The sequence below is a fragment of the Streptomyces sp. NPDC013317 genome, from assembly GCF_055563155.1.
The window spans coordinates 1-56,888 of sequence record NZ_JBVHDX010000003.1 but is presented as its reverse complement, the minus strand read 5'-3'; the positions used below and the strand labels follow the sequence as shown (position 1 = coordinate 56,888).

Genomic DNA, 56,888 nt, shown 5'->3' with positions numbered 1-56,888 from the left:
TACGTCGCCGCCCAGACCACGGGCGTCAAAACACTCCGTCACCCGCTCGTCGGCGAACTCACCCTCGACTGGGAGACACTCGCCGTCGCCACCGATCCTGACCAGGAACTCGTGGTCTGGACAGCCGCCCCCGGCACAGCAGCCACGACTGCCTTGCCTTTCTGGCCTCGTGGGTGACCGCGAATGCCACCACTGCCGACAGCGCCCCCGACCGGCACGAAGCACGAACCGGTACCCGGCCCACACCCCCCTCCTGAACCGCAGTACTGATCTACCGCCCCGTCTTGACTCGGCCGGCGTGCATGGAGACCCCCGCCCGCACAGCGCGGGCAGGAGGGCCGCACAGCTCGACCCGGGGGCAGGCCGTCGGGCGGACTTGGGACGAACCGGAAAAGTACGCGCGAGCCTGGGGGAGGTACATCGGGACGACGGCGGCCGCGGCCAGCAGGTCGGGCAAACAGTTGACCGCCGCCCACCACCCGGGCTCCACACCCTCCATCCCGAAGTCGTTCACCCGGAACAGCAGACACAGAGCACCCACGGCGGTCAGGACGGCGCGGGCCCAGCCGCGGCCGGCCCGCATGCGCACCGCCACGGCCAGCCAGCCGCCCAGCAGCCCGGCCAGTACCGCTGCCGACACGGCGAGTTGACCGATCGCCGCGCCCTCGTCCGCGTACTCGGTCAGCTCGTCCAGGCCCGTGGGCGGCACCACGAAGGCGCCCAGCGCCCAGACCAGCACCTCCGTCGCGACGGCTGCCAGCGTGACCGCCCAAGCGGCCTCGACCTGTCCCGGGCGCATCGGGCCCGTGCTCGTCATACCGGTCGTCAAAGCAGCCTCCCTCGGGTTCGTCATGAGAGAGGGTGAACGGCGGGGACCGGTTGTCCCGACCGTGCGATCGATCGCCAGACCCCTTCCCGTCGCCGTGCGCGCGGCGCCGTACGCTCTTGGGGTGACCCTGCGCGCTCTTCACGACCGATCCGTCCTGGCCGACCGCTTCGACCGGGATCCGGCGATGCACCTGATGGAACTCGGCGACCTCGACGATCTGCTGTGGCCGCACACCAGTTGGTACACCGTGTCACGGAGCGGTCCGGTCGCGCTCCTCTACGCGGTCGGCGACATTCCCACCCTGCTCGCCTTCTCGCGTCCCGGGGCAGCGGCGGAGCTGGAGGAGCTGGCCGGCGCGCTGCTGCCCGTGCTTCCCCGTCGCTTCTTCGGCCATCTGACCGGCGAGGCCGCCAAGGTGCTGGAGTCCGCGTACGAGGTCCAGCGACACGGCGTCCTGCTGCGGATGTCCCTCACCGATCCCGGACCCACCGCTGCCCACCCGGACGGCCCCTGGCAGCCCGCTCCGCTGGACCGGGGCGACCTGCCGGAGCTTCTGGAGCTGTTCGCGCGGGCGTATCCGGGCAACTGGTTCGACGACAGGATGCTGGACACCGGCCAGTACATGGGAGCCCGGCGGGACGGGCGGCTGGTCGCGGTCGCGGGGGTGCACGTCTACTCGCCCGCCTACCGCGTCGCCGCCATCGGGAACGTGACCACCCACCCCGAGCTGCGTGGGCAGGGTGCGGGTGGAGCATGCGTGGCCGCGCTGTGCCGGCGGCTCGGCGAGACCGTCGACCACATCGGGCTGAACGTCCGGGCGGACAACGCGACGGCTGTGGAGCTCTACCGGCGGCTCGGTTTCACCGACGTCACGGAGTTCACCGAGGCCACGTTCACGGCGCTCCCGCAGGGCGCGGGCAGCTGACGCAGCCTCGCCCGTACAGTCGAACGCGTGAGCTGTCGACGGCCAGGATCGGGCGCCCGGCAGGGGACCAGGGCAGTGACAGACCGACCAGCAGCGAACGCAGCCGGTCGGTGTCGGTCCGGCTAGGCTGACGTCGTCGTACATAGCGCTCCTGCCCGCGTCGGTGCTCGAGCAGGAGCGTCGGCTCGACCGCCGAGTGGACTGTACCCGGCACGTACCGCACCGAGTCCGCAAGCTCGAACAACCCATCGCCCCGTGCGGTCAGACACCCGTACAACTCTTCCTGGAAGCTTGATGCTTCCGCGAACGCGGTCCATCAGCTGCGGCGCGCTGCGTGCTGGCCCGGACGTCACCGGCGCAGGGATCGAGGGCGCTCACGTGGGGCACTCGTTCGATGGCCTTCCGCGCTCAGTCGACAGCCTTCGCATGGAGGCTTCCCGCAGCTTCCGTGGGTACGTCGGCCGGGCGCCCGAGCGTCTGACAGACCTCGCCGAAGCCACGCGCGCTCGCCACTCGCGCGATGTCCTCATGCCGCATCTAGACGCACTGGTGCTCGCGCTCGCCGAGGAGACGTTCGCTCTCGGCCACCGCGGTGACCGCGTGCTCCGGGAGTTGCCCCGACGCCGCAGGGGACAGTGGTGGACTTGAGGCCACGCTTGGTCACGGACAGCACCGTTCCTTCCTGGATGAGGGAGGAGCCTCGTGGCGACCCCCGGTCAGAGGTGAGCGGTGATGCGAAGAGGTGGCCCGGACCACAGGGCGGTCGTCGTGGCGCCGACGCACACAGCGCCGACTGCGGTCACTCCTGCGATGGTGGAATCGGCGGAGTGAAGGAGCCACGCCCGAAGTTCGGGCGCCCCTCCCGGGCCCCATCCGCTGGCTGCGAGAACAAGGGGCATGGCGGCCAGCGGCCTGCGACCGAGCGTCGCAATCGGCCGACGTCGCACGGCAGGCCCCGGCTCGACAGTAGGCCCTGGGGCGCACGGCAGCACCTGCCCGGAAGGGTGTCGTACTTTGCTCGTATGCTCGCTCGATGACGTCCTACGAAGGCACCCATCCCACTGTTCTCGTCCGGGTGGGCGACCGGCACGCACAGATCGACGAGCAGCTCGCACCCGCAATCCAAGCGATCTGGGAGTGCGGATTCGACACTCTCACCTGCTGCCAGGACGTCGGCGAGAGCAACGCGGACTGGCCGCAGCAGCTGCCGCACATGAAGGAATGGGTGGATTCCAAGCGCGGATGGACGCTCATCGACCTTCCGGTCGACAGCGGCCTGGCCTTCCTCTCAGCTGTGGCGAATGCCGGCCAGCGGGACGCGTTCTACGTCCGTATGACGCACTGGGCAGCCCCAGACGCATGGGAGGTGAACGTCAAGCCGATGGACGTGGCAATGTTCCAGGAGGAACTGGCATCGCGGTTTGGCCTCCAGCTGCTCCAGGTGAGTTTCCCGGCGTACGACCTGCCGGAACTGACCCGGCGTCTTCGTGAGCACGCCGCGGGCCGCTCGGTACCGCCCGCCCCCACCGACTGGAGCACCGTCGGCAGGTAGGGAGATCCCCCTGCGTGCTCGACAAGAACACTCAGTCAGGACAGGGTGCTCTGCGGACTTCGGCGTTTCGAACATGCAGGGAGGCGCTCTGGACACCCGGCGATCGGTCGGCGGGGGCGGTCGAAGAAGGCATGATCCAGTCTCTGATAGTTCGATGGTGGGGGTGCGATGTGGGGGATTGGCAAACCGATCCGACGTTCGCGATGTGCCAGGCGCTGGCGGACGGAGCGGAGCTGGCCTCGTTCGTGGGAGGAGCGTTCGATGTGAGGGCGGTGATAGCCGGCATCCATCCCGAGACCAAGCACGGTTCCCTCCTCGACGCCGTCCCATGGGGAAACTTCCCCCACGGGCACGATGTCCGTCAAGCCGTTCACCTGCTGCACACCGGCGACAGCCCAGCTCCCCCTACGACGGGCCTGCTGGTCGGCATGTGCGCCAACGACAGCCGAGCTGCCGCCGCGCTCGCCGTACCCTTCCTGATCTCCATCGCCACCGATGCCCACCACCCACACCGTGCCGACGCCCTCCACGTACTCTCAAGCCCCGCCCGCGCCCAGCACTTCGGCGTCGCCTCCCGAGATGAACTGCTCCTCCACCGCACCGACCCCCGACGCCACGCCCCCGACGACTACGACGACTACGGCGTCGAGGTGACCGGCTACCCGGCAGGCTGGTCGGTGGCCGCCGCCCGAGCCGAGATCACCACCGAAGCACACCTGCTCCTGCCCCTTCTCGACGACACTGACCCAAGACTCCGCATCGACGCCGCCTACGCTCTGGCTACCGCCGCCGACCCCGACCACACGATCCGAACCACCTTCGACACAAGGCTCGCCACGGAGCACGACACCATGGTCCGCGCCGCCCTGCTCCTGGCAGCCGCCGAGATCACCCGGGCCCACGCTCACCCGCCAACCACCTCGAGGCTCCGCGAGCGGTGGCAAGACCGAACAGAGACCCCCGAAGCCCGCCTGGCCGCAGCGATCGGCTGGCTCTGCCTCACGGACGAACCCATCCCCGAGGAGCTCAACCACCTTTGTGACACGCTCGCCACCGACGAATGCGCGCACGCTATGGACGCCCTGCCGTGGATGACCGCCGCCGGCGGAAACGGTGAACCAGGACTGCTGCGTTGCGTTCGTCGCATGCTTCATCCCGAAGAGTCCGAACCGTACGACGACGACCCCTGGGCCTTCCCGATCTGAGCGACGAGTTGCCGGACCGCGTGCCGGAGATCATCTCTCAGCCCGCAGACGCCGCACGAACCGACGCCTGCCAAGGCGATGCGACGCCGCGGCGCACCGGTACATGACCGCGACACCGGCTGCCCGGAGTACCAGGTCCTCGTCGGCGGAACCGTCATCGACATGACCACGCAAGAGGTGACCGCGCGCCCCAACTCGGAGACGAGCCGTGGAGCCAGCTGCTGACCTTGTCCACCGGCGGGTGGGACACGGTGTAAGCAGACCGCGATCCGCGACGGAAACGTGCTGCTGATCGTCTTCGGCTCGCCTACCCTCGTCGACTTGCACCTCAACAAGGTCCACGCCAAGCTGACAGCGGCCCGCTGACGCCCGGCCAGATCACGCCTCCGGCGCCCTCGACCACTCTGCGGTCGGGGCGTCGGCGCAAGCGGCACCTGCCGTGGCGCACGCAGCGCCTCTGGAATTCGGCCGCCGCCACCTCAATTCTCGGGGCTACTGCCTCTTCGGCGACTGGGCGAAGTCGGTGATCTCTTTGATACCTGGGGTGTAGCCGTCGGAGGTGTCGACGACAAGGGTAGGCAGGTCGAGAGAGATATCGACGAAGCCGTCAGGGACGTATGCGCCCGCCGCGATGTCCTCCAGAAAGCTGTGATCGGCGTGCGCTGCGCCGTGGACGTCATCTTCCGCGCGTTGGGTGATGCGCTGGACGATGGTCTCGGTGGCTGCGTTGACCAGGCAGGTGCGCCGTATCCCGTGCGGGCGCCGTCCCCGTTCTACTCCACCGGCTCGCACCAGGCGGCGACGAGATCCTGGAAGCGCGAGAAACGGGTGCCGGGAACGGTCTCACCACTGAACGTCTCGCCATTGAGCCAGCAGATGTCGAAGATGTCGGTCTCGGTGTCGAGGAGGCAGCACACACCACCGGTAGTGGCGGTGAGGTCGGTGAACACCTTCCTGACGCTCGCGGACCGCACGAACATCCGGCTCATGCTCGAGGTAGCGGCTGTGAACTGCAGTGACGCAAAGTTCGGGTGCCATGCGGGGGAGAACCTGACCGTCAGGTAGATGTACCCGACCGACACCCGTCCCTGCTCGTCGACCCTGTCGGAATCGCGGAGGAAGAACTCGCGCACCGCGTCGTCGGTGCCGACGACGATCGAGGTGTCCAGTTCGAGCGAGCCGCCTGCCGAACAGTCGACCGGTTCGCTCTTGAACTTCGAGGTGAACGGCACGATCAACTGCTCTCCGCCCGGCAGGGTCACCGGAAGCGGTGGCGTCTCGCGGCCTTGGGGGGCGAGCTCGGCCAGCTGGGTGAGCGCCCTCGCAACGTTCCGAGGGGACATGAAGATCTCATAGCTGTAGTCCAGCCCCATACCGCCTCGCCTCCCCGTCCTGAACCGTCATCCAGTCATGATCGGGATCGATCGCCCAGTTGATTCCAACGTGGCTGGCTTCGTCCGGACGCGGTTGGTAACGAAGCGCTCAGTTACAACACACCGCCACCGCCGTCAGGTTGGAAGTGGCCACTGACGCGGCCCACAGCAACCTCCGTATCTTGGTGCCATGACGGACGAGGACGAAACCAGGCTCTACGTGAACCGCTGGGGCGACACATCAGATCCAGCCCCGGAGCGGCGGGGGCCCCGCCGGGACGCGTGCTCGTGCTTCGACCAGTCCAGGCCGCACCCGCGAGCCCGCGTCGGGTTCCACACCGAACGACAGGACACCTCCGCCCCAGGCTGGCAGCACCTGCTGGAGCTGGTCGATGAGGCCATTGCCGACGGGCGCGAAGAGTTCCGTCCCCTCACCGAGCTGAGCCCAGAAGAGCGACGGCAGGTCATCACCCTGCCGCCGAGCATCGCCAGGCTGACCGCGGTCAAGCACCTGGTGCTCTACGGCAGCAACGTGGTCCGCATCCCGCCCGAGATCGGATCCATGACCAGCCTGGAGGAGTTCACCCCCTACACCTCCTACCGGCTGCACTGGTTTCCCTACAAGATCACCCGATGCCGGAAGCTGACCCGCAGCACAGTGAGCACGCGCGCGTTGTTCGGCAACGAGAAGCTGCGGCCGCCCTTCCCGAGGCTTCAGCCTGCCCAGGACTCCGTCGCGTACCTCGATCTGGCGAACCTGGATCCCCGGCGATGGGGCACCGCCGCCATCCATCGCTGCAGTATCTGCAACCATCCGATCGCACAGGGCGGACTCCATCAGGTGTGGATCTCGCTCCGCGTGGCCACCGACGTGCTTCCTCTGCTGGTCAGCGCCTGCTCGTCGGCGTGTGTCTCCGAACTGCCCGACGGCGCGAAGGGCTACAGCCCCACATCGCACACAGGCGGCCGAGTCGACCAGCAGGCGTCCGACTGGGACTGACCAGCCGAACATTCCTCGCCGTGCGCCGCTCCCCGGAGATACGAACTCCTGGTTGCGGGGGCCGAGAAGCAGAAGGCCATAGACCGCTTGCCCGGCGCTTGCGCGGCCTTCGCCACCGCCAGCCTGCAAGGTCGTCACGCAAGCAGGACTCGGGCGCTTGGGCATCTGGATTCCGTTGACGCGGCTCTGCGGCGGGCGCGAGGCGGCAGGCCTCACCGCTGCCCTCCTAGTTGCCGAGGCTGGAGTCTCCGCACGTGTCGCCGAAGGGATGCCTGGTGCCCCTTCGCCCAGCTCCGGTACATCCAGGCGCAGGCATCGCCAGCTTCGAGGACGCTGTAGCGTCCGCGAATTGCCACGGAGCAAGGAAGTGCCTTGTTCTCGGTTCGCAGACGTGGCTCCACGGGGGATCGCTAGTCTCCGTACAACACGATTCACGTTCAGGGGGCCATCGTGCGCCACCGCTTCCTCGCGGCCGTCGCCTTACTCGTCACCACCACCGCGTGCACCACCTCGTCAGAAAAGGCTGACGCGAAGCCCGCAGACACCGTCACCCAGCCTGCTGCCGCGCCCAGCTCCAGCCCGACATCGACCACCGCCGCACCCACCCCCGAGGCCACCCCTGCACCGAAGCCGACAACACCCAAGCTCACCGCGGTCACCATTGACGACTGGCGCTACGGGTACGCCTGGCGGGGGTTCTCCACGGACGTCAACGGCGACGGCGTGCAGTACGACAAGCCCGGCGAGGTGCACGTGACACTGACGGTGGAGATGACCGTCACAGACGACCGACGCCCAGAGATTCCGGCCCCGAACAGCCTATGGGTGGGTCACAACTGGGGATTCAGCTTCTTCGCCAAGCCCTCGAAGTTCCCCGACTGCCTCCCGCTCGAGGGGGTCGGCCTGTGTGAGCTGTCCACCGGGGCGTTCTACTCCGGCTGTGAGGAGCTGCAGGACGACAGTGACGGAACCAACTTCCGCCCCGGGGGCAGGTTGGTCATGAGCTGCCGCATCGAGAACACGTTCCCCGAGTCGGTGAAGCCGAGCGACTTCAAAGTCGGCGTCCACTACGACGAGTGCTGCGACACGGACGCCAAGCACCGAGTGTGGTTGCCTTTCCAGAACCTACCCCAACCACCGCGGGAGACCGAGGCACCCGAGGACGAGGCCGCTGAGCCGGAGTCGGGGCAGACACGGCCACCCATCCGCTACCTGTGACGTGACGGCATGCGGGCGGCCAGTCCGGGAGAAGGGCATCCTGACTTCGAATAACTGATCGTTTCAAAATGCCGCCCTGCGGAGACGCCGGCGGTCCATGGAACAATCCCTTCAGCCACGGGCTTGGGGGATGACGCCGTATGGAACGGGTTGGGGCCGCACGGGAGCTCGTGCTCGGTTACGTCCAGGCTATGAGCGTGGTTGACGAGGGATGAGGGCGGCGATCCCCTCGCTCGAGCGGCTCGCGGATGTCCTCGGTTTGGTCCGTTCGCGCCGGATCATCAGCCGGCGCGGGCACGTCGGCACCTACTCCTACACGGTGCATGGGGCGGGGTGCCTTTTCGTGTGCGACGACGGCACTGAAGTCGACGTGGACTTCGCAGCCGACGGGAGCGAAGCCTTCGACCTCTGTCGGCTGCGCCGGTACGGGCTGAGCCTGCCGGAACCTCTCGACGTCACGGATCAGGAGCTCCGGGCGGCAGTACGGTCACTGCATCCGCTTCTGACCGAGGTGCGGCCGGGATGGTTCAGGGTAGCCAGCTGATCGCTTCGGGATGCGGTTCGCAGGCGGGGCAGGCATCTGAGGCTGCAGGCCAGTTCGAGCAGGCGAATCGATCAGAAGCCGTGCCGACCAACCGGACCCGCTTTGCCTGTTCCGGCTCAGGGGTTGTGTCCTTTGACTCATCGGGCGCCACGCCGATGGCCCCGAGTCAGGCCTTCAGCCCCAGTTCGGCGACCTTGCGTTGCATGTATTCCGCCCGGGTTCGCGGCAGGCTGCGAAGCGCGGCCAGCTCCGTGTGGATCGCTGCCTGCTCTGCGGAGACCATGCCCTCCCACCACGGGGCGCTGGGCCGAAACGGCCCCCAGGTAGTCGTCCCTGTTCGTGCGTCGTCGTTCCTGCGCGGAGGTCGGCATGTTCCTGGTCCAGCTGGTGTCCCGGTTCCGTTCCGCGGCCTGCCAGGCTTCTTCGGTGGCCCGCTCGGTATCAAGGCGGAGCAGGGCGGTTTCGGTTTCGGTCAGGTCCCAGAGGGATGGCGCGGGCATCCACGTGCTGTCCACGGTTGCGTCGTCGCAGCCGTACTGAGGCATCCGGTCCGGCGACAGGAACGGGCGCAGTTCGTCGTGGCTCAGCCGGTACAGGACGGCCTGGTCGATTCGGATGGCGTCCAGCAGCCGGGCGCAGCGCAGGCCGGCGTGCATGCGCCAGCCGTGCGCCCGGTGTGCGTCGATGCGGTCGCCAGGGTGCGTGAGGGGCACCGCCTCGATGAAGGCGGCGTTGCGGCCGGCGTGCTTCATGATGACGACCCGTCCTGCGGCCAGGGGGGTCTCTCGGTCCTCTGTGCAGAACCGGCATTGGCCGCCCCCCCCGGCTGTGGTGACAATCCGGGTGCCCCATGTCGGGTAGTGCTGGTCGCAGGGGTGCAGGGTGCGGACTCGGTCGGTGGCGGGGATGCGGTCGCCGTGTTTGGCCTGCCACTCCTGCACCGACTGCTGCCACGATTTGTTGGGCTTCCGGGGCGTGTGGGCAGGGGCTGCTGCGGGAGGCGGGGCGGCTTCGGTGAGCCGCTGATGGGCGGCATCCCTCCGATCCGCTGGCGTCGCGGCCCACGACGCCGGCGGCCCGCCAAGCTCCACGCGGACAAGGGATACGACTACGACCACCTGCGCCGATGGCTCCGCTCGCGCGGCATCCGGCACCGTATCGCCCGCAGAGGCGTCGAATCCTCCACACGGCTGGGCCGGCATCGCTGGACGATCGAGCGCACGATGTCCTGGCTGGGCGGCTGCCGCCGTCTGCACCGCCGCTACGAGCGCAAGGCCGAGCACTTCCTGGCTTCACCGCCATCGCCTGCACTCTCATCTGCTATCGCCGCCTGAAGGCGTGACCATCGGCCTGCGCAAAGGCTGCGGCAAGATAATGCAGGTGAGCGAACCATCTGAGCAGGTGCAGAATGCAGGCCGTCTCTGGCACGAACACCGCCGTGCGCCTTTCCCCGCCAGCCTGCGACGTGCTGAGTTCGGGGATACAGACATGGTGCTGCTCGATGCGGAGACCGCCGGCTGTGTTCTTACGTGGCTGAACAACGGCGGGGTTCTGGACCCGAAGCGCACCCGCATCCTGCAAAGCTGCATCGAGGACCTGGACCGAGTGATCCCTCAGATCACCGAACCCGCAGGAACCCGGTACTACGAGCGCCTGCGCCAGCTCGCCCTACTCGTGTCAAGGGCTCTCTCCAGCCCCAAATGAGACGACGTCTTAGATGTCAGCGTCTGTCGTACGCCCATCAGTCACTGCGGCGGCAAACAGTGCCACAAGGTTGTCGGTCCAGCAATCGGACTCCTTCGTCGCTACCTCAACGCCGCATCCGCCGCAGACGAGGCTGGGCCCGTCTTGTGCGGTGTGCAGGCGGCGGGCATGGTCGCCGCGGAGCGGGTCCACTACCGGTCCGCACGCCCGATGGTGATTCGGCCCTCGCGACCCATGCGGGCGATATCGCTCCAGTGCCAGCCGATCCGCTCGGCCGCCTCGTCCCGGGGCAGGCTCGCCTTGAACCACGCCACCCGCTCGGCGACGATCGTGCGCAGCAGTTCGACGTCGCCCTCGCGCGCGGCCTGCGTGGAGTACATCGGCCAGCCCTTTGTACTCATCGGCGGCGACCAGTGCCTTCCGCTCGACGAGCTCTTCGACGTCCAGCGCGCGGACCGGCTCGCCGGTGATCTCGGCGAGCATGTCGGCCAGCCGCTTGGCGCCCAGCGCTTCCGGCCACGTCTTCTCCTCGGGAGGCGAGGCCTGCTCAGGGACGGTCGCCTCTGCCCTCGTGGCGGTGTCCGTCATCGGTGTACCTCCGTGGTCTGCGAATCGGTGGGCAGGACCGCTCGTTGCGGGGCGGCGTGCTGCTCGATGGGGGTGCATCAGTGGCGGGGGCCGGTGGTCCCGGGGGCCTTCGCCGGCCAATGCAGTTGCCTTAGAACCCCTAACAAAATGATCTTCGAGGTGGTTGGATCGCTCCAGGACCGACGATCCGGGGGTGCGGGGTGGCGCGGCCGAAGCCGTGGGAGGTCGACGATGAGCTGTGGGCGGTGATCGAGCCGCTGCTACCAAAGGTGGGGCGTCGGGCTCGATACCCCGGGCGCACGCGGCATCCGGACCGGCTGGTGTTCCAGGGCATCCTGTTCGTTCTGCACACCGGATCGTCTGGGAACACCTGCCGCAGGAACTCGGCTTCGGTTCGGGCATGACCTGCTGGCGCCGGCTGGCCGAGTGGACCGAGGCCGGTGTGTGGCTCCGGCTGCACGAGACCCTGCTCGCCGAGCTCCGCAGCGAGAACGCCCTGGACTTCTCCAGGGCGGCCGTCGACGGCTCTCACTTCCGGGCGTTAAAAGGGGGATCCAAGACCGGACGAAGCCCCGTCGACCGAGGCAGGGCGGGCAGCAAACACCACCTGCTCACAGACGCCACCGGCATCCCGCTCGCCGCCACGCTCACCGGCGGAAACCGCAACGACGTTACCCAGCTGATCCCGCTCCTGAAGGCTGTGCCGCCGGTGCGAGGCAAGCGCGGCCGGCGCCGCCCGGACGTGTTGCTGGCCGACCGCGGTTATGACCACGACAAGTACCGCCGTCTCGTCCGGGCTCTCGGCGTGAGACCGCTGATCGCCCGCCGGGGCACCGAGCACGGCTCCGGCCTGGGCGCCCAACGCTGGGTCGTGAAAGGCGCCTTCGCACATCCGCACTGGTTCCACCGTCTGCGGATCCGCTGGGAAATCCGCGACGACATCCACGAAGCCTTCCTCGCTCTGGAATGCAGCATCATCTGCTGGCGTCGGCTCAAGAACCACCATGCGTGAGCCACGCGATAGCGACCGTCTACAGCAAGACCTTCCGTTCGTCGGCCTTGAGGCCGCGGAGTGTCCAAAGTCCGTACAGAGCCAGCAGCGGTTTGACGACCATCCACTCGCCAGGGCGGTAGTCATCCGCGCGCACCAGCCTCTCTGCAAGATCGGGCCGCTGCCGCCGCAAGTACGCTCGCGCCTTGAGCGCATGAGCTGGTTGAGAGACGATCTTGATGCGGCCCACGTCCTCAAGCAGCGGGATCACGTTCGTGATGTTTTCCCACGTTGTCACGCTTTGGTCCTCGAGGAGCACCATGCCATCGAACCCAAGTGCCGACTTCGCGTAGTCAGCCATCAGGTTGGCCTCCGCAGTGCCGCTGCCGGTCGCACCGCCGCTGAAGATCACGCAGGTCTCATGCGCACCATCGGCGTATGAGCGGATTCCAGCACGGACTCGCCATCGGTTGATCAGGTTCGCCGTCGCTTGTGGATTCCGGTAGCCCAACACCACCACGGCCTCGGAGGCGCCCCCGCTGTCCCTCACGAGACATTGAGACCAGCGCCAGTTCAACCACTCGCCCCAGACCGGGGCTGCAACCCCAGCTATCGCCAGTCCTGTCCTTCGCCGCACCCGGCGACTCTAGGGCACCTCGGTGCCGAGCCGCGAGGAACCAGCCGCGCTACAAACGACGCATTCTGATAGGAGTTCTTAGCATCCGGGCCTCATAGCGCCGCGTGCAGCCCGAGAGAATGACGGCATGACCATCTTCCGCTGTGCCAACTGTCAGCAGCCCGTGACCAGGGAAGTGGTCACGGGAGAACCAGTGAGGGGTGACGAGCGGCCGCCGGGCCACGAGGTGGCTCCGCCGCGGATGGCTTTGGGGACCTTCACGACCAACTTCGACGGCAGCCTTCTGATCTTCCACCCGGACGACGTTCCTGGGATGGTGCTTCACCCCGACCCGCGGCGTGTCAGTGGTTGCTGCGGGCTCGCGGGCACTGCGCTCCTTCTTCAGGGCCCTCAAACGCGAACGCCTCATCCTCCGAGACCCGGCCAGGAACGTCTCTCTCACCAGCAGCCGATCCGTGCCCACCGCGCTGCCCTCCGACCGCATCGCCGGTCTCCTGAACCGCTTCGACGACCCGCGCGACCGCCTCATGGTCGCCCTCGTGGCCATCTACGTCCTCCTCCCCGGGCAACTCGCCCACCTCCGGCGAACCGACCTCGACCGCAGCAAGGGCCAGCTGCGCCTGCGCCGGGTGGGACGCATGGATCACGTCGTCTACCTCGACGCCTTCACCCTGCGTCTGGCCACAGCGTGGGAGCTCCAGCGCCACCAACGCTGGCCCGACAGCTCCAATCCCTACTTCTTCGCCACCCGGAACACCGCCGTTGACGATTCCGGTCCGCCCATCAGTGCTGGCGTGGTTCAGTTGCTCTTCCAGCGAGTCGGCCTGCCCGCGGGCCGCCTGCGCGTGGACCGAATCGTCGACGAGGCGCGCCACAGCGCCGACCCCGTCCGGCTGATGGAGCTCTTTGGCCTGTCCAACCTCTCCGCCACCCGTTACGTCCTGTCGGCACACCCGGACAAGAGGAATGACCCCATCGCCCCGTGAGGCTCGCCCGGTCTGATCGGTCAGGTGGGATTCACGGCGGACAGCCTGTGCCACCAGTGACCGCATCCGTCGGAGCAGTAGCGCTTGCGGCGCCGTGCATCGGAGATCGCGAGTACCGCGATCAGCAGCCGGAACGCCTTCCGGCGCTCGTCGAGAGGGGCAAGGCTGGCGATCTTCCCCAGCTGCTGGTCGATCCTGCCGCGTGTGATCAGAACGGCAGGCGTATGCGTCAGGCGCAGTCCGGCACGGCGGATGCTCTCCGGTCCATCCTCGATGACGGCGCGAGCTTGGACGCAGTGATGGCGGAGAAACAGCAACGTCTCGGACTGCTCCTCCGGGCTGAGACCGTCGAACCATTCGATGCCCTGTGACATCGGGCGCAGCCCCTGGGCGAGTTCGTTGAGAATGACGTCTCGTTCGGTCATGACTGCCTTCCACTGGACAGGCGGCGCTCCGCCGCGGTGACCAGGATCCCGAGCAGCACCGCAAGATCGGCTGCGCCGTCGGCGTCGTCGGCCCAGCGGGTGGCTTGCAGTGGGTGTACCTGGTCGAGTGGGGCGCCTTCGCGGGCAAGGACGAAGGCCAGTGCCAGCATGGCCGCGCGGGCGTTGCCGTCTTCGAACGGATGGAAGAACAGGACGTCGAGGTAGGTCCGGGCGGCACGCGAGGGGAGGGGCAGGTCCGGTTGAGTGCTCTCGGACAAACAGCTCTCGAACCACGCCGGAGTGTCGGGTGGCAGGCCATAGCGCTCCCGCCCGTCCTTCGCGAAGGCCGGCACTGTGCGGAAAGGGGCGGAAGGTTGGTGCAGGACTGTCTGCTGCCAGTTCTCCAGGAGGTCGAAGCTCAGCCGTCTGCCCTGTGCCGCGTCGGCGAGGGCCAGGTCGAGGGCGGTCAGGATGTGCCTGGTCCCTTCGGCGTCGCGGCTGCCGCGTGTAGTGGTGAAGAAGTCCCGGAAGCCGTCGTATGCCGGTGCTTCCGCGCCGGGGCGAGCGCCACTCCAGCACGGCCACGAGACCTGTGGGCGAATGCGCAGCCAGTCGGCGAGCGCGTCCCTATCGTGGCCCGGGCCGGACGTCATCGGATTCCGTCCACGGTCCGGGCGAACCGCGAACTCACCGTGTCGACCACTGCGACGTCCGGTGCGATCCAGCTGCCGAATCGACCGCCGACTGCGCTTTCCACGATCTTCCGGGCTCGTTCGTCGTCGATGCCGTTGTAGGCGAGGAACCATCCGAGGACCTGCTTGCAGTGCCCGTACCAGCCGCTCTCGGCCCGCGTCCTGTCGGCCACCACGGTCACCAGCCGCGTGCACGCGCGCTCCCAATACCAGGGATCCACAGAGGACGGGGACACCGCTGAGTGCGATGGCGGCGCCAATGCGGAGAAGCGCTCCGCCAAATCCTCGATCCAGTCACGCCACTCAACCAGGGCTGCGACGGCCATCGGCGCGGTCGTGTCCGCCGTCGTCACGGAGTGGCGGGCGCAGCACCACACGTCGACGACCCCGCCGTCGGTGTCGCCCTCACCCACCGACCAGTTCCAACCGCAGGCCCACCGGCCGTACCGGTTCACCAGGAACTCGGTGACGGGGTCCAGCGAGCGCCACCAGTGCTCTTGGACGGCCGCAGGGCTGAGCAGCAAGGGTGCGACAAGATCGGCCAATGCCTCCGCCGCATCCGCGTCCAGCTCGAACGGTTGTCGCGACGGATCGACTTCTGCCCAGGTCAGGGTGCGTGCCCACAGTTCGCTCACCCCGCCACTCTGCCGCGCTCACCTGTACGAACTCCAATGCAATACGGAGCGGAGGTGTCACACCACTGAGAAACGATCTTCAATCGAACAAGAAGTGATCTTCAGAGCCGGCGATTCACCCAGTTCAGACCAACTCGTGAACAGGCCCATGCGTAGCGAGCGAACCCACGTCAGGCTCCACGTCGTAGAGGCAGGATCGCCACAAGTTCCCAGGCAGAGCCCTCCGAGATTCAGCGAACTTGTCGGTTTCAGGTGGCCGGCGACAGCATGATCGACGCTGCCATCTGTGACGGCGACATCGTCACCGTCAGGAAGGCCGAGTCGGCTGACCACGGTGACATCATGGCCGCCATGCTCGACGGCGAGGCCACCGTCAGACGCCTGCGCCGCGAGGACGGCCGGGTCTGGCTGATGCCCCACAACCCCGCCTACGAGCCGATCCCGGGCAAGGACGCGGTCATCCTCGGCAAGGCCGTTGCCGTCATGCGCACCCTCTGAAACGGCCCCAGTTCGGGCACGGCAACGGGATGTGCGACGGCTCCGCCATGACGGGGGCCAAGCCGGGCCGGATGAGCCGGTGCGACGGGGGGAGACACACCGGCCCTGTCGGGAGTGTGGCACGGCCGGTCCACGTACGTGCGAAGGAACGCGGACCGGCCCACGGGTGCACCGTCCTGCCAGTGGTGCCGACACCGACCGTAGGGAATACCGTTGTACGGCGCACAGCCTGATCCGCCGTTAGGTGCGCCGGGCCCGGCCACTCTTGCGTGCCGGAGGACAGGTTGGACTGCTGGCGGGAGTTGATGTTCCAGTCCCGCTCGGCGCCGATGTCAGCCGCCTTGGGTGGCGAGCTGCAGCCCGCGAGAAGGATCGCTCCGGGCCCCGTCACGCATGCAGTCCCTTTTGGGCGAAGCGCAGCAGGAGCAGGGCGATGTCGTCGGTACGGGGCGCTCCGCCGCGAGCCTGGCCGACGAGGTCGTCCGCCAGCATGTTCACCGGGTGGTGTTCCGGAGCCGCAGTGATGCGGGCAGCGACGGCCGCGATGCCGTCCTCCAGGTCCTCGCCGGGAACTTCGACCAAGCCGTCGGTGTACAGCGTGAGCAAGGTGCCGGGCTCGAACGGGATCTCGACGGCCGTGTACGAGGTGTCCGGGTCGATGCCGAGGAGCAGTCCGGGCGGCAGGTGCAGCGTCTGCGCTGGGCGGTGGGCGTGGCGGAGGAGCGGGGGCGGGTGGCCGGCCGTGGCGAGGTGGGCGGTGCGGGCCGCGAGGTCGATGTGGGCGTACACGCAGCTGGTGAACAGTCCCGGTTCGAGGTCGGTCAGGAGTCGGTTGGTGCGTGCGAGGACCTCTGCCGGATGTGTTCCGGCGCTGGCGTGGACTGCTGTGCGGACCTGGCCCATGAGGGCGGCGGCGTTCACATTGTGGCCTTGGACGTCGCCGACGGCGGCTGCGACGGTGTTGTCGTCGATCCGGATGAGGTCGTAGAAGTCGCCGCCGATGTCGAGCCCGTGTGCCGCCGGCAGGTAGCGGGCGGCCACTTCGAGGTGCGGGACGCCGGGCAGGGCGTGCGGGAGCAGGCCGGTCTGGAGGCTGTGGGCGAGCTGGTGGGTGGAGTCGTAGAGGCGGGCGCGGTCCAGGGCTTGGGCGATGAGTCCGGCGAGGGAGGTCAGGATCGCCCGTTCGCCGGGGACGAACGGGCGGGGACGGGCGTAGGCCAGGATGAGGGTGCCGATGGGCCGGCCGGACGCGATGAGGGGCAGGAAGGCCCATGCCGCCATGCCGTCGCCGATCACGACGGCCGGGAAGGCGTCCGCGAGCTCGCCGGCGTCCGCGAAGAACAGCGGCTCGCCGGTGCGCAGGCCATGGGTGCTGGCCGTGTGGATGCTGAGCGGGATGCCGTCGTAGCGGGCCATGAGCTCGGCCGTATAGCCGCGGAATCCGACGATGCGCAGGCGCTGCTCCTCGGCCACCAAGAGGGCCAGGGCCTGGGCGCCGAGCGCGGGGACGAGCAGGTCGGCCGCCTGGTCGACGACGTCACGGGCATGGACGGCCTCCGTGAGGGCGGCCGCTAGGTGCATGAGCTGGTAGAGGGCGGTGGCCCGGCTGGGCGAAGGCGCTTCAGGGGTGGGCACCGGCGCTGCGGGCGCCGGGACGGGCTCGTCGAAGATGACAGGGGTGATGCGGACGCTGATCCCGGTGTCGTCCGGGTGGAGGTCGAAGCGCAGGTAGCGGCCCCCGGGGGTGGCGGCGGTGAAACTACGCGGCAGCCGGCTGATCGCCGCGGCCCGGTAGTGGTCCTCGATCACAGGGGTGTCCATCCAGGGCAGCGCTTCCCAAGGCATGGTCCCCCGAAGCCGGGAGACCGGTTGTCCCAGCAACTCGGCCGCCTCGGCGGTGATGAAGGTGATCGTGCCGTTCAGGTCGAGGGAACAGTTACCACCGGGCAGGCGGCGGATGAAGGCCATGGCAGCGGCCGCCTCCGCCGGTCCGGGCGTGGAAGGGGGAGGCGGTCGCAGCATGACCGGGTAGGCCGGCGGAAGGACTGGGTTTCCTGCGTCGGCGGCCCGGCGCAGATGGTTCGCGAGCTGGCCGCAGGCCGAATCCACGGCCTCGCGTTCAAGGCCGGTCAGGTGGGGCGCGTGGGAACCGGGCCACAGGAGGACCAGACCCGCCTCGATGGACTCCGCCCCCTCGGGCGCCGGGTCGGGGACGAGCGGGGCGGCGGCGAGGGCGAAGTCGTACGGCAGGACGAGGCCGAGACGCGGGTAACGCCGGGCCGTCTCCTCCTGGCCGCCCAGCCAGACGAACCGCTTCTCGCGGACCGCGTCGGCCACCGGGGTGGAATCGTCCACAGCGACTCGGGACCAGGGCAGCGCGAACTCACGCGCCAGACCGGTGGTCATCGCCAGATGCAGGACACGCCGGGCGGGCTCAGGCAAATAGAGCATGCCGATGGACGCCCCCGCGGCCGCGCAGACCTGCACCAGAGTCTCACCGAGCGCCCTCTGATCAACCCCCTCAAAGTCCTCGGCAGGTCCGGTCGGCCCTCCCCGGCCACGCCCTGGTTCATTACGCACATACCCATGGTCCCCCCACACCCACCCGTGCACCGCAGCAAGCCTCGCGCGCCCCCGCGCCAGGTCGCAGTCATCCCGGCCTTGGGCGAGGCCGGCGGTCGCACCAACAACTGCTCCGAATCGCCCCTCCGCCCAGTAGCCAGCCCGAAACGCGGCGCGGCCGCCGAACCCTGCAGGGCACCAAGCCCCACGCATGGCATCCGGGGCATGCGATCACAGCGGCGCCGTGCTTAGCCGGGTGTCCGACCGCAAGGGGGGGCCTGGAGGTACGCATGCCCGCCGGCCGATGTGGTCCGGAGCCGTGAGTTTTGGGCTGGTCACTTCTCTGAACCATGGGAGGCGGCCGACACCGGAGGATCGGTCGTCGGCCCCTTCAGGGCTCAGAGCTCCTTCACGTCGCTTGTGCGGGCGACGATCTGGTTCGGGAGCCAGACCAAGGAAAGGGCCTGTGCGGCCGTCGGCGTAACGAAGATAACCTGCGGGAATGAAGCGGATTCAGCGGGCCGCCGGCGCGGTCGTCGGCTCAGCGGTGGGTGACGCTCTGGGCGGCCCGTTCGAGTTCGGTCCCCAAGGCGCATTCTCCGCGCGGTTTCCCGCTCCTGGTGCCGGTGGCGAGATGTGCGGAGGCGGTGGCTGGGACCCCGGCGAGGCCACCGACGACACGCAGATGGCCGTCCTGGTCGCGGAGTCGCTGCTGGAGCGGGGCGGACTGGATCTGCCGGACATTTTCGCCCGCTTCCAGCGGTGGGCAGCCTCACAGCCCAAGGACATCGGCTTGCAGACCGAAGACGTCCTGACCAACGGCATGCCCTGGGACCTCGCCGCCGCGATCCACTTCCAGGTCAACCAACGAGCAGCGGGAAACGGCTCCTTGATGCGCGCGTCGACCTCCGCAGTCCACTTCGCGGCTGCCGGCCAAGAGGCCACCATGGACGCGGCCCGCAGTATCTCTGCCCTCACCCACGGGGACCGCGCGGCCTGGGAAGGCACCGCGATCTTCCATGAGCTCATTCGAGTCACGTTCGAGGACACTGACCCCTCGCGGCACTCCCGGACATCTTGGATCTAGTTCACTCCGACCACCGCGACCGCTACGACACCGTCCTCGCGCCCGACTGGCACCCCGATGAGGCGACCGAGTTCAACGGTGCCGTCTGGCCCGGTCTGGGATCCGCCGTCTGGGCCCTGCGCACCACCGATAGCTTCGAAGACGCGATACGCGCGGCGATCGACCTAGGCGGTGACACGGACACCGTCGCCGCAGTGACCGGAGGCCTCGCGGGGGCGTATTACGGGCTGGATGCGATCCCCGTCCGCTGGACCAAGCCGCTCCATATCCCCCTCCCAGGATTCGACGGACGTGTGCTGTACCTGCCCGACCTGCTCCACCTTGCACACCGCCTCGGAGAGGGGCTGTCGATGCGACGGGGGTGATAGCCCCCATACATGCCGACGGGGCTCAGGAGGAGTGCCTGCTGAGTGAGCTGCCGATGCTCCAGCAATTGGACAAGACGCTGGTAGGGCGCCCTACGTGGTTGCATGTCGTCGTTCCATCCGCAGAGCGGGCAGGCCGAGGTTCACCAGTCCGCCGCGAGGCGCGTGTCCATCTGGCTGATCTTTGACTCGGCGCCGTCCAGGCTGACGCGGAGCCCTTCAATCTCGCCGAGCCAGCCCTCCCTTTCCGCCTCGGCGATGCGGTCAACGAGGTTGTCCCGGATCTCCACCAGCCGACCGCGTTGAGTTGGGTCGGGGCGAAGTAGGGAACAGCGGGCGCAGGCTTATCCGAACGAGCCCAACTCGACGCTGAACTCGTCCGCGAAGTGCGTTCGCGACGGAAAGTAGTCGTGAAGCGGCCGGGTGACAGGCCGTCCCGGGCGTGTCGCGCTCCGGGATGGGCCGTTTACGCGGGCCTAATGCGAGAACGCGTAGGTTCGGACGGGGTCGAGGCGCAGTTCGTGGGGCCCGAAGCAGTCTGCCGCGAGCGTTGCGACGCCGGCGCCGCAGGGACAGGCTCGGTTGAGTCCTTCGTTGCCGGTCGGCCCGCAGCAGCCGGTGCTGTTCTCCCAGTTGGGCAGCGGTTGAAGGTCGGGGGCGTCCTCCGCGTGCATCAGCACCGTGCCCGGGACGCCCGCCGAGACGACGAAGCCCTCCTCACGGCAGACCAGCGGCCCTCGGGTCTGAGCCGGCTTCGGGTCCTCCTGATCGTCCTGCACGACGTAGGGAGCCCCCAGGGCTCGAGATCGATCGCGTCACGGCCCCGCGGGACGGTGGAGGGGGCCCGGCGTGTCTCCTTGTCCCGGTCGTGTTCGTCGTCGGAGACGTTGGGGACGGCGGCCAGCTCGGCTGCTCTGACCTTGAGGGGACATCACATATGTCTGCTTCTTCGACCGCTCGTCGTATGGCCGCCACTGCCCTCGCGGCCGGCGCGATCGTCTCCGCCGTCGCCCTGCCGGCCGCCCCCCCACGACGGCGACCGCCGCCAGCGGGCCCCGAAGGTGGAGATCAGCAAGGTCCCAGGCCGACAGCCCCGGACGCGACGACCGGTCCAACCGGTCGCTGAACGGCGAGCGGATCGAGATCTCCAACACCACCCGCCACTCGGTGAACCTGGACGGCTGGACCCTGGGCGACAACGACGGCCACCGCTACCGCTTCAACGACTACCGCCTCGCCGGCCGCGCCACCGTCCGCATCCACACCTGCGAGGGCCGCGACACCCGCACCGACCTGTACCAGGACCGCCGCAACCACGTCTGGAACAACGACTGCGACAAGGCCACCCTCAAGGACCGCCACGGCCACACCGTCGACACCGAGTCCTGGAACCGGCACCGCCGCCGCTAACCCCTGACCGTCGGCCGTCCCCGCTCCCCCAGGGCGAACAGCAGGGGCGGCCGCCCCCCCCCACGGATCGTGCGCCGGGCAGGCCCCCTTGCCCGGCGCACACGTCTGCCCAGGCTGTGAGCTCAGTCGAGGATGCCGAGCTCGGAGTCGGGTCGGCAGATTTCGCAAGCCCGTATCCCGCCGCCGGTCATCGCCTCGCGGGCCTGCTCCCGGCCGAGAGGCCGTTCCTGTGGGCCGGTGAGCGCGCAGTCGACATCGAAGTCACGCTCGACCAGGCAGGCTAGGCCCTGTTCGGTGGACAGGCACGCAGGCGTTCACCCCGGTTGCCAGCGAAGTCCGTCGCGGACGCGCGCGAGCGCCGCGGCGAAGGCCCGGCCAGCGGAGGCGAGGCGACCGTGCACGGGATGCCGAGGCCCAAGAACACCGCGGCAAAGAAGACCGGGTCGAAGAGGCCCCCGGCTAAGAAGACCGTGGTGAAGAAGGCGGCCACTTCCCGGCTGAGGAAGTCCGCGTAGAGGGTGTCTTCGGATCAGGCTGTGGGGCCGTGCCGACGGGCGCGGAGCAGGCGAACGCCCTTCACGGCGTACACCGCGATCACGAGCGCGAATCCGGCTAGGCCGACCCAGACCCAGAATTCCGCCACCACAAGACTCATCAGCAGACTGACGAAGATCAGTAGACCGCCAACGGTATCCAGCAGGTCGAGACGCGCTGCGGAGCGCACTGCGGGGTCGGGGCTGCGGTACCGGCGAATGACCGGCACGAGGCTGAGGCCCTGGAAGGCGATCAGGACGAGGGCGAGCCAGACCAGCCAGTCGGGTATGTCCACGGCGGGCACGGTACCGCCTGCCCGGAACCTCTGGACGAAGATCCGAACAACCCTGGGGGAACTCGACCTCGGCCGCCCGCCCGGGCGCGCCAGCGGCTTGTCGATGCCGACCTCGCCGCTGACCCGGCCCGACGGCGCCCCGCGGCCTGTCTAGATGCCGCGGGGCGCCGGGTGTCAGTCGAGGATGCCGAGGTCGGAGTCGGGTCGGCAGACCTCGCAGGCCCGTATCCCGCCGCTGGTCATCGCTTCCCGGGCCTGCTCCCGGCCGAGGGGCCGTTTCTGCGGGCCGGCGAGCGCGCAGTCGCCGATGTGGACGCTGTCGGCGACGGGGCGTCCGCCCACGCGGAGGTAGGACATCACCCAGCCCGGCCGTTCCGGCAGGGTCCGGACCGGCCTCATCACTCGCTCGCGGGTCTCCAGCTCGGTGATCCGGCGACGGACCCGGTCCAGCGACAGCACCAGCCAGTGCTCCAGGGTCCGGAGCCGTGGCAGGTCAGGCGGGAGCTCGGACATGCGGCATCACGCCGATTCGGCGTGCCGCTTGGGCGTCTGCAGCTCGGCGACCTCAGCCTGGTGCGTCTGACACAGGGGCTTCTCTCAGACTGATGGTGTGGCGCAGGTCGGTGATGGATGCGTCAGCACAGCTCAGCACCGGTGTCTCTGACGCTATCTGGTGCAACAGGTGTGGCGCCATCACTGAATCGAGCGAAGGGAAGCCGCGAGGAAATTTCCGTGGAACCGTCGTGGTCCTGGCTGCCGAGGCGGCGTGGCAGCCAGACGCGGCTCGTAGGTGTGTCGATGCCTCTGATGTGGACGACGCAGAAGTTGCCGCGTAGCCACCCCGCGACGGCCGGCGCCCGCCTCTCACCCTTGGCGCTGACAGCACCCGAAGCCCTACAAGTCGCGAATCGCCTCGTGGAGGTGCCGCTGCTGGCGGTACAGGGAGGCGTCGCTGGTTGTCAGCTCCCACCAGCCTTCGCAAACCTCAGGGCGGCAGTGGTTGCGTGGAGTCTGTAGCGGCACGCCGGCGAGCGGCGAGCCGGCAGCAGTCAGGTGACCTTCCTCGTCGACGGTGACGTCGTGCTGGGTGCCGTCGGCGGTGATGACGGAGTACGGAAACCCAGCGCGTATATCCCGTGTGACTTGCATGCCTGGCTCGACGAAGGCCGTGCGGATGTCGTGGCGGATCGTGCTCCCGCAGTAGACTTCCTGACCGTCGCGGTTGAAGCTGTGGAGAATCTCCCGGCCGGTGCCGTAGGGCGGGGTCTCTTGGGTGAGCCGGCGGATTTCAGCGTCGAGCTGCGGCCGGCTGGGCTGATCGGGGTGGAGCCGGTCGTAGTCGTGCGTGGTGTAGTCGTGCAGCGGAAAGTACTCAAGGTCGTCAGTTCCCCGGACCCGGCGCGCCAAGGTGGGGTCGCATCGGTCGATGAAGGCGAAGGCGTCGAGGAGGGTGTCCATGACGAGCTGGCCACCGACCGCGTCCTTGTATGCCTGGACGGCGCCGGGGTTGTTCTTGGGGTTGTTGCGGATGGCGTCCGGCAGATCGTCGAACGAGAGCCATCGGGGCATGACGCGGTAGCCGAGGCCGACACCGCCGACAACACGGTCCGCCGGGACTTCGATTGTGGCGGGCACGTGGGTGTCGGCGTTGCGCAGGATCAGAAGGCCGCGGACCGCGCGTCCCTGCGGATCGTCTTTCTGGAAGTCGAGGTACCGGGTCTGTTCGGCGGCTGTCTGGCTGAGACAGATGACGTCTCGATCTAGGGTGCGGATGGCAGCGAGCGCCAGGGCGACCTCAAGGGCGATGCGCTCGGTGTCCACCTCCATGCCGTGAACACGGCACAGGGATGTGTCGGTCGTCGCAGCGGCTTCCCAGACGTGGGTGATGTACAAGGCGAGGCCGTGCATCTTCTGTTTGCCCTTGCCATGACGATCCGCGTCGTGGGCGGGGAAAAGGCCGAGCGGATGTGAGGCCATGGAGTGCTCCTACGGGACTCCGCCCGTCGGCGAAGAGACCAACGTACCGCAAGCTCCGCGCGCGATGCCCCGGTTTTCCCGGATGGGGCGTCAGCAGCGCGCCCAACCCTGGTTGGGTGACGGATGACCCGAAGCCCGGCGACGAAGAGCCGTTGCACCTGGTCCAGTTGAACACCGACGAGGGTTACGAGGCCGTGATCTATGATCCCGGCCCGGAGCACACCGTGGTCGGCACGTGTTCGTGCTGGCAAGGTGCTGACCGAGGGAGTCGTAGCCTTGAGGCCCCTCATTCGGTGATCAGAACTTGAGAGGGTGTGACCGTACGACTCGGATTCGAGGGAGACGGAGCACCCCACCTTGATCATCTTGGACACGAACATCCTGAGGGGCTTCGAGCTGCAGAGTCCCAAGGCCGAACTCCTTCGGGCCATCAAAACAGCGGACGTAGGAGGGGTGTCAGTCCCTTGGGCTGCTCTGGAGGAGCTGGCGGGGCAGCGCGCTCGGACTTACCACCTGGCTCATGAGAAAGCCGAAGCGGCCTTGCGGGCCCTCGCCAAGAGCGAACCGACCGGCAACTCCGGCGTCGTTGCACCCCTGGATCACGATCGGGTCCTTCAGTACAGGAGGCAGAGGTACCTGGAGATCGTCGACGTCATCCCGACGAGCGCAAACGCTCTCTGAGGGCGGAAGGTGGCAGCCACTGGTCTGGTGCTTTGCGTTCGACCCAGATCCAGCAAGGGTCTCGCGAGCCGTTCGGGCGATGTTGAGCAGGGGCAGTCGAGATGTGTGTGATGGATGCGGCGGTCAATGAGGCTGCTCTCGCTCGGTTCCTCCGTGAACACCCGGGGATGGAGCAGGCCGCATGCGCCCCCCGCACTGCTGGGTAGCGCCGATGTTGACTCGTCACACAATCCGGGACGCTCGCGTGAAATTTTCGGAATCTCGAAGTTCGCGGCCAACCGCATAATTAGCCACCTCGGGCCCCGGCTCCAAGGACAAGGGTCACACCCCGTAAAGCAAGACGAAGTTGAATGTGCTGCTGATGACGTGGTTGCCGCTTTCTGCCGCAGGGCAGCGCCCCTTTTTGGAGTCACCGTCATAAACCAGGGCCAGGCAGTTCCCGCACACGCGCCAGCCGCTCTCCCGATAGCCAGTGAACGAGTCCTTGGTCGGCAAGAAGAAGTCGAAGGTGCCCGGCGGGAAAGTCCCGTCCCCTCTCTCGCCCCCGTAGTGCCCTGACCCGACCCCTTCGGTGTAAGGGCCCGGGCAGACGCCGTGGCTGGTGCGACCTGCGTAGTACATCGCTTGGCACTTGTGGCAGTTCCGCCAATTCGGCTCATAGGGCACAACAAGCGCTGGCCCGATGCTGTCATAAATCATGTTGTAGTCTTTGGAATGTCCAATACGTGCTGCTTGTGCTCCCCGTTTATGAGTGGTGTATCGATGCACTTTCCGGGAGGGCCGGGATGGCCGTTGAAGAAGAGTGCAAAGCATCTTTCGCAACGGCGCCAATTGGATTGAGTGGGCATCGTGTCTCCTGCGATTCGTTGCGGCTGCGAGGTATGTGGCTGCTGAACGGGCCGGATTGTTCTGTGCACGATGTATTCCCATTACAGCGCCGACGGTGACCCACTGCAACAAGGGCGCGGTGGGCGCGTTCCCGAGCCTGGCAGGCCAAACTGCAGCTGCGCTCGTCCGCCCGCGAGCGTGCCGCCGCCGGCGAGGGCCTCCTCGCCTACGCCCTGGAGCAGTTGGCCGCCGAGGGCATCGAGCTGTCCACCGCCACCCCGCCGCCTGGTGGAAGCGGCGCCGTCAGGGTTGACGTTCACATCGCCCACCTGAGTGGGCTTGAAGACGGTTCCTTCTCCACGGGCGGCGCGGCCTGCTCGAGGACGATCGCCTCTGCCGCCGTTGTATCCGTCGTCGCTGTACCTCCTTCGTGGTCTGCGAATAGGTGGGTGGGTGCTGCCTGTTACAGGGGGGGTGCCCCTATCTGTTTGGTCAAGCCGGGTGAGGATGGTCGGCATGACGGATCGGGATCGGTTGGGGCGGGCGGCGGTGCACTATGCGGCTGCCGATGGAGATGCGGATGGCCTGAGGGTGCTCTTGGCCGGAGGCGCCGCCGTGGAGGCAGCTGACGATGCGGGCTGGACACCGCTGCATTTCGCGGCTCAGGCCCAGGCTCCATCAGCCATCGAGGTCCTGTTGGCTGCGGGTGGGCCGGTTGATGCTGCGACGGTCATGGCAGTACGCCGCTGTGGAGGGCCGTGTTCTGTTCGCAGGGCGAGGGTGCGACGATCCGGCTGCTGCTGGAAGCCGGTGCCGACCCTGACCGGGCCAACGGCCATGGCGTGAGCCCGCGAGCGCTGGCGGGACGGATCGCCAACTATGACGTGGCTGCCCATTTTCCGGCAGGGGACGGGACTCCGTCCTAGGCTCCGCTGCCCGGGACGGCTGGCCGGGGTTCGTAGAAGGTTCCGTCGCGGAGCATGGCGAAGAGGACGTCGGCTCGTCGTCGGGCGAGGCAGAGCAGGGCCTGGGCGTGGTGCTTTCCCTGGGCGATCTTCTTGTCGTAGTAGGTGCGTGATGCCGGGTCGCCCAGGGCGGCGAACGCGGAGAGAAGGCCCGTTTGAGCTGCTAGTTTCCTCTCCTGGAGGGCTGTTCACCTCGGATCGATGAGCCTGAGCTCCGGGTCGCCGGGGCGAGACCGGCGTAAGCGGCCAGGTGGCCGGCGGTCGGGAAGGTGCTTCCGTCGCCGACCTCGATCAGGATGCGGGCTCCGGTCCTGACGCCGACTCCCGGCATCGAGGTCAGGACTTTCGAAAGAGGGTGTGCCTCCAGCAGTTCCTCGATCCGCCCGGCCAGCAGCTTGCGCTGGTCGACGACGGCCGTCAGCGAGGCGGCAAGGCTCGGGACGATCAGCGCGGCCGCCTCGGTCCCTGGGACCGTCACGGTCTGTTCGTCCAGCGCGGCGAAGATTCTCCTCGACCAGCCGCTCGGCCATCCTCGGCGCCTTCGGCCGCAGCAGGGTGACCAGCCGCCGACGGCCGCCTTGCGTATCTGGGCGGGGGACCCGAACCGTTCCAGCAGTGTGAGGACGGCCGGATGCTGCAACCGCGGTCCCAGAACCCGTTCCAGTGAGGGGTGGATCTGGGTCAGCAGGCCGTGGAGCCGGCTGGCGACCCGGGTGGCTTCGCCGGCCAGGTCGTCGTGGAAGCCGACGATCATCTCCAGCTCGGCGATCGTCTCGTCCTCGCCGTCGATCGCCCTCAGCGTGTGCGGCATCGCCCGGGCGGCGTCGGCGGAGATGGACGCGTCCTTCGCGTCCGTCTTGGCCTCACCGGGGGGTAGAGGTCGGCGATCCGGCGCATCGTCAGCCCCGGGAAATAAGCGACCGGGCAGCCCATGTCCCGTGCGACCGCGAGTGGCAGGGCGCCGATCGAGGCCGGTTGGTCGACCACGACCAGAACTGTCCCGCGCTTGGCCTGGAGTTTCGCGAAGAGTTCGCGGAGCTTGGGCTCGGTGTTGGGCAGGCGCTTGTCGAACGCCTTCTTGCCGGCCGGGGTGACGGCGGTGGCGTGGTGTTCGCCTTTGCCGACGTTTAGGCCGAGGAAGACGTCGATGTCGCCGGTGTCGATCACGTGCAGGCCCCTCCATCACGCTTTCGTCCGGCCTTGCCTGGGCACCGAGCTGCCACATCCACGTTACGGAGAGTCTTCCGGCTCGGGTGAAGCCGGTGCTCAAGCCCCTCATCAGCGGTCCGTCGATGCCTCCGGACCCGGTGACACCCCCCCGGATCATGAACAACAAGGGGGGGAAGTCATGCCGGACCCGAAGGCCGGAGGCCCCATTGCGGAGCCACGAAAAAGGTAACGGGGGGATGGTGGTGGAGGCTGGTGCGTTATCCGAGGGTGAGGAGGGTGGTCCAGCCTGATTCGCCGACGGTGGTCTGGGTGCCGTGGGAGCTGGTGCCTCCGGCGTAGAAGCGGAGGGTGCCGTTGGCCATGACGGCCCAGAAGTCGGGGATTCCGTCGCTATTGGCGTCGGGGGTTCCCTGGATTACCGGGATGTTGGTACGGCTCCATCCGGTGGTTCCGTAGACCTCGTCCCTGCCGGTGCCTGAGTTAGCGGCGAGGGCGAGCGAGTTCAGGTCGACGCCGCCTCCTGTGGCTGCCTTGCCGTGACGGAGCAGGAGGCCTCGTTCGGCTTCCGCGCTGCGGAAGACGAGGTCGGCGATGCCGTCCTTGGTGTAGTCGCTGACGGTGATGATGTCCCGGGTGTCCCAGCCGCTGCCTGCGAGCAGTCGGGCGTCGGTGAAGCTGCCGCCGGTGTATCCGGTGAAGGCCCACAGCTGTCCTCCGGCGCGGGCGAAGGCGTCGGGCATCCCGTCGCCGGTGATGTCGCCGGTCACGGTGAGCTGGGTGAGGGTGGTCGGGCTCGGGGCGCTTGCGGGCAGGAGTATGTCGAGGCGTTCGTCGGTGTTGAAGGTGCCGAATCCGTCGCCGGGGTACAGGTAGAGCTTGCCGTCCGGCATGCGGGCGAGGAGGTCGTTGACTCCGTCTCCGGGGTACCAGTCTGTCGCGTGGCTGAGGAGTACCGGCGGCTTGCCGGTTGTGGCCGTCCAGTAGCCGTCGTCGAGGGGGCCTTGGGCGTTGTAGGCGCCTGGCATGTGGACATTGACGTTGCCGGCCGGCTCTGCGGGGTAGCTGCGGAGGTTGCCGGTGGCGTCGATGGCCAGGAGGTCGGGCGCGCTGTCGCCGGTGACGTCGCCGGGCGGATCGAGTGTCTTGCGCGGGGTGACGTAGAACTCGTACTTCGCTGGCTGGGAGTGGTTGCCGGCCGAGTCGACGGCCCAGACGTAGAGGGTGTTGAGACCAGCCATGGGCGGCTTGAGGATTTTGGTGACCGCGTATCCCAGGACGGTCGGCAAGGGAGGGTTGGTGGCATGGTTGGTCGTGTTCAGGGCGTACTTGAACTGCTTCACGCTGGCGTCCGAAACGATCTTGTCGTCGCCGTCGTAGGTGTCGGTGCGGAACGTGAAGTCGCCGCTGGCCCCGAACTCGACAGTGCTCCACTGGTTCTTGTCATCGCCGGGCGGGGGGAACACGTCTCCGACGGAGGTGACGACAGGGCTGTTGGGTGCGGTGTGGTCGACCGTGAACTGGCAGTACAGGCCGGTGCCTGAGGGGCCGAAGATCGATGCGGAGCCCATGGAGTCGATGGTGCGGGCGGACCAGGAGTAGGTCTTGCCGTGAGTGAATTCTCCCCATGAGACGGTGGGGGCGATGACTCCGTCGCTGGCCGGTGCGTACTCCTTGTCCACGATGGTGTTCGCGATGTCGCCGGTGGGCCAGATCTTGAGGTGGATGGACTTCAGGTCCTCGTCCTGGTCCCGTCCGGTGACCTTGAACGTCAGGTTGGTCTTGCCCATGGAGATGTAGGGCTCGCTGAGGTCGCAGGCGTGGTTGCCGGGGATCAGCACCATCTCCGACTGTTTGGGCTCATCGGGCCTGTGGTTGAAAGTGGTCTCGATGTACGGCGAGGTCTCACCGTTGGCCATGAACTTCTTCCAGGCTGCCGTGCTGCCCTCGTCCGCAGCCTTGAGGCCGAGGGTGATGGTGGGCCATCCGTTCGTGGCGGCTTTCTGGACGGCGGAGTCGATGGGGATCGCGCGCCACTTGTCGGGGCACGAGCCGGACTTGTAGCCCCATCCGCTGGTCTCGCTGCCGATGGGGCTGCCCCAGCCGGAGAGGGGGAAGTTGTTGAAGGTCGTGGCGGAGGAGATCTGGGGCGTGAGATGGACGTTGTACTGACGCGGCGAGCAGCCCCAAGAGTACGTCTGCAGGATCTGGAGCCTCGAGTCCTTGACGGTTGCGTTCCTCAGCAGTTCGGTGTCCTCGAAGGTGAACACGGAGCGGGACAGCCCGCTCGTATCCGATTCGTAGCCGACACGTGCTTCGTTGGTGCCGTCGTTGAAGTTCTGGCCGTTGTAGAAGCTCGAGCTGCCGTACTTCTGGTAGAGCAGGGTCCAGTTCCTCTTGCGGCCCTTGAACGACGGGTCGATGAAGACCGGGTACACCATGTCGGGGTCGGCGAGGGCCTTGGTGTCTACAGCGAGGTCGAGGACGCCGTCCGGGGCAAGGTCGGCGTCGAGAACGCTGTCGTGACTGCCGGGCTGGGGCCCGGCGAGACCGGGCAGGGCCAGCGCGGTGTCACCGAGCGCAGGGCCGAGCTCCGGTGCCTCCTCGCCAACCGTGGCTCTGACGGTGCCCGCGGAGTCCCACAGGTAGGGCGTCGGAGAGGTCGCCAACTCCTTGCCGCTGTTGTCGAGCGCGGTGACGACATTGGACTGGTCGTTCAGTTTGAAAGCCAGGGTGGGGGAGGTCAGGCGGTAGTCGAGGTCGGCGAGCAGCGGGTCCTTGGCAGCCTGCTCGGTGTGGACGATCAGGACGTGGGAGTAGCCGCTGTCGCGGGCTGTCAGGAGCAGGTCGATCCCGGGGCGCACGTTCTCGTACAGGGCCCTCGGGCCGTCGACGACGGGGGCGGGCAGCGGGCCGGGCCAGCTGACGACGAGCTCGTGACTTTCCACGGTGAGCCGTACGAGTTCGGTCCAGGTGCGCCCATCGTCGGCGGTGACGGCCGAGGGGAGATGGGGGCGGTGCACTGACCGTGATGCGCGCTTCTGGCTGTGAGTCGTTCCGGGGCTGCCGGCGCTGAACAGCAGCGGGTCGTTCACGGCGACGGGCGCGTAGCCGCCGTCCACCCGCTTGAGGCTGGTATCGATCTTCTTCCACTCGCCGCCGACCTTGGCGCGGATCGTGTCGCTGTGAGTCCGGATACGCATCAGGCCGTCGGGCTGGGCCCACACGGTGGAATGCGCCGTGCGCTCGGCGGTGACTTCCACGTCCTTCCCGGTCCGCTTCGCCTCCTGCCGCGCCTCGGTAGCGCTCAGCGCATCCGCCGGGTTTCTGCGCTCCGCTGAGGGGCGCTCGGGCGCTGAACTGCCCTGCGTGAGGTGGACGGCCAGCGGCAGCGCGACGGCGGCCGCCAGCACCGCGGATACGGCGGCGTAGCGGCGCCGGCGGCGCGCCGCCCTGTTCTCGGCGGCAGTGAGGTTCCCCGGTGCCTCTTCGGATGCGGATGCCTGGTCCGCACCTGTTTCCGGTGATGTAGAGGCGTCCATGAGTTCCTTTCCCCCCTCGGGTGCCTGGTGTGAGGGCGACCCGCGGAATTCCTGCTGCGCGCACGCGTGTGCGCAGCAGAGCATGCCTCATCTTCACGGTTTCGTCACCGCTCGACTTCACAGGTGGGAATGGAACCAGCCCCTGCCGGGAAGCGTGTTCCCGGCAGGAGATCTCGTTTCGCTGCGGGGAAGCCGCAGGTCAAACGGGGGGCAATGGGCCCATACAGGGCAAAGTGAAATCTCCTTTGCCCCACCTAGTAAGCAGTCAGCCGTTTAAGCGGTTCATGATGCATTTACCTGATCTATCGTCATGTGGCAGTCAATCTTCTAGATTGACGATCCTGGTGCGCAATTGGCGCTGAATGCCTGTGTGACAGATGCCACGCGCGGTAATCGCGTGTGGATTTTCCGTGCCCATGGGCTGCACAATCTGCTGGTTATTCATCGGTTTTCCCCGCGCGACGGCTCCTTCGGCCCGATCGGCGGCGGAAGTGGGGGTCTCATGTCTTCGTCCAGCAAGGGACGTCCGTTCCGCCTGCCCTCACGGGGCAGTGGGCTCGCTGCACGGCAGAGCGGCTCCCGACGCGCCGGACGGGCCACGCGCCGCCGCGCCGGTGTCGTGATCTCCACACTGCTGGCTCTGTCCATGTTGCCGACCCAGGCATGGGCCTTGCCCCCGGTCGATCCCACCACCCACTCCGTCGAGCTGCCAGATCTCCAGACGACCGATCAGACGCTGCCGGATGAGGCGAAGACGGAGGAGCTGACCAACTGGTCGGGGGCGCCTGCCGATCCCCCCGCCGAGTACAACCCCACCGCTGTCACGCCGCCAGTGCAGGACGCGGGATCGGTCAGCCTCGACCAGGCCGGCGATGAGCTCGTCCAGATCGAGGACCTTCCCGTCAAGATCGGTCAGGCGACGCCGACGGCTGAGGACCCCATCCCTCCTGCGCCCTCCGGTACGTGGGATGTCGGCGTCCAAGCGCGAGAGGCAACCGAGTCCGCAGGAGTGGACGGCGCACTCATCACCGTCACGCCCCCCGCGACCGGATCCACCCCGGTCGATGTCGAGCTGGATTACGGCGCCTTCGAGGACCTCTACGGCACCGAGTGGGCCTCCCGCCTGGAGCTCAAGCAGCTTCCCGAGTGCTTCCTCACCACACCAGAGCTCGAGGAATGCACCACCGCAGTGGAGGTGCCCAGCACCAACGACCCCTCGACCGGGACTGTGCGGGCCACCGTCGACCCGGCCACAGCGCCGGTCCAGGGGCTGTCTACACACGCCGGCGGCGGTTCCATGGTCCTGGCCGCCACCGACTCCGCCGCGGGCATGGGCGGCAGCTACAAGGCGACCTCGCTCTCCCCGTCCGGTTCCTGGACCGCCGGCGGCAGTGGCGGCGGCTTCTCCTGGACCTACCCCCTGGCAGTTCCCCCACCGCCGGCCGGCCCGGCGCCGAAGATCGCCTTCTCCTACTCCTCCCAGGCTGTCGACGGCAAGACGTCGGTCGCCAACACCCAGGCGTCATGGATAGGCGACGGCTGGGACTACCACCCCGGCTTCGTCGAGCGCCGCTACCGGCCCTGCTCCGACGACCGGAAGAACAGCCCCAACAACGACAACACGACCGACAAGAAGAAGTCGGACCTGTGCTGGGCCAGCGACAACCTCGTCCTGTCCCTGGGAGGCTCGAGCACCGAACTCGTCCGCGACGACACCACAGGCAACTGGGTCCCGGCCAACGACGACGGCGCCAAGGTCGAATACCTGGCCAAGGACGGCACAGCCAAGGCAAATCAGACCGGCAAGTACGACAGCGAATACTGGCGGGTCACCACCCGCGACGGCACCCGCTACTACTTCGGCCGCAACGACGTCGACGGCAGCAGCGGCACCCGTGCCGTCACCAACTCGGCCTTCACCTTGCCCGTATATGGCAACCACACCGGCGAGCCCTGCCACCAGACCACCTACGCAGCCTCCTCCTGCATGCAGGCCTGGCGATGGAACCTCGACTTCGTCGAAGACGTCCACGGCAACGCCATGATCATCGACTGGAAGCAGGAGCTCAACCACTACGCCCAGAACAGCAAATACAGCACTCCGCAGAGCTACGTCCGCGGCGGATACCCCACCCAGATCCTCTACGGTCTGCGCGTCAGCAACCTCGCCGGCGCCCCGGCAGGAAAGGTCGAGTTCGCAGTAGCTGAGCGCTGCATCAAGGAGGGCACCACCTCCTGCTCCCTCGCCGAATTCGAGTCCAAGAACTACGAGGACAAGCAGCCCTGGTGGGACACCCCCGCCACGCTCCACTGCAAGAACACGATCACCAAGTGCTACGTCAGCGCGCCGACGTTCTGGACCCGGCAGATGCTGACCGCCGTCAAAACCTACGGCCAGCGCACCCCGGGCTCCACCGCCCTCTCCCTCGTCGACATCTGGAACCTGACGCAGTCGTTCCCCAAGCAGCGCACCGACACCCACCCGCCACTGTGGCTGGAGTCGATCCGCCGCACGGGCTACGCCGCCACCAAGGACGACGAAGGCAACCTGACGACCACCCCCCTGCCCGCCGTCTCCTTCCTCCCCAACGTCCAGGACATGCCCAACCGCGTCCGCACCAGCACCACGGACGCCACCCCCGACTTCGACCGCCTGCGCGTAGATACGATCCGCACCGAGACCGGCGGCGAGATCTACGTCGACTACTCCACCCCCTGCACCGTCGGCGCCACACACCCCGACCCCGACACCAACAAGACCCGCTGCTTCCCGGTCCACTGGTCACCCGACCCCGACCTTGAGAAGCCGCCACTGGAGTGGTTCAACAAGTACGTCGTCGACCGCGTCGTCGAGAAGGACCGCGCCACCCGCGCGCCGGACGTCGTCACCACCTACACCTACGACCAGACAGGCGGGGCGGCCTGGGCGAAGGACAACGACGAGTTCTCCAAGCCCGAACTGCGCACCTACAGCCAGTGGCGCGGCTACGGCAAGGTGACCGTCACCCGCGGCGAGACCACGAACACCGGCACCGCAGGCGCCACCGTCCAGTCCAAGGCCGAGACCCGCTACTTCCGCGGCATGTCCGGCGACGCCGGCCGCCCCACCGTCACGATCAAAGACTCGACCGGAACAGAGACCCTGGGCGAGGACCTGCCCGCCCACCAGGGCCGCGTCGCCGAGACGATCACCTACACCAAGGCCGGCGGAACGGTCGACTCCCGCCAGCTGACATGGCCATACGCGAAGAACACCGCCACCCGGGTACGCGGAAACGGACTGCCCGATCTCCACGCCTATCGGACAGGCACGATCCGCACCGACGCACTCCAGACGGTCAGCGCAGGCGAGCGAACCACCAGAACCCAGACCACACACGACGACACCTACGGCCTGCCCAAGGCCACCCACACCTACGCGCTTGGCACCGACGGCACCACCAAGACCGACGAGTCCTGCACCATCCCCACCTACGTCCACAACACGGCCAAGAACATCATCGGCCTGCCCCAGCGCGTCCGCACCACGGTCGGCTCCTGCACCGCAGCGCCACTGGCGACCGGTGACGGGATCGTCTCCGACACCCGCACCTCCTACGACGCCCTGAACGCCTTCGGCACCGCACCCACGAAGGGCCTGCCCTTCCAGATCGACACGATCGACGGCAACGGCTCCGGCTGGATCACCACGGCCCGCACGGAATACGACCCGCTGGGCCGGCCCACCAAGGTCACCGACGCCAAGGGCAACATCACCACCACGGCCTTCAGCCCCTCGACCGGTCCCGCCTTCGAAGTCACCACCACCAACGCCAAGACTCACCGGACCATCTCTGCCCTCGACCCGGCCCGCGGCTCGGTCCTGACCGCCACCGACCCCAACGACCGCAAGGTCACCAGCACCTACGACGGCCTCGGCCGGATCACCGCCCTCTGGTCGCCCTCACGCCCGGTCAGCCAAGACGCATCGGTGGTGTTCGACTACCAGATCAGCAACAGCAAGGTCCCGGCCGTCACCACCAGCACCCTGCGGGACAACGGCACCTACGCCGACTCCGTCACCCTCTACGACGGCCTGCTCCGCCCCCGCCAGACCCAGACCGAAGCCCTCGGCGGCGGCCGCATAATCACCGACACCCTCTACAACTCCACCGGCACGGTGTCCGAGACGAGGAGCGGCTACCTCGCCGCCGGCGAGCCCACCACCGAAGTCTTCGTCCCCCTCTCCCTCACCGAAGTCCCCCACTCCACCGAAACCGCCTACGACGGCCTCGGCCGCGCCGTGCGCACCACGACGCTGTACGAAGGCGACCCCCAGCACACCAGCACCACCCAGTACGGCGGCGACTACATCCTGGCCCGCACCGCCATGTCACTGGACGGCACCACCCCCCTCTCCGGCAGCCGCGCCGTCAAGACCTCGACCGACGCCCTCGGCCGCACCATCAAGGTCCAGCACTACAGCACCACCAACCTCACCGGCCCCCAGCCAGCCGCCATCGACACCCACTACACCTACGACCAGCGAGGCAAGCTCTCCAAGGTCACCGACCACAACGGCAACAACTGGAGCTACACCTACGACGTCCGCGGCCGACTGACCGCCTCTGCGGACCCCGACATGGGCCCCTCGAGCTTCGGCTACAACGAACTCGACCAGCAGACCTGGACCAAGGACGGCCGCGACCGCGCCCAGCACACCCTCTACGACGAACTCGGCCGCACCACAGAACTACGCGACGACTCCACCACCGGCCCCCTCGTCACCAAGTGGACCTACGACTCCCTCCCCGGCGCCAAGGGCCACCCCGTCGCCTCGACCCGCTACAACAACGGCGCCGCCTACACCAGCGAAGTCACGGGATACGACACCGAGTACCGGCCCACCGGCTCCAAGATCACCATCCCCGCCACCTCCGCCACCACCGGCCTCGCCGGCACATACTCGTACAGCAGCACCTACACCGAGACCGGCCAGCCCCAGTCCGTCACCCTGCCGGCCACCCCCGGCGGCCTGCCGGCGGAGAAGGTGATCACCCGCTACAGCGGCGAAGGCGCACCCCTCACCACCTCCGGCCTCACCTGGTACACCGCCGGCACCGTCTACAGCCCCTTCGGCGACGTCCTGCGCACCGTCTCCGGCCAGGCACCCCGACGGATCTGGACCACCAACGCCTACAACCCCCACACCGGCCGCCTGACACAAATCGAGAGCCACCGGGAAGCCACCATCCCGAACTCGCGCATCTCGACCCTCACCTACGGGTACGACACCGCCGGCAACGTCACGTCCATCCAGGACACCCAGACCGACATCAAGAACAACGCACCGGTCACCGGCACCGAACAGCAGTGCTTCTCCTACGACCCCATGGGCCGCCTCGTCCACGCCTGGACCGGCCTCACCGCATGCCCTAAGGCCTCAGCAGCCCAAGGCGCGGGGCCGAACCTCACCCAGGTCTCACCCGGCATCAACAACGGCGGCTACTGGCAGTCCTACGAGTTCGACGCCATCGGCAACCGCACCAAACTGACCGATCACGATCTGACCGACCCGGCGCTCGACGATGTCCACACATACACGAATGGCCGGACCGAAACCAATAACGGCACCCAAGCTCCCAGCACCGCCCAGCCACACACCATGGGCAAGACCGACTCGATCGTGCGCACCGCCACATCCACGGTCACCTCTCAGTCGACATACGCCTACGACCCCTCCGGCAACACCACCCAGCGAGTCATCGGCGGCGACACCCAGGCACTGCAATGGGACCGCCGCAACAAGGTCACCTCGGTAGACACCGACAACAACGGCACCGCCAACGTCACGTACCTCTACGACGCATCCGGCAACCGCCTCATCGAGGACGACGGAACCACCCGCACCCTCTACCTCGGCGACACCGAAATCACCGTCAACCAGACCGGCCAAGCCCTCGACGCCCAGCGCTACTACGGACACCCCGGCGCCCCCACCACCCTGCGCACCACCGGCGGCAAGACCAAGCCCACCGACCACAAACTCACGGTCCTGCTCTCCGACCACCACAACACCTCGACCACCGCGGTCGAACAGACCAACAACCAGGCCCTTACGCGCCGCGCCTACGACCCGTACGGAAACCCCCGCGGCACCAGTCCCACCTCCTGGCCGGGCCGCCACACGTTCCTGGGCACGGGCGTCGATGACCCGATCACTGGCCTGACCCACATCGGCGCCCGCGAATACGACGCCGCCTCGGGCCGCTTCCTGTCAGCCGACCCGATCATCGACATCACCGACCCGCTCCAGATGAACGGGTACACCTACGCCAGCGGGAACCCCACAACACTGAGCGACCCGTCGGGCCTCTACGCCGGCCCTTGCACCAACGTCTGTCACGAATACGACGGCGGAAAAGAGACCATCACCTACGACGACGGAAGCAAGAAGGTCGAAGACTCCGTCACACAGACCGTCACTCTGTACGAGTACAGCTACGGGAACGCAGGCTGGGAGACTTGCACCAGGTCCACCAACTCCTCAGGCTGCAATGGCGGGTACTCTCAGGCAGCAATCGCTCACGACCGCTCAGAAATAGTCAAGCTGAGCGCGTCACAGAACCTCCACTTGCTCGCTGATCTCCTGGGGCTCTTCCCTGGAATCGGTACACCGGTAGACATAGCCAACGGAATCGGCTACGCCGCGGAAGGTAGCTACGGCGAGGCCGCCTGGAGCCTGGGTGCTGCACTACCGATCGCCGGGGATCTGGCACAGGCCCTGCGCAAGGGACCGAAGTGGCTGAAGGGCCTACTGAAGGGGTCGCGAGACCGCAAGGGTTGGACCGGTACACCTGCGCAGTGCGTGACTGGAAAACACAGCTTCACTGAGGGCACTCAGGTCCTTCTCGCCGATGGATCCAGTAAGCCCATCGAGGACCTCGAAACTGGCGACGAAGTCCTGGCTACAGACCCAGAAACAGGCGAAAGCGCAGCCAAGGCCGTCACCGCCACCATCTTCACCAACGATGACAAGGTCTATGTAGACCTCGTCCTCGAAACTGGGAACGGTGCAAGTACTCTCACCACAACGGACCACCATCCGTTCTGGTCCGCATCCGCACATGCATGGATCGATGCCGGCGACCTCAAGCCAGGCATGACCCTCCGCACCGACGACGGCAGCACGGTCACGCTGCGGGCTAGCCGCACGTACGATGCTGCTCAGGACACCTACAACCTCACCGTTGCGAGCATCCACACGTACTATGTGCTGGCGGGGGCTACGCCGGTACTCGTGCACAATTCCGGTCCGAATTGTGGAGTGCCAGCTGGCGGCAAAAATGGAGACCGCCTCGGCGGCGAGGATTTCCACGGAAGTGACTACAGTCTCGACGAGATGGTTGAGTTCGTGAACGGGCACACGGGTGGGGGGAATCCGGCAATGGGGCGTCCGTCTGCCACCGAAGTTGAGACGACGCTTCGACAGGCCGGCCCGCGCCAGTTGGACGGGCAGAACTCGTCAAGGTTTGACCACAATGGCGTCCGCGTAATTATCAACTGGGATATGCCGTGGAAGTCCACGTCGTATTACCCTGGCAGGTGAATGAATGAATATAAGCGAGCGAGGCGAATGGCTCGGATACTTCCTGACGGATATGGATATTCGTCGACTGGAAGGCGTCTCAGTTCCAGTCGCCCCGGAGCGGGCTCTAGGGCTGGTTGAGCTGCTGGAGAGCTGGCGCAATCACGTTCTCAGGATCGAGGCAGAGGTTGGGCTACCAGATTCTGACAGGACGGTGTGGGGCGTCTATGATTTGCTTGCCGCCCTCGCGCTCAGGAGCTTCGTCTTTCGTGGCATGAAAAACATCGACTCGAATTTCCTTGAGGGATTCAGGCTGGCACTCGATGATGCCGACTCCAGATTTATGCAGTTCACTGAAATTGATGAATCTGGAATTGTTCGTCGCCTCGATGGCGGTGAGCGATCGAATGGTGAATGGTGGTGGGATCGAGTTCCCCGGGTTGGCCCGATCCGTCGAGATGTAGAGCGATTCAAATCGTCATCGTGACTCAATTTCGAGCTGTTGAAATGAAGAGGACTCGATGGCGACCCTAAGGGCTGTCCCGTATCTGCTGGTCACGGAGCTGCCCACGCTGCGGAAACTGCGTAGCTACTGAGTTCGCGGTGCCGGTATCGTCCGGTCTCTCGACCCGCCATACCAGCGGCCTATGTTCAGAGAGCGATGCACATGACCAGCCAGCAAGCAACGACGACCCTGTGGCGCCCCACCGGCCCTAAGGAGCTGGATCTGGTTCGGGAGCTGAACTACCGTGCGTGGCCGCCCCGGCTGCCTGAGCAGCCGATTTTCTACCCGGTCCTGAACGAGGACTACGCGATCAGGATTGCCCGGGACTGGAACGTGAAGCACGACGGCGCAGGCTTCGTCACTCGTTTTGAGGTCGAGTCGGGGCTCTTGAGCCGGTATCCCGTCCAGCAGGCCGGCGGGCAGACGATCCTCGAGCTCTGGGTTCCGGCCGAGGAGCTGGACGACTTCAACGCCCACATCGTCGGCGAGATCCAGGTGGTCCACGAGTTCCGCTGAGGCGGGGAGGGATGCTGGGGCGGCACGCCGGGCCGGTGCGGTGATCCCGGCGTGGCTGGTGTGATCACGGCGTCGGAGCCGTCCTGGATAGCCCCGTTCACCGGGCTGAGCCCGCGTGCCTTCGGGAAGCTGGTAACCGTGCTGTGGCGCGACGGTGCGGACGCGGTCCGCAAGGGTCGACCGTGGGGCCTGTCCGTGGAGGACCGGGCGCTGCTGGTCGCGGCGTACTGGCGCACTAACTTGACGATACGCCAGCTCGCGCCGCTGTTCGGGGTGTCGAAGTCCGCGGCGGACCGTGTGATCGACCATCTCGGTCCCAAGCTCGCGCTTCAGCCCCGCCAGCGGTTCGCCAAGGACGCCGTGCTCATCGTGGACGGCACCCTGGTGCCCACTCGCGACCACACCGTCGCCGAGCAGTCGAAGAACTATCGCTACTCCACCAACCACCAGGTCGTCATCGACGCCGACACCCGGCTCGTCGTCGTGGTCGGCCGACCGCTTCCCGGCAACCGCAATGACTGCAAAGCCTGGGAGGAGTCCGGGGCTAAGGCCGCCGTCGGCAACACCATGACGATCGCCGACGGCGGCTACCCGGGCACTGGCCTCGTGATGCCTCACCGCCACCGCAAGGGCGAGGAACTACCCGACTGGAAGCAAGCACACAACAAGTCCCACAAGCAGGTCCGGGCCCGCGTCGAGCACACCTTCGCCCGCATGAAGACCTGGAAGATCCTCCGCGACTGCCGCCTCAAAGGCGACGGAGTCCACCACGCCATGCGCGGCATCGCCCGCCTGCACAACCTTGCTCTCGCCGGATAAACGAGCGAGACACACGGCAGCCAAGCACGCCCGAGGTGATCCAAAGATTATCTACGGGACAGCCCTTAGCTCAGCGTGAGGGATGCATGCGGCGTCCTGTTTTGGCTTCGTGATCGAGGGGTGCGCGATGGCGTCGGTGCTGGGAATGCTGGAGGAGCGGGAGACAGCGGCCCGAGTGCGGGTGGAGGGACTGCGGGAGGAAGCCGCCCGGCTGGCTGGGGTGCTGGAGGCCGCAGAGATCGAGCTGGACCGGCGGGTGATCGCGCGGGAGGAGCTGATGGAGGCCCTGGCGGCCTCGGCTGCCGAGACCACTGCCGTGACCGAGGCCGCGGCGGAATCCGCGCCCGCGCCGGTGCCGGGCTCGATCGTGCCGCCTTGGCATGAAGGACTGCCGGTGACGGTGTTAGCGCCGGACTACCAGGGGATTCTGGGCGTGCTGGAGGAGCGGCAGTCCGCGGGCCAGCAGCCGCTGAAGGCCAGGGAGATCACGGCTCGGCTGGGCTTGGAGACATCGTCGGCGAAGGTCGAGGGGGTGCGCTCGAAAGCCCGGCGGCTGGCCGAGCGCGGGTGGCTCCTGCTTGAGGCGTCCGGGGCATTCAGTGCCGGCCGGCGGCCCGTGGCCGTGCCAGACGCCGGCTCATCCGCGTGACCATCGACCAATGGATCATCGCCTCGCTGCTGGCCGGCAGCGTCTCGTAGTCCCGGGCCAGCCGACGTGAATGCATCAGCCACGCGAACGTGCGCTCTGCCACCCACCGCCTGGGCAGCACCACGAAGCCCGTCATGTCATCGGTGCGTCTGACGATCTCCAGGGTCAGGGCGAGTTTCTCCCGTGCCCAGTCGACCAGGCCACCGGTGTAGCCGCCGTCAGCCCAGACCAGGGTGATGTCGCGGTGCAGGCGCCGCAGCCGCCTCAGCAGGCCCGTTGCGGCGTCCCGGTCGCCGATGTTCGCGGCGGTCACCGCGACGACCAGGAGCAGGCCGAGCGTGTCGGTCACGATGTGCCGTTTGCGCCCGGGCACCTTCTTCCCGCCGTCGTAGCCACGTGAGGCGGCCGGCACCGTCGCGGCGGCCCGCACCGACTGCGCGTCGATGATCCCCGCCGTGGGGGAGGCCTCACGGCCCTCGCGTTCACGCACCCTCCTGCGCAGCCGGTCGTGGAACTCGGTGATCAGCCCGTGCTCACGCCAGCGGCGGAAGAAGGCATAGACCCGGCCCCAGGCGGGGAAATCCGCGGGCATCGCCCGCCACGAGATCCCGCCCGCGACCAGGTAGCGGATCGCGTCCAGCAGCTGGCGGTGGCAGTAGCCCTCAGGCCGCCCGCCCCTGCCCTGAAGCCAGGTCGGCACCGGCAGCAACGGCCGGACAGCCGCCCACTCCGCGTCCGTCATGTCCGACGGATAGCGGCGCACCCGGTCCGGATGGTCGGCCGCGTTGCCGTACACGTGCGCGAGGCAATCGCACGACACGGCGGGCAAGTTGAAGTGAAGGGGGTCGGGCACGTACAACAACGACAACAGGGTCTCCGGAACCGCTCGGATGGGATCGCACCCCCGAGCTACCAGGAAGCCCTGCCTTCATGCACGCACGGCCGGAAGACCACCCGACCAGGAACTCTGTTCGACCGGGCGGTGCGGCGGCTCCACGAGGAGGACCAGCCGGCCCTGGTCGTGGACGTACGCGCCGGGGCCGACGGACGCCACGGGGTGTGCGCCGACGCCCGTACGCCCTCGGCACCGCCGCTGGTCGCGTACTGCTCGGCTCCGCGCGGGCGCGCTGCCCGCTACTGCGCCCAGTCGAAGACGCCCGACTCCAGGTCGATCTGGGCGTTGCCACCGCCGAAGTTGACCCCGCCGACGCCGTCCTCCAGCTCGAAGACGTACGGCGTCAGCCCCTCCGGCAACGTCTGGCAGGGCATCACCGTTCCGCCGAGGTGCGAGATGCCCTCGACGGACGACCAGAACGCATCGAGATCCTTGTCGTCCGAGGACCAGGCCTCCACATAGCCGCCCTCGCCGTCCTCCGCCGGGGCGATGCCGGTGTTCGGGTCGCCGGTGCGCTCCCCGATCCAGACCGTGATTTCGGGGGCGCTGTCGTCCCAGGCGTTCTGGCCGCGGCTGTACTTGTCGCCGAGGCCGTCCGGCCGGATGTCGGCCGGGGGATCCATGCGGGGCGCGGCGAACTCCGCGGCGGTGAGCCAGATGAGCGCGTGCGCGCCGCCGATCACGTCCTCCAGGTCCTGCTGCCGGGGGTGGCGGGCTGCGGCCGTCGCGGCCACCGCGGCGAGGAACGGATCGGCGGCCTGCTCCGGGGTGGGCACGGTGCCCGCCAGCAGCTCGTCCACGCCCTCGATGTCGTCGGCGACGTGGTCGTCGGCGTGGAAGAAGGAGACGGCTACCAGGTCCTGGCCCTTGCGCCGGTAATCCTCCGGCAGTTCGAGGGTGATGACATGGGTCATCGGCAGTCCCGTGACAGGGCTCCGGGGCCAGGAGGCCGTTCCGATGCCGGGCGCACGACCGCCGCACCACCCGGCGACGCGGGCCCCGGGCAGATCGATCTCGACGGGCTTGCCGGGCCGGACCGACAGCGCGTCCACGGACTCTCCGAACCCCAGGTCGTATGCCTTCACTGTGTTCCTCGTTCATTCCGTTCGACTGCGACGGTGCTCAACCTACTTGAGGCCTCCGACAGTCCCCGTCCCCGTCGTTCCCGCTCGGTCCGCCCGGGCACCCGAACCAGTCTGCTCGTACACCAGCCGCCCACTCCGCGTCCGTCATGTCCGACGGATAGCGGCGCACCCGGGCCGGATGATCGGCCGCGTTGCCGCACACGTGCGCTTGGAAGATCACCCGACCAGGAACTCTGTTCGACTTGCACGTTCCAAGATCGATTGAGATACGGCTTCTTAGAACCGCTAACGAAATGAGTGACGGGGAACGCTAGGCTCACGTGACATGAGTCAGAGCGGTTCGCAAGCGGCAGCATTCTTCCGAGATGCTCGTCAGAGCGGAGTGGTCTGGTTTGTCCGGGATGACGAGGGAAGCCCGGCTCCCCTCTCCGCGGACGGGACGCGAAGTCTTCCCTACTGGTCGACCTCAGCCCGCGCCCAGAGGGCGGCGACGATCTGGGGGCATGGGCTACGTGTTGAATCCATGCCCCTGGACGTCTGGCGCGATCGCGATCTGCCTGATGCCGCCCGAGAGGGATACGTGATCGGCATCAACTGGAGCGGACCGCGCCTCGTCGGCTGGAGCTTCACCCCGATGGAAGTTCTCAACCGACTGGCGGCGGGTGACTAGCCCACGGCGCCGCTCAACACGGAGCGCAGTCGCCGCCAGCAGATGAGCGCGCATCCGAGGGTGAGGAAGGCTTCGTGGATGTCGTCGCGGATCTCCCAACGGATCCGTAGACGGCGAAACCAGTGCAGATGAGCGAACGCGCGCTCCACGACCCAGCGTTGGCTGCCGAGCCCGGAGCCGTGCTCGGTGCCACGACGGGCGATCAGCGGCTTCACTCCGAGGTCCCAGACCAGGCGGCGGTACTTGTCGTGGTCGTAGCCGCGGTCGCCCAGCACCACGTGATCAGGTGGTGTTTGCTGCCCGTCCTGCCCCGGTCGACAGGGCTTCGTCCGGTTTTGGCTTCCTCTTTAACGCGCGGATGTGGGAGCCGTCGACCGCCGCCTGGAGAAGTCCAGGGCGTTCGCGCTGCGAAGCTTGGACAGGAGGGCCTCGTGCAGCCGGTGCCACACGTCGGCGTCGGACCACTCGGCCAGGCGGCGCCAGCAGGTCATGCCGGAACCGAAGCCGAGTTCCTGCGGCAGGTGTTCCCAGGCGATCCCGGTGTGCAGGACGAACAGGATGCCCTGGAACACCAGCCGGTCCGGATGCCGCTTGCGCCCCAGATGCCGGGGCCGACGCTCAACCTTGGGAAGCAGCGGCTCGATCACCGCCCACAGCTCGTCATCGACTTCCCACGGCTTCGGCCGCGCCACCCCGCACCCCCGGATCATCGGTCCTGGAGTGATCCAACCATCTCGAAGATCATTTCGTTAGGAGTTCTTAGCGACACTTCTCCCTGACGAGGCGACCAGGGACACGGTCGGGGGGTCAGACGCCGTGGGCCCGTCGGCAGAGCTCAGGGATTCCGTACGGGACCTGGATGCGCTCGGCGTCACGGCAGAGCTGACGCATGTCGGCAGGCGCCGCGGCCGGGCGGCTCGGAGCAGTCCGCGTGGGCGTTTTCGTCCTGGGCTTCACGCGAGGCCCATCGTTGGACCGCTCCTTCGGCAGCTGCCAGGCGGTACGCGTCGGCCGGGCGGGCGCCTGCTCAGCCGGTGGCCTCACGGTCGCGGGCGGCATGCCCGGCCGAACACCAGGCCGGCCGGTGTCGGACGGGATGGAGCTCGGGCTTGGTTCGGTCGCGCTGAGCACTTCGCGGGGTACCGCCTGAGTGGGTTCAGGCCAGGCGGTGGGCAGCGGTGCGGGCGGCCTCTCCTCGGCGGGAGCGATCCTCGCGGGGGGCCGTGCGGCGGTTGGGTCCGGGCCTGGAACGGCCACACAGCCGGTCACAGCCAGGAGTACGCCAAGAAGAAGACGGGCGGTGCAGCGGGGGTGCATAGGGGCACGATCGCGGAATCTCCGGCGCTGTGGAGTGCGACGGGCGGGAGATCCACCGTGACGAGTGATCAAGCAGCGCACATCGCGCCTGCGGCCGTTGGCCTACCTGAGTAGGCATCCCCGGCCACGCAGCAGGGGGGCGTGCCTTGTGCACCCTCCCGCCGCCGTCGGGCTCCAGGCCTCCGACACCCTGTCGGGGCGGCATCGAGTCCAGGGCCGACACCGGGCGCTGGGGAGATGCCGCGCCAGGTATGCCTGGGCGCGACATCTCCACGGTGTTCAGGTCAGCACGAGGAGACGGACATGTGGAACAGGTTGAGCAGCTCGCGGACCAGCCCGCCGGCCAGTGTGGCGGAAGCGGCGTAGAAGGCCGCCTGCCCGAGGCCCTGGACAAGACGGTGGCGGGCACGTCGCCGCTTCGCGGCGGGGCGGTGGGTACGGTGGGGCATGACGGTCTCCGTTTCAGGGGATGAGTCGGCGGCGCCCCGCACCGCGTGTTCCTGGCAGGGATACGGTGCGGGGCGCAGTTTCTGCTGGTCCCAAGCCTTATGGCTGACGTGCGCTGAATGCAGCTCCCGAGGCTCGAATCTCGATGTAAGTTCGGCGCCATGAACGGGAATCGGGCCGCCACATGGGTCGAGGGAACCTCCGCCGATCTGGTTGCCGACGCGCTCGCGCTGGGCCTGAAGGTCAGTCCCAGAATGGTGACCTCCTGGGTTGAGGACGGCCTGCTCGCAAACCCCGAGCCGCGTAAGACCAGCGCGCACGGCAGCGATCCTCGAGTCTTCCCGCCCGAGCAACGCGAGTTGTTCACCCGACTTCTCGAAGCTCGCGAGCGTTCCCCTCTGGGCCGCATCCCGCAGCGCTGCCTGGTCCGCGTCGTGCTGTACCTGTGGCTGATCGACGACACGATCGTGCTCACCTCGCAGGCGCGCCGAGCCTGGCGTACGCATGCGCGCGCCACGGGCCAGACGACCGCTGTCCGACGGGGCGAGAACGCCCGCGCCATCGTTGATCAACTCGCCCACCCCGCAACCACCCTTAAGCAACGGCGCGCCGCTCAGCTCGTCATTGAGGAAGGCGAGCGGACCGGCCGGATCGACATCAAGAGACTGACCGCAGTCCTCTCGACGTTGAACTCGCCCTGGCCGGTCAAGCCGGGCATGCCGAGGATCGAACGTGCCCGTCCCGGTCCCTTCGGGCCGGTTACCGTCCAGCACCACATCGCGATGTGGAAGGCCCGCGAGCAAACATTTCGCCAGCTCCGGCACGAAGAGATCGACGAAGCCAAGCTCGACCGAGTGCGCGCCGTCTTCAGGCCCAGCTGGGCGGACTTTCAGGCCAGCCGGTGTGCCATGGCGGCCATCGGCGCCGGAGAGTTCGAGGCGTACTTCGCAGAGCCCGACACCTTGGAGGGACGCGCGATCGAGGCAGTCGATGCCTTCGTGGGCGAGCTCGCTGGCGCATTGGAGCTGACCGAAGCCGCCTTTTATAAGGCAGAGGCGGCACGCGCCAATCTGGCGCGGTGATGACGGATATCAGGAGCCCGGCGGCGAACCCGAGCAACCCCATCGACCACTCCACGACGTTCCCCTCGGCACTCTTCAACCGGCACCCGGAACAGGCTCCGGATCAGGTGCCTCCCGTTCTCGTGAACATCGACCCCGCCCCGATCCAACCGCCTCCCGAGGAGGTGAACAACTGCCGTCCAAACTCGCGAACGAAGCCAGCTGACAGAGACCAGAACTGCCCTCTCAGTCAGAACGAGCTACACCCAACGGACATCGCCTCACGAACCTCCCTCTCAGAGCGCCTTGGGCGTCGCAGGTGGGTCATCGAGCGGACCACGTCCTGGCTGACCGGCTACCGCCGGCTCAACTACCGCTACGAACGAAACCCCCGCAACTACCTGGCCTTCCTCGGCCTCGCCGCGGCCAGCTGCTGCTTGAAACGACTCCTCACGCTGACCATGGAGGACACGGTCTAAGGTGTCGGCGGCAGTGAACGGACAACGTCATTTCCCGTTCCTCAAGGCCGAGATCGCTTTGCAGACCCTGACCGTCTTTCTGCAGGCTCTCTCCGCAGGTCTGCTGCTGACTTCCGCCTACTGCGAGACCCTGCAGGGCCCGTGTGATGTACGGCGCGACGATGCGCCCCGCAGCCGCTTGGCCGAGGTCCGCGCCGGCAGCGTGGTCTTCCCGCCACTGGTCTCCCCAGGCATAGGCGGGCCGTCGGTGGTTTCCACACGTGGGCCGACCTGTCGCAGGTGGCGGGTTCGCTGGCATCAGCCGCCGTGAGATTTCGGGCGGATGAGCAGGAGGGCGATGTCGTCGTGACGGGGTGCGTCCTGTTGGGCGTGGTGGATGAGGGTGTCGGCGAGGTCGTCCAGGCTCTGGGCGTTGGCCTGGGCCAGGTGTTGGGCGGGTTGGTGGGTGGTTTGGTCGATGTCGGTGCCGGGGGTTTCCACGAGTCCGTCGGTGTACAGGGCGAGGACGGTTCCGGGTGGGAGGGGGATCTCGGTGGTGGGGTAGTGGGCGTCGGGGTCGATGCCGAGCAGCAGCCCCGGTGGCAGTCTGAGGGTTTCGGTGCGTCCGTCGGGATGGCGGAGCAGTGGTGATGGGTGTCCGGCTGTGGCCAGTCGGGCGCGGTGGTGTGGCAGGTCAAGGTGGGCGATCAGGCAGCTGGTGAACAGGCGCGGGTCGAGGTCGGTCACGAGGCGGTTGGTGTGGGCGAGTACGGTGCCGGGGGATGTGCCGGCGCTGGCGTGGGCGTGGACGGCGGTGCGGACTTGGCCCATGAGGGCGGCGGCGGTGTCGTGGCCCTGGACGTCGCCGATCGCCGCGACGGCCGTCGTGGGCGAGCTGCGGATGAGGTCGTAGAAGTCGCCGCCGATCTCCGTGCCGTGGCCGGCGGCAACGTAGCGCGCGGCGACGTCCACGCCTTGGATGCGGGGCAAGATGTGGGGTAGCAGGCCGGCTTGCAGGGTGCGGGCGAGGGTGTGGGTGGCGTCGTAGAGGCGGGCGCGGTCCAGGGCTTGGGCGATCAGTCCGGCCAGCGAGGTGATGATGGCCCTTTCTGCCGGGGGGAAGGGGCGGGGCTGGTCGTAGGAGAGGATGAGTGCGCCGATGGTGATGAGGCTCCCTGAACCTCCCCACCCCACGCTTCAGGCGGTGGCCAGAGTTGCTCACTTTGATTCCCCACCTACCGTGACTGTCGACCGTTCTCGACGGAGTTCTTCGGCCCGCTCGTCAGGTATCCGGCGGCCTGAAGAGGCGCCGCCGGCTCCGGTTCCGAAGGGCAGGCCACCCTCTTGCTTACCTTACGGGTCGACCCGTAAAGTAAATGCCGTGAGCTCCTCGCTGCCCTCCAGGGGGCGTCCCAGGGATCCCCGATCGCACGAGGCGATCATCAGCGCGACAGTAGAGCTGGTGGTCGAGGTCGGCTACGCCGCGACATCGATCGGAGCCGTGGCCGCGCGGGCAGGTGTCGGCAAAGACACGATCTACCGGCGGTGGCCGGGCAAGCCGGAGTTGGTCTTCGAGGCCGTCTTCACGACCACCGACGATGCTCCGCCCCCGGACACCGGATCGCTGGCCGGGGATCTGACCGTGCTGCTACAGGGCCTGGTCGACGAGTTCCGCGCGCCTGCCGCCGCGGCGGCACTCCCGGGGCTGCTCGCCGACTTCGCCGCCGATCCGGAACTGAAGGCGCGCATCCGCGGTGATTTCCTGGCCCCGTCGAAGGAGCGGCTGCTGGTTGTCTTCGAATGCGCCGTGCTGCGCGGGGAGATCGCGGCCGAAACGCCCGTGGACCTGGTCCTGGACACGCTGGCAGGAGCCGTGTTCTTCCACGTAGGGCTGGTCGGCGAGCACCCTGACCCGCAGCTGGCCGCACTGCTGGCCGCTGTCGTGGCCAAAGGAATCGAGGTCCGATGAACGGCTGGCTTCTCGCGGCAGGGATCACCGCGCTCGGCGTGGCCGCGGTGCACATCGTCGGCGGGCACCGCGATGTGGTGCGCCCGCTGCTGACCTGCGGTCTCGCGGACGAACCCAAGCGTGTCCTGCACGCCGTGTGGCACATGGTGAGCGGAGACCTGGTGCTCTCCGGATTCGCTCTGCTTTACCTCTCCCTGACGGACGGTAGGCCGGGTACCGGCCTGGTGGCGTGGTTCGTGGCCGCGCACTTCATCGTGTACGCGGCAGTCTTCTTGATCGTCACGCTGACCGTCGGCTGGCCCAGACCGCTACTCCGCCTACCGCAGTGGATTCTGCTCCTGCCAGTCGCAGTGCTGGCAGCGGCGGGTGCCGCGTAGCCACCGCCCGGAGACCTCCTGCGGCCGCCGCGTTAAGAGGTCCTCACAGAAGCCGTTGATGGTGTGACTGTCGGCTTGGATGGTCGTTGGTCCGTTCGTGGCGAAGCGGAACTCTCGGCCGTGGGTCGTGTCGGATGAACTGTGGCTGCTGATCGAGCCGTTGCTGCCCATTGCGGCGCCGAAGCTGGTGGCTGGGCGGCCTCGGGTGCCCGACCGGCAGGCTCTATGCGGCATCCTCTTCGTGCTCCACACCGGCATCCAGTGGGGGTACCTGCCCCAGGAACTCGGCTTCGGCTCCGGCATGACGTGCTGGCGGCGGCTTGCCGCGTGGAACGAGGCCGGCGTGTAGGACCGGCTCCATGCCGTCCTGCTGACGAAGCTGCGGTCAGCGAAGCAGCTGGACTGGTCCCGGGCGGTGATCGACTCAACCCATGTCCGGGCCGCTCGGCGCGGCCCCAAAGCGGACCGAGCCCGGTCGACCGAGCACGTCCGGGCAGCAAACACCACGTCCTCGTCGACGGACAGGGCATTCCCTCGCAGTGTCACTGACCGGCGGAAACCGCAACGACGTCACCCAGCTGATGCCCTTGCTCGCGAAGATCCCGTCCGTCGCGGCTTCGACGCTGCCTGAGCAATCCTGATTTGTGCTGCTGACGGGGCACGTTCGTCCGTACCTGCCTGAGCACTTTCTGGAGTACACCGACACCCGGGCGCGCAAGGAGGTGACCCTCGCCCTCTACGACAGCCTGGTTGACAGGATCCGCATCGACATCACCAAGTACAGCGTCGAGAACGACCTGCCCCTGCGGACCAGGGAAGAGCGTCGGGCACTGCTGGATGCTCCCGCCCCGGTCGGTACTGACACCATCGAGGGGCGCAACTACATCCTGGACAGGCTGGACGAGGGGGCCGCGGCGGTCCTGGCCATGCTGAAGACTCCTCCCAACAGCCCCGAGTACGCCGAGAAAACGCACGAGGCGCAGATCGGCCCTGATCAGGGCACAAAACGCACGGGAACGGCTCTCCAGCACACTCATGGCGAAAATCGTCACCAACGCCACGGTGGACACCACCAGCCCGTGACGATGGTCTGCCACCAGGGCCGTCTCCCGCACCCGTATCCCGGGGCCGGCGCTGCTCGGTGGACCCGAAAGCGCTGCCATGGGGAAGCCTCCTCTTGGGATGAACCGACTGCATCGGCGGGGCCCGCCTGCTGTCGTGGTTGCGGGCCCCTGTGGGGAGGAGCAGCAGACCGCAGCGCAGGAAGCGTTCCCCGCCCTCGACCGAGCCGCGAGGCTGGGTGGATAGTGAGTCGACAAGCTCGACGGCCCGGGGCGCTGGCCTGGCCTTTGACCGGCACCCAGCCAGCTGTCCTATCGGCTGCCGCGGAATCTCCGCGCAGGTCAGGGACCGGTTGAGACTTCACGCCGGATCGTGCGCCAAGGCCTTCCGGCAGAGCATGCAGCGTGGTTCCGGCCGATCAGGAGTAGGCCTGTTCGGTGATCTTCTCCGGGGTGATGATGGTGTCGCGTTCGTAGTGCGCCAGGGCCAGGCCAAGGCCGAAGAAGGTCGGAGCCCACTCCCCGACGAAGATGCCCCACCGATCGGCACGTTCGATGCCGGCCGCTTCGGCTTTCGCCGAGACAAGCCACGAGGTGAACGACAGGCCGATCGACACGAACGCTGCCGTGTAAGCGTGCTCACTCCGCATTCCAGCTTCGTGCAGCTTCTTCACGATCATGGCTGCTCCCCTGCATCGTAGGGTTCCGCAAATTCAGCGGACTGGGATGGTTCGGACAAGCTGTACCTGGGGTTCGGTCCGACACCAGCCGACGGATGCGGGCATTCCCGGAGAACAGATCCGCTCACCGCTGAGGGCGGTCGCAGGGACGTCCCCGTCCACGGTTCCGGTGGACCTCAGGGGGCTATTCGGGCGGTTCGGGATGCATCCCGATTGGGGCGAAGGCAGCACAGAGCCCCACCTCCTGCACGTCGGCGGAGTGTGGGGGCTTGCCCTTGCCGCCTCCCGTGCGGCCGGCTCGTGGAGAAGTGAGTCGGCGGGCTGGGGCAGCGTCAGGTTGTGCGACTAGTCATCTGGCCGCCGCCGTACGCCTGGTCGACACCGGTGACGCCCTCCTCGCACGCTCGATCATCTGCCGCCTGGTCGGACGCCCCGAGAACCGCCCCGGACCGCGCAACCCCGGCCGCCCACCCCCGCGTGCTACCGGTGGCCGCCACCGGCGCACCCCGGGCCCGTCACCTCGACCACCGTCCGGGCGATCCCCGCAACGGCCACAGAGCCGCGTGACAGACAGCATGCCTGCGGGGCGGCAGGCGCTCCTTCTCCGGCCGACGTAGGACCCGGCACCGAGCAGCGTGCCCCCGGAGCCTCCAGCGCCGGGCGCGGCCGCTGCCCCACCGACACCGACACCGGGGCGGGGGCGTGCCCGAGCTCGCCCGTATCTGTCCCTGCATGCCGCAAGGCCCCGGCCTCTCCGTCCGGACGGAGAGGCCGGGGCCTTGCGCCATGCAGGGACAGTGCCTAGTGGCGGAAGGTGTCCTTGATGTCTTCCTTGGCGTGACGGGCGTTGCCCTTGGCCTGTTCGGCCTGACCTTCACCGGTCATGCGCTCGTTGCCGACAGCGCGACCGACGGTCTCCTTGACCTTGCCCTTGGCCTGCTCGGCGTGGGCCTTGCTCTTCTCCGTGCCCGACATGGGGACCTCCTCGTCAAAGTAACCGGATTGGTCGTGGACTCCTCCTACTCGCCAGATCCCTCCCTAAACACCGGGCGGCGACAGGCCGGCCAGCACGCGGGAAAGAGCGCGACAACCGCCTGCACCGAGGAACCAGGCCAACCGCCCGCAGACGCCGTCGGCGGCCAGGCCGGCGAAACGCCTCCCGCCGGACCACCGCGCTTCTCCGTCCCCGCGGACGGCGAATTACACAACGCGGTGAGCGCCTTCACCAGCCCCTCGGCAGGTTGGCCGGTGTCACCAGGATCGCTCGACTGGCTGCTCCCCGTTCCCGTCGTGCAGCGCCGGAGGAAGAGGTGCTGAGGCCCATGACCGGAGCCCTCCCTCTGGCTTACGCCCACTCCATGCCCAGCTCCCGCAGCGCGTCCAGCTGTTCCTGGGTGAGCTTGTCCCGCCTGGCACGGAGGTTCGATGTCCACACGCCCAGCTTCACCGGCACCGGCTCAGTCTGGCCGTCGACGGTGATCTCGACGACCGCTCCGCGGGGCACAGGCCGGTCCGCGCCTTCCCGTTCCACCCACTGTGCGAGGGCGGCGAGGCCGCGTTGGAATGCCTGCTGTGCCTTGCTCGGGTCCTTCTTCGCGCGGGTGGCCGCAGGGGCGGGAGACGGGGCCTCAGCGGGCTTCACTCCCAGCGCGGTGAGCCGTTCCTGTTGCTCGGTGGACAGCTGCGCCCAGGTGCTCGCCTTGCGTTGCCGTGCGAGCCATCGTCCGAGGTCGTCTCCGTCGAACAGCACGCCCGGCTGGATGTCGGGCAGGAGGCCGTGGGGTTCGTCGGCGGCGAGGTGGGTGAGGACGCGGTGGTGGCGTTGCCAGTCGAGTGGCCATGGGCAGTTCCAGTCGGGGTCGACCGTGGCGAGCTGTTGCGCGCGCACGGCGGCCCGCTCCGGGTCCTTTCCCAGGCCGCCTTTCCGCCGGAGGTTGGCCATGTGCTGGCCGACCGGGACCATCGGCTCGTCCTCGCCCCAGACCGCGTCCTGGCGTGGCGCGAGGTGCCCGGTGGCCCGCCGGAACGACCGCAGCGCGGCGAGCTTGGCCTCCCACGCCTCCTCGCCCGGCTCCCAGACCATCCCCGCCTCCGGCAGGTCGAGGAGCGTCTTGCGCCGCCCCTCCAGCTCACCCGCGCGCAGCACCTTGCGCTGCTGGTGTACCCAGCGGCCGAGCGGAAACGCCTTCGTCGCCCCGACCTCGACTTCGACGTCATACGGAACGGCGTAGACGCCCGTGATCTCGTTCTCTCTCCGCCAACGGATCAGGGCTTGATAGCCCTCCAGCCAGACCAGGGATTCGGGCCGGTAGACCCGGGTGCGCAGGAAGGCCGCGATCGTCGCCGGGTCCCGTGGAGAAGAGAAGCGCAGCAACGGCGACTCGCCCCTGCCGCCGGCCCGATCGCTGTCCTGGTCTTCTTTCTCGCCGTCCCAGCCGGTGATGCGCCCGGCCTCGTCGCGCTGGAGGTGGACCGTGCGCTTGCCACTGGTGAGCGCACGGGAAGCGAGCTGTTCGACCAGACGTTCGTCATGTGAACGCAGACCCTGGAGAACCGCCACAAGGGGGCGGAACGAGGCGCTGGCGATCATGTCGGTCGGGTCCTCGCCGGGCTCCAGGAAGACCGGGACGATGATCCGCGCGACCTTGGTGGTGCCGTCCTTGTTGAGGCGGAGGGCGCGGCCGATGTTCTGGACGATCTCGACCTGTGAGCCGCGGGTGTCGGCGAAGCAGATGGCCTCGACTCCGCGTTCGCCGGTGATGTCGACGCCTTCTCCGAGGACGCGGCAACTGGCGAGAAACGCCCGGTGCACGCGGTGGCCGGTGGCGTCGATGCCGTTTGCGAACTGGCTTAGGACTTCGCGGCGTTCGGTGACGAGGTGGTCGCCGCACAGCCACGCCGCCCACACGCGGTCCGGGGGCACGTGCCGGCCGGCCTCGAGCTCGTAGAACCGGGCGTCGATCGAGGAGGCCGGCAGCCTCTGCATCTCCTGGTCCGCCTCCGCCTCGGCCGCTGTATCCGCTGCCGCTGTCCCCGTCTCGGCCGCTGCCTGGGTCGACGTGTCCGTGGCATACAGCGCGGCCGCCGTCTGCGGCAGCTTCTCCGCGAACGCGGCGGCTTCCTCGACCTTCTGGTGGAACGTCATGACCGTACGGAGGTTGTACGCCGCGGCGTGTTCCAGGAGCGCGGTCTGCAGCAGGGCCAGGCGCCGGCCCCGCTGCGCCTCTTCGGGTTCCCCTAGGGCGGGGGAGGGGTCGCGGATCTCCAGGACGTCGATCTCGAACCCGGCGAGGATGCCCCGCTCGATCGCCTCGGCCAGTCCGAGCTCGGCGATCCAGGGTCCGTAGGTGTGCGAGTCCTGGCCCATCGACGCGATCTCCAGCTCTTGGCCGTCCGTACTACGCTGCGGCCGGGGCGCGGCGAGGATGCGCGGGGTGGCGGTGAGGTAGAGCCGGAAGTCGGCGGGGATGCGGGTGTTGTCGTGGATCGCCGCCCACGGACGTCCGAGATCACCCGCGGTCGTGTGGGCCTCGTCCACGACCGCCAGGCCGAGCGGGGCCATCTGCTGCCCGTACAGCCGCGCCCCGCCCGCCAGCGCGGCCTCCAGCGGTCCGCGAACAAGCCCCTGGCCCATCGGTGCACCGAGGTCCTCGCGGTCCACCAGGGAGGCGTACGTGGCGAACACGACCACGGGCCCGTGCCCGGCCCACAGCGCGAGCTGGATCGGGTTGGTGGTGGTGCGCACCCCCAGCTCGTTCAGTACAGGGTCGTTCTCCAGCGAGCACACGGCGACCATGGGGGAGCGGTGGCCCACCCGGCGCCATTCCTGGGCGGTCTGCACGAGCAGGTCCAGGGTCGGCACGGTCACCAGGATCCGCCCACGGGGAAAGCACTCCAGCGCACATACGGCGGCCGTGATCGTCTTCCCGGACCCGGTCGCGGACACGATCGTGCCCCGCGCCCCCTCCGGAGGGACAGATGATCTTGCGGGGAATCCTGCCCATTTCCGGAAGGCCGATTTCTGGTCCATCTGATGTTCTCGGAGCTGGATCACACGGATTTCCTACTGCCTTCCCGGCCCGGCTTCAGCAGACGGCGCCACGACCCCACCCCCGACGCTCCCGTGGGAGCGGACGGCATCGGGTAGCGTTCCCGCCCCCCACCCGCCGGCAGCTCGTCCTCGAACTCACACGCCGCCACAGCCTTCCAACCCCCACCCCACAGCGCCTCCAGCACCGCCGTGACTCCAGCCACCACCGCACCGGGCTCCGCCCCCGAGCGCGCCTCGCACTCCAGCACCGTGGGCCACTCGAGAAACTCGAACGGGTGCGCCTTCCCGCCCGTGGAGTAGCCGTTACAGGCGCCGTCCACCCGCAATGGCCCCACCGCCAGGCCTCGCCCCCCACCACCGGCCCCGAGACGTTCCCTCAGCCAGGTCACGACCGTCGAGTCGTCCGCCACATCGACATAGACCGAGCAGTCCTCATATGAGACGCCACTGTTCTCGCTCACCACGCCCCCTCCCCTCCAGCTCATCCTCAGCACACGGCGAACTGTCCGCCCCCGGCCACGCAGACGCCGACCCCAGGCAGCCGCCCTCACCAACCATGCTCGGCAGCGCCTATGACATCGTGTCCGACCTGCCGAGCGAGGTGCCGCGCCCGGTCCACCTCACAGGGCCGGACGTGGACGTAACACGGTGTCGCCTGAAGCCGGCTCATGATTGGCATCGACTCCGAAACAGGCCTGCACCCCGGTTCGTGAGCGCTCAGCACCGAGGCCGAGTTCAGGCACTGCCGGCCAGCTGAGCGCCATCCCATGCGATCTGCCCCCAACCCGCCCGGCACAGCACCTCCGCAGCCCGCTCCAGCAGATCACTCTCCACCGGCTCCTCCACCGAAAGCATCATCGGCACCAGACGAGCCAGCACCGAGGCGTCATCCGGAAGGTCGACACCACGAAGATACTCACCGCCTCCCGAGAACCAGCCCCGCGGAAACACGCTGCGCGCCCACACGACGCCCTCGACCCGAAGCAACTCGGCGTCCAGATCGACGCCAGCCCCCTCCCACAGCTCCCCACACCCGACCAAAGACACGGCAGCAGCGATCACCGCCGCCACATCCCCACCCTCACTCCTGTAGACCGGATAAGCCTTCGCATCGCCCACAGCGACCCCGCCTCTCCTCGACAGGAAATCAGAAGGGACATCCAATCATTCCTCCAATGCTACATGCTGCATCAGAGACGCCCCACAATCCAAGCCGACACAAGGCAGCAGCCGCCCCTCCAACCAGCCGGTCCGCGCAAGCGGGCCAAACGGCCCTGAAGGCACAGCCGGAAGGACCGTTGAGGCGGGGGAGCGCAGCGGACCCGCCGACCCCCGGGCTGAAGCGAAGCGAAAGCCCGGAAGCCAGGGCGAAGCCCACAGCTTCGAGAGCGCAGCGAACGAAGCATCACCTCCGGTGCGCAGCACCGGAGGTGAGTGGTCCGCGCAGCGGACCACCAGCGCTCACGCGGAGCGGGAGCGCAACCACCGCGCGCAGCGCGGTGGTTCGCTTGCACACCGCGCAGCGGTGTGGTACCCGCTCCGCGGG

Annotated in this window: 49 protein-coding genes and 9 pseudogenes (1 of these 58 running past the window's edge); 28 read left to right on the top strand and 30 right to left on the bottom strand. The window is 67.8% G+C overall.

The genetic code is table 11. The features are described from left to right. Positions 1-177, top strand: the 3' portion of a protein-coding gene (locus ACZ3IJ_RS09050) for an MmyB family transcriptional regulator (RefSeq protein WP_467467654.1). Its footprint begins 57 nt before the window's first position; the window shows 177 of its 234 coding nt (coding positions 58-234); its start codon lies beyond the left edge, outside the window; it ends in the stop codon at positions 175-177. 94 nt (positions 178-271) lie between these two features. On the opposite strand, the gene ACZ3IJ_RS09045 is transcribed toward ACZ3IJ_RS09050, so the two are convergent. After that, positions 272-829, bottom strand: a complete 558-nt coding sequence (locus ACZ3IJ_RS09045) for a hypothetical protein (protein ID WP_467467016.1) — start codon at positions 827-829, stop codon at positions 272-274. Positions 830-950: 121 nt separating this feature from the next. Here ACZ3IJ_RS09045 and ACZ3IJ_RS09040 point away from each other — a divergent pair, with 121 nt between their 5' ends. From ACZ3IJ_RS09040 to ACZ3IJ_RS09030, 3 genes are all read left to right on the top strand, one after another. After that, entirely contained in the window at positions 951-1,754 is an 804-nt protein-coding gene (locus ACZ3IJ_RS09040; protein ID WP_467467015.1) for a GNAT family N-acetyltransferase, read from the top strand. A 1,033-nt stretch (positions 1,755-2,787) separates the two neighbouring features. Then, positions 2,788-3,306, top strand: a complete 519-nt coding sequence (locus tag ACZ3IJ_RS09035) for a hypothetical protein (protein ID WP_467467014.1) — start codon at positions 2,788-2,790, stop codon at positions 3,304-3,306. 14 nt (positions 3,307-3,320) lie between these two features. Next, positions 3,321-4,511 carry a hypothetical protein gene (locus ACZ3IJ_RS09030; RefSeq protein WP_467467013.1) on the top strand — a complete coding sequence of 397 codons (1,191 nt, stop codon included), beginning with the start codon at positions 3,321-3,323 and terminating at the stop codon, positions 4,509-4,511. Positions 4,512-5,003: 492 nt separating this feature from the next. On the opposite strand, the gene ACZ3IJ_RS09025 is transcribed toward ACZ3IJ_RS09030, so the two are convergent. Next, on the bottom strand, positions 5,004-5,303 hold the full coding sequence (locus ACZ3IJ_RS09025) for a hypothetical protein (protein WP_467467012.1): 300 nt from the start codon (positions 5,301-5,303) through the stop codon (positions 5,004-5,006). Then, positions 5,285-5,884: a hypothetical protein gene (locus ACZ3IJ_RS09020; protein ID WP_467467011.1), complete on the bottom strand. Its 600-nt coding sequence runs from the start codon at positions 5,882-5,884 to the stop codon at positions 5,285-5,287. Before ACZ3IJ_RS09020 ends, ACZ3IJ_RS09025 begins: the two co-directional genes overlap by 19 nt. Before the next feature lie 190 nt (positions 5,885-6,074). On the opposite strand from ACZ3IJ_RS09020, the gene ACZ3IJ_RS09015 reads away from it, so the two are divergent. The 3 genes from ACZ3IJ_RS09015 to ACZ3IJ_RS09005 all read left to right on the top strand — a co-directional run bounded on the left by ACZ3IJ_RS09015 (position 6,075) and on the right by ACZ3IJ_RS09005 (position 8,646). Beyond that, a complete protein-coding gene (locus tag ACZ3IJ_RS09015) occupies positions 6,075-6,884 on the top strand; it encodes a leucine-rich repeat domain-containing protein (RefSeq protein ID WP_467467010.1) in 810 nt (269 codons plus the stop codon). Between the two features lie 450 nt (positions 6,885-7,334). Further along, complete coding sequence (locus tag ACZ3IJ_RS09010) at positions 7,335-8,102, top strand: hypothetical protein (protein WP_467467009.1); 768 nt, start codon at positions 7,335-7,337, stop codon at positions 8,100-8,102. Positions 8,103-8,313: 211 nt separating this feature from the next. Further along, positions 8,314-8,646 (top strand): DUF6896 domain-containing protein, encoded by a 333-nt coding sequence (locus tag ACZ3IJ_RS09005; RefSeq protein WP_467467008.1) that lies wholly within the window; start codon positions 8,314-8,316, stop codon positions 8,644-8,646. 137 nt (positions 8,647-8,783) lie between these two features. Here ACZ3IJ_RS09005 and ACZ3IJ_RS09000 read toward each other — a convergent pair whose 3' ends face one another. Beyond that, on the bottom strand, positions 8,784-9,398 hold the full coding sequence (locus tag ACZ3IJ_RS09000) for a hypothetical protein (protein ID WP_467467007.1): 615 nt from the start codon (positions 9,396-9,398) through the stop codon (positions 8,784-8,786). A 264-nt stretch (positions 9,399-9,662) separates the two neighbouring features. Here ACZ3IJ_RS09000 and ACZ3IJ_RS08995 point away from each other — a divergent pair. Then, positions 9,663-9,988 (top strand): annotated as a pseudogene (locus tag ACZ3IJ_RS08995) (transposase); the annotation flags it as partial. Continuing rightward, positions 9,985-10,350, top strand: a complete 366-nt coding sequence (locus ACZ3IJ_RS08990) for a hypothetical protein (protein ID WP_467467006.1) — start codon at positions 9,985-9,987, stop codon at positions 10,348-10,350. The pseudogene ACZ3IJ_RS08995 and the gene ACZ3IJ_RS08990, both read left to right, overlap by 4 nt. Before the next feature lie 191 nt (positions 10,351-10,541). On the opposite strand, the gene ACZ3IJ_RS08985 is transcribed toward ACZ3IJ_RS08990, so the two are convergent. Beyond that, entirely contained in the window at positions 10,542-10,730 is a 189-nt protein-coding gene (locus tag ACZ3IJ_RS08985) for a hypothetical protein (RefSeq protein WP_467467005.1), read from the bottom strand. A 408-nt stretch (positions 10,731-11,138) separates the two neighbouring features. Between ACZ3IJ_RS08985 and ACZ3IJ_RS08980 the strand changes: the two genes are divergently transcribed. Further along, positions 11,139-11,950 (top strand): IS5 family transposase gene (locus ACZ3IJ_RS08980; protein WP_467467004.1). Its coding sequence is split into 2 segments (ribosomal slippage): positions 11,139-11,295 and positions 11,295-11,950, totalling 813 coding nucleotides; the frame shifts between segments, so codons are not numbered across the junction. Between the two features lie 19 nt (positions 11,951-11,969). Here ACZ3IJ_RS08980 and ACZ3IJ_RS08975 read toward each other — a convergent pair. Then, positions 11,970-12,566 (bottom strand): YdcF family protein, encoded by a 597-nt coding sequence (locus ACZ3IJ_RS08975; protein WP_467467003.1) that lies wholly within the window; start codon positions 12,564-12,566, stop codon positions 11,970-11,972. A gap of 455 nt (positions 12,567-13,021) precedes the next feature. Between ACZ3IJ_RS08975 and ACZ3IJ_RS08970 the strand changes: the two genes are divergently transcribed. Beyond that, positions 13,022-13,552, top strand: coding sequence for a site-specific integrase (locus tag ACZ3IJ_RS08970; RefSeq protein WP_467467002.1), 531 nt, complete (start codon positions 13,022-13,024; stop codon positions 13,550-13,552). Between the two features lie 20 nt (positions 13,553-13,572). Here the strand turns inward: ACZ3IJ_RS08970 and ACZ3IJ_RS08965 are convergent, their stop codons facing one another. From ACZ3IJ_RS08965 to ACZ3IJ_RS08955, 3 genes are read right to left on the bottom strand one after another with little or no spacing between them, the layout of a single operon-like run. Then, on the bottom strand, positions 13,573-13,977 hold the full coding sequence (locus tag ACZ3IJ_RS08965; protein ID WP_467467001.1) for a DUF5958 family protein: 405 nt from the start codon (positions 13,975-13,977) through the stop codon (positions 13,573-13,575). After that, positions 13,974-14,630: a Fic family protein gene (locus tag ACZ3IJ_RS08960; protein ID WP_467467000.1), complete on the bottom strand. Its 657-nt coding sequence runs from the start codon at positions 14,628-14,630 to the stop codon at positions 13,974-13,976. The genes ACZ3IJ_RS08965 and ACZ3IJ_RS08960 overlap by 4 nt, the downstream gene beginning before the upstream one ends. After that, a complete protein-coding gene (locus ACZ3IJ_RS08955) occupies positions 14,627-15,304 on the bottom strand; it encodes a hypothetical protein (protein WP_467466999.1) in 678 nt (225 codons plus the stop codon). Before ACZ3IJ_RS08955 ends, ACZ3IJ_RS08960 begins: the two co-directional genes overlap by 4 nt. 195 nt (positions 15,305-15,499) lie before the next feature. Between ACZ3IJ_RS08955 and ACZ3IJ_RS08950 the strand changes: the two genes are divergently transcribed. Continuing rightward, positions 15,500-15,802 (top strand): LexA family protein, encoded by a 303-nt coding sequence (locus tag ACZ3IJ_RS08950; RefSeq protein WP_467467653.1) that lies wholly within the window; start codon positions 15,500-15,502, stop codon positions 15,800-15,802. A gap of 387 nt (positions 15,803-16,189) precedes the next feature. Here ACZ3IJ_RS08950 and ACZ3IJ_RS08945 read toward each other — a convergent pair whose 3' ends face one another. Beyond that, positions 16,190-18,253, bottom strand: a complete 2,064-nt coding sequence (locus ACZ3IJ_RS08945) for a PP2C family protein-serine/threonine phosphatase (RefSeq protein ID WP_467466998.1) — start codon at positions 18,251-18,253, stop codon at positions 16,190-16,192. A gap of 613 nt (positions 18,254-18,866) precedes the next feature. On the opposite strand from ACZ3IJ_RS08945, the pseudogene ACZ3IJ_RS08940 reads away from it, so the two are divergent. Continuing rightward, positions 18,867-19,816 (top strand): annotated as a pseudogene (locus ACZ3IJ_RS08940) (ADP-ribosylglycohydrolase family protein). Between the two features lie 143 nt (positions 19,817-19,959). Here the strand turns inward: ACZ3IJ_RS08940 and ACZ3IJ_RS08935 are convergent. Continuing rightward, positions 19,960-20,106 (bottom strand): hypothetical protein, encoded by a 147-nt coding sequence (locus tag ACZ3IJ_RS08935; protein ID WP_467466997.1) that lies wholly within the window; start codon positions 20,104-20,106, stop codon positions 19,960-19,962. A gap of 186 nt (positions 20,107-20,292) precedes the next feature. Then, positions 20,293-20,595: a hypothetical protein gene (locus ACZ3IJ_RS08930; protein ID WP_467466996.1), complete on the bottom strand. Its 303-nt coding sequence runs from the start codon at positions 20,593-20,595 to the stop codon at positions 20,293-20,295. Positions 20,596-20,746: 151 nt separating this feature from the next. Here ACZ3IJ_RS08930 and ACZ3IJ_RS08925 point away from each other — a divergent pair, with 151 nt between their 5' ends. After that, a complete protein-coding gene (locus ACZ3IJ_RS08925) occupies positions 20,747-21,226 on the top strand; it encodes a lamin tail domain-containing protein (protein ID WP_467467652.1) in 480 nt (159 codons plus the stop codon). A gap of 122 nt (positions 21,227-21,348) precedes the next feature. On the opposite strand, the gene ACZ3IJ_RS08920 is transcribed toward ACZ3IJ_RS08925, so the two are convergent. The 4 genes from ACZ3IJ_RS08920 to ACZ3IJ_RS08905 all read right to left on the bottom strand — a co-directional run bounded on the left by ACZ3IJ_RS08920 (position 21,349) and on the right by ACZ3IJ_RS08905 (position 24,032). Beyond that, on the bottom strand, positions 21,349-21,501 hold the full coding sequence (locus ACZ3IJ_RS08920; protein ID WP_467467651.1) for a DUF6233 domain-containing protein: 153 nt from the start codon (positions 21,499-21,501) through the stop codon (positions 21,349-21,351). A 254-nt stretch (positions 21,502-21,755) separates the two neighbouring features. Continuing rightward, a complete protein-coding gene (locus tag ACZ3IJ_RS08915) occupies positions 21,756-22,055 on the bottom strand; it encodes a hypothetical protein (RefSeq protein ID WP_467466995.1) in 300 nt (99 codons plus the stop codon). A 174-nt stretch (positions 22,056-22,229) separates the two neighbouring features. Beyond that, a complete protein-coding gene (locus ACZ3IJ_RS08910) occupies positions 22,230-22,568 on the bottom strand; it encodes a DUF6233 domain-containing protein (protein ID WP_467466994.1) in 339 nt (112 codons plus the stop codon). A 381-nt stretch (positions 22,569-22,949) separates the two neighbouring features. Then, positions 22,950-24,032, bottom strand: a complete 1,083-nt coding sequence (locus ACZ3IJ_RS08905) for a hypothetical protein (RefSeq protein WP_467466993.1) — start codon at positions 24,030-24,032, stop codon at positions 22,950-22,952. A 366-nt stretch (positions 24,033-24,398) separates the two neighbouring features. Here ACZ3IJ_RS08905 and ACZ3IJ_RS08900 point away from each other — a divergent pair, with 366 nt between their 5' ends. Continuing rightward, entirely contained in the window at positions 24,399-24,713 is a 315-nt protein-coding gene (locus ACZ3IJ_RS08900; protein ID WP_467466992.1) for a hypothetical protein, read from the top strand. A gap of 321 nt (positions 24,714-25,034) precedes the next feature. Here the strand turns inward: ACZ3IJ_RS08900 and ACZ3IJ_RS08895 are convergent, their stop codons facing one another. Beyond that, complete coding sequence (locus ACZ3IJ_RS08895; RefSeq protein WP_467466990.1) at positions 25,035-25,412, bottom strand: hypothetical protein; 378 nt, start codon at positions 25,410-25,412, stop codon at positions 25,035-25,037. A gap of 636 nt (positions 25,413-26,048) precedes the next feature. Here ACZ3IJ_RS08895 and ACZ3IJ_RS08890 point away from each other — a divergent pair. Both ACZ3IJ_RS08890 and ACZ3IJ_RS08885 read left to right on the top strand, forming a co-directional pair. Beyond that, positions 26,049-26,255, top strand: a pseudogene (locus ACZ3IJ_RS08890) (ankyrin repeat domain-containing protein); the annotation flags it as partial. Positions 26,256-26,284: 29 nt separating this feature from the next. After that, positions 26,285-26,467, top strand: a pseudogene (locus ACZ3IJ_RS08885) (hypothetical protein); the annotation flags it as partial. Here ACZ3IJ_RS08885 and ACZ3IJ_RS08880 read toward each other — a convergent pair. Both ACZ3IJ_RS08880 and ACZ3IJ_RS08875 read right to left on the bottom strand, forming a co-directional pair. Further along, positions 26,464-27,673 (bottom strand): annotated as a pseudogene (locus tag ACZ3IJ_RS08880) (IS110 family RNA-guided transposase). The pseudogenes ACZ3IJ_RS08885 and ACZ3IJ_RS08880 sit on opposite strands and share 4 nt — an antisense overlap. 260 nt (positions 27,674-27,933) lie before the next feature. Then, positions 27,934-31,215 carry a DNRLRE domain-containing protein gene (locus ACZ3IJ_RS08875; protein ID WP_467466989.1) on the bottom strand — a complete coding sequence of 1,094 codons (3,282 nt, stop codon included), beginning with the start codon at positions 31,213-31,215 and terminating at the stop codon, positions 27,934-27,936. Positions 31,216-31,585: 370 nt separating this feature from the next. On the opposite strand from ACZ3IJ_RS08875, the gene ACZ3IJ_RS08870 reads away from it, so the two are divergent. The 5 genes from ACZ3IJ_RS08870 to ACZ3IJ_RS08850 all read left to right on the top strand — a co-directional run bounded on the left by ACZ3IJ_RS08870 (position 31,586) and on the right by ACZ3IJ_RS08850 (position 41,271). After that, positions 31,586-38,803, top strand: a complete 7,218-nt coding sequence (locus ACZ3IJ_RS08870) for a polymorphic toxin-type HINT domain-containing protein (protein ID WP_467466988.1) — start codon at positions 31,586-31,588, stop codon at positions 38,801-38,803. 4 nt (positions 38,804-38,807) lie between these two features. Then, entirely contained in the window at positions 38,808-39,269 is a 462-nt protein-coding gene (locus ACZ3IJ_RS08865; RefSeq protein WP_467466987.1) for a hypothetical protein, read from the top strand. 180 nt (positions 39,270-39,449) lie between these two features. Beyond that, positions 39,450-39,803: a hypothetical protein gene (locus ACZ3IJ_RS08860; protein WP_467466986.1), complete on the top strand. Its 354-nt coding sequence runs from the start codon at positions 39,450-39,452 to the stop codon at positions 39,801-39,803. Positions 39,804-39,854: 51 nt separating this feature from the next. After that, positions 39,855-40,622 carry a transposase gene (locus tag ACZ3IJ_RS08855; protein ID WP_467466985.1) on the top strand — a complete coding sequence of 256 codons (768 nt, stop codon included), beginning with the start codon at positions 39,855-39,857 and terminating at the stop codon, positions 40,620-40,622. Between the two features lie 127 nt (positions 40,623-40,749). Continuing rightward, on the top strand, positions 40,750-41,271 hold the full coding sequence (locus ACZ3IJ_RS08850) for a hypothetical protein (RefSeq protein WP_234309385.1): 522 nt from the start codon (positions 40,750-40,752) through the stop codon (positions 41,269-41,271). Here the strand turns inward: ACZ3IJ_RS08850 and ACZ3IJ_RS08845 are convergent. Further along, positions 41,219-42,013 (bottom strand): IS5 family transposase, encoded by a 795-nt coding sequence (locus ACZ3IJ_RS08845; protein ID WP_467467650.1) that lies wholly within the window; start codon positions 42,011-42,013, stop codon positions 41,219-41,221. The genes ACZ3IJ_RS08850 and ACZ3IJ_RS08845 overlap by 53 nt on opposite strands. Positions 42,014-42,405: 392 nt before the next feature. Next, a complete protein-coding gene (locus ACZ3IJ_RS08840) occupies positions 42,406-43,251 on the bottom strand; it encodes a hypothetical protein (protein WP_043224315.1) in 846 nt (281 codons plus the stop codon). Positions 43,252-43,576: 325 nt separating this feature from the next. Here ACZ3IJ_RS08840 and ACZ3IJ_RS08835 point away from each other — a divergent pair, with 325 nt between their 5' ends. Then, entirely contained in the window at positions 43,577-43,921 is a 345-nt protein-coding gene (locus tag ACZ3IJ_RS08835; RefSeq protein WP_467466984.1) for a DUF2750 domain-containing protein, read from the top strand. On the opposite strand, the pseudogene ACZ3IJ_RS08830 reads toward ACZ3IJ_RS08835, so the two are convergent. Then, positions 43,918-44,631: pseudogene (locus ACZ3IJ_RS08830) on the bottom strand (IS5 family transposase). The gene ACZ3IJ_RS08835 and the pseudogene ACZ3IJ_RS08830 sit on opposite strands and share 4 nt — an antisense overlap. 891 nt (positions 44,632-45,522) lie before the next feature. Beyond that, positions 45,523-45,687, bottom strand: a complete 165-nt coding sequence (locus ACZ3IJ_RS08825) for a hypothetical protein (protein WP_467466983.1) — start codon at positions 45,685-45,687, stop codon at positions 45,523-45,525. Between the two features lie 159 nt (positions 45,688-45,846). Here ACZ3IJ_RS08825 and ACZ3IJ_RS08820 point away from each other — a divergent pair, with 159 nt between their 5' ends. Together ACZ3IJ_RS08820 and ACZ3IJ_RS08815 are read left to right on the top strand one after the other, a co-directional pair. Continuing rightward, positions 45,847-46,767, top strand: a complete 921-nt coding sequence (locus tag ACZ3IJ_RS08820; protein ID WP_467466982.1) for a hypothetical protein — start codon at positions 45,847-45,849, stop codon at positions 46,765-46,767. A gap of 275 nt (positions 46,768-47,042) precedes the next feature. After that, positions 47,043-47,225, top strand: a pseudogene (locus ACZ3IJ_RS08815) (transposase); the annotation flags it as partial. A gap of 297 nt (positions 47,226-47,522) precedes the next feature. Here ACZ3IJ_RS08815 and ACZ3IJ_RS08810 read toward each other — a convergent pair. Further along, positions 47,523-48,365 (bottom strand): annotated as a pseudogene (locus ACZ3IJ_RS08810) (PP2C family protein-serine/threonine phosphatase); the annotation flags it as partial. 220 nt (positions 48,366-48,585) lie between these two features. Here ACZ3IJ_RS08810 and ACZ3IJ_RS08805 point away from each other — a divergent pair. The 3 genes and pseudogenes from ACZ3IJ_RS08805 to ACZ3IJ_RS08795 form a co-directional block, all read left to right on the top strand. Continuing rightward, a complete protein-coding gene (locus tag ACZ3IJ_RS08805) occupies positions 48,586-49,173 on the top strand; it encodes a TetR/AcrR family transcriptional regulator (protein WP_467466981.1) in 588 nt (195 codons plus the stop codon). Next, a complete protein-coding gene (locus tag ACZ3IJ_RS08800; RefSeq protein ID WP_467466979.1) occupies positions 49,170-49,550 on the top strand; it encodes a hypothetical protein in 381 nt (126 codons plus the stop codon). Before ACZ3IJ_RS08805 ends, ACZ3IJ_RS08800 begins: the two co-directional genes overlap by 4 nt. Before the next feature lie 79 nt (positions 49,551-49,629). After that, a pseudogene (locus ACZ3IJ_RS08795) lies at positions 49,630-50,161 on the top strand (IS5 family transposase); the annotation flags it as partial. Here ACZ3IJ_RS08795 and ACZ3IJ_RS08790 read toward each other — a convergent pair. From ACZ3IJ_RS08790 to ACZ3IJ_RS08765, 6 genes are all read right to left on the bottom strand, one after another. After that, positions 50,093-50,713, bottom strand: coding sequence for a hypothetical protein (locus ACZ3IJ_RS08790; protein ID WP_467467678.1), 621 nt, complete (start codon positions 50,711-50,713; stop codon positions 50,093-50,095). The pseudogene ACZ3IJ_RS08795 and the gene ACZ3IJ_RS08790 sit on opposite strands and share 69 nt — an antisense overlap. A 317-nt stretch (positions 50,714-51,030) precedes the next feature. Continuing rightward, positions 51,031-51,291 carry a hypothetical protein gene (locus ACZ3IJ_RS08785; RefSeq protein WP_467466978.1) on the bottom strand — a complete coding sequence of 87 codons (261 nt, stop codon included), beginning with the start codon at positions 51,289-51,291 and terminating at the stop codon, positions 51,031-51,033. A gap of 801 nt (positions 51,292-52,092) precedes the next feature. Beyond that, positions 52,093-52,266, bottom strand: a complete 174-nt coding sequence (locus tag ACZ3IJ_RS08780; RefSeq protein ID WP_391801284.1) for a CsbD family protein — start codon at positions 52,264-52,266, stop codon at positions 52,093-52,095. A gap of 370 nt (positions 52,267-52,636) precedes the next feature. Then, the gene (locus ACZ3IJ_RS08775) at positions 52,637-55,321 is read right to left on the bottom strand and encodes a helicase associated domain-containing protein (protein ID WP_467466977.1); all 2,685 of its coding nucleotides are present in this window, start codon (positions 55,319-55,321) and stop codon (positions 52,637-52,639) included. A 20-nt stretch (positions 55,322-55,341) separates the two neighbouring features. Further along, the gene (locus ACZ3IJ_RS08770) at positions 55,342-55,803 is read right to left on the bottom strand and encodes a hypothetical protein (protein WP_467466976.1); all 462 of its coding nucleotides are present in this window, start codon (positions 55,801-55,803) and stop codon (positions 55,342-55,344) included. Positions 55,804-56,077: 274 nt separating this feature from the next. Further along, a complete protein-coding gene (locus ACZ3IJ_RS08765) occupies positions 56,078-56,461 on the bottom strand; it encodes a hypothetical protein (protein WP_467466975.1) in 384 nt (127 codons plus the stop codon). Positions 56,462-56,888: the final 427 nt, after the last annotated feature.

Bases quoted from the DNA above. Each gene is read 5' to 3' on its own strand.
- ACZ3IJ_RS09035 (WP_467467014.1), top strand. From the start codon at position 2,788: ATGACGTCCTACGAAGGCACCCATCCCACTGTTCTCGTCCGGGTGGGC.
- ACZ3IJ_RS09020 (WP_467467011.1), bottom strand. From the start codon at position 5,884: ATGGGGCTGGACTACAGCTATGAGATCTTCATGTCCCCTCGGAACGTT.
- ACZ3IJ_RS09015 (WP_467467010.1), top strand. From the start codon at position 6,075: ATGACGGACGAGGACGAAACCAGGCTCTACGTGAACCGCTGGGGCGAC.
- ACZ3IJ_RS09005 (WP_467467008.1), top strand. From the start codon at position 8,314: ATGAGGGCGGCGATCCCCTCGCTCGAGCGGCTCGCGGATGTCCTCGGT.
- ACZ3IJ_RS09000 (WP_467467007.1), bottom strand. From the start codon at position 9,398: ATGAAGCACGCCGGCCGCAACGCCGCCTTCATCGAGGCGGTGCCCCTC.
- ACZ3IJ_RS08985 (WP_467467005.1), bottom strand. From the start codon at position 10,730: ATGTACTCCACGCAGGCCGCGCGCGAGGGCGACGTCGAACTGCTGCGC.
- ACZ3IJ_RS08965 (WP_467467001.1), bottom strand. From the start codon at position 13,977: ATGACCGAACGAGACGTCATTCTCAACGAACTCGCCCAGGGGCTGCGC.
- ACZ3IJ_RS08960 (WP_467467000.1), bottom strand. From the start codon at position 14,630: ATGACGTCCGGCCCGGGCCACGATAGGGACGCGCTCGCCGACTGGCTG.
- ACZ3IJ_RS08945 (WP_467466998.1), bottom strand. From the start codon at position 18,253: ATGCTCTATTTGCCTGAGCCCGCCCGGCGTGTCCTGCATCTGGCGATG.
- ACZ3IJ_RS08910 (WP_467466994.1), bottom strand. From the start codon at position 22,568: ATGTCCGAGCTCCCGCCTGACCTGCCACGGCTCCGGACCCTGGAGCAC.
- ACZ3IJ_RS08905 (WP_467466993.1), bottom strand. From the start codon at position 24,032: ATGGCCTCACATCCGCTCGGCCTTTTCCCCGCCCACGACGCGGATCGT.
- ACZ3IJ_RS08895 (WP_467466990.1), bottom strand. From the start codon at position 25,412: ATGATTTATGACAGCATCGGGCCAGCGCTTGTTGTGCCCTATGAGCCG.
- ACZ3IJ_RS08875 (WP_467466989.1), bottom strand. From the start codon at position 31,215: ATGGACGCCTCTACATCACCGGAAACAGGTGCGGACCAGGCATCCGCA.
- ACZ3IJ_RS08865 (WP_467466987.1), top strand. From the start codon at position 38,808: ATGAATATAAGCGAGCGAGGCGAATGGCTCGGATACTTCCTGACGGAT.
- ACZ3IJ_RS08860 (WP_467466986.1), top strand. From the start codon at position 39,450: ATGACCAGCCAGCAAGCAACGACGACCCTGTGGCGCCCCACCGGCCCT.
- ACZ3IJ_RS08850 (WP_234309385.1), top strand. From the start codon at position 40,750: ATGGCGTCGGTGCTGGGAATGCTGGAGGAGCGGGAGACAGCGGCCCGA.
- ACZ3IJ_RS08845 (WP_467467650.1), bottom strand. From the start codon at position 42,013: ATGACGGACGCGGAGTGGGCGGCTGTCCGGCCGTTGCTGCCGGTGCCG.
- ACZ3IJ_RS08835 (WP_467466984.1), top strand. From the start codon at position 43,577: ATGAGTCAGAGCGGTTCGCAAGCGGCAGCATTCTTCCGAGATGCTCGT.
- ACZ3IJ_RS08825 (WP_467466983.1), bottom strand. From the start codon at position 45,687: ATGCCCCACCGTACCCACCGCCCCGCCGCGAAGCGGCGACGTGCCCGC.
- ACZ3IJ_RS08820 (WP_467466982.1), top strand. From the start codon at position 45,847: ATGAACGGGAATCGGGCCGCCACATGGGTCGAGGGAACCTCCGCCGAT.
- ACZ3IJ_RS08800 (WP_467466979.1), top strand. From the start codon at position 49,170: ATGAACGGCTGGCTTCTCGCGGCAGGGATCACCGCGCTCGGCGTGGCC.
- ACZ3IJ_RS08790 (WP_467467678.1), bottom strand. From the start codon at position 50,713: ATGGCAGCGCTTTCGGGTCCACCGAGCAGCGCCGGCCCCGGGATACGG.
- ACZ3IJ_RS08785 (WP_467466978.1), bottom strand. From the start codon at position 51,291: ATGATCGTGAAGAAGCTGCACGAAGCTGGAATGCGGAGTGAGCACGCT.
- ACZ3IJ_RS08780 (WP_391801284.1), bottom strand. From the start codon at position 52,266: ATGTCGGGCACGGAGAAGAGCAAGGCCCACGCCGAGCAGGCCAAGGGC.
- ACZ3IJ_RS08775 (WP_467466977.1), bottom strand. From the start codon at position 55,321: ATGGACCAGAAATCGGCCTTCCGGAAATGGGCAGGATTCCCCGCAAGA.